Below are 56,044 nucleotides of genomic sequence, written 5' to 3' on the forward strand. Positions count from 1 at the left end.
TACTGTTTTTTGCAACTCTAGTATATCAGATGAACATGTCTTTTGTGTTGCACTTCATTTTACAACAGGGCAATAAATTTCACTTATTTTTTACTAGGAAAATTTAAAAAAAATTAAGAAAAAACTTGACAACTCTAATATATGTGATATAATTTGAGGTAGTAAGGATTATCCTTATAATTAAATTTTAAAATTAAAGAGGAGATAAAACATGAAGAAAGTTTTATTATCATCAGTAGCAGCTCTTGCAGTATTCTCAGCAGCAGCTCCAGTTTTTGCACAAGGAGAAAACCCAGCTTCTTCTAACCAATTGATCCAAAAGAAATATGTTTCTGAACGTGATATTGCAGATCAAGCTTATGCATACGTAGAAGCTCACCCAGAAGATATCGCAGCAGCTGTTGAAAAAGAACCTTCAGTGATTGCAGCTCGTGCAGAACTTGCTAAAGCTGAAGCAATCGTTGGTCACACTCATGAAAAAGCTGTAGCAGCTGCTAAAGCTAACCTTGATGAAGTTTTGGCTGATGCAACAAATTCACAACGTAACCGTGCAATCCAATACTTGCAAGAAACATACCGTAACGCAGCTAAAGCTCAAGGTAACTACTGGAACGACCCAACTGGTGTTGAAGACAACAAACCTAACCCAACTCGTATTGCTGAAGACCAAGCTAACCAAACTGGTCGTCCTGCAGTAACAGAAGAACAAGCAGCAGCTGACCAAGCAGCAGCTCAACCAGAACCTGGTAAACCAGGTGCTACAGACCAAGCTAAAAAAGCAGACGCTGCAGCTAAAAAAGCTGGAGCAAATGCTAAAGCAGGTCAAAAAGCTCTTCCAAAAACACACGCTGCTAAATAATTTTATTTAAAAAGTAGCCAATCACTGAAACTTGGTTTCAGTGATTTTTTTGGTAAAAAATGAGGAGGAAAAGATGAGTAGACGTTCTACGACAAAGAAATCACCAATTACTAAAATAATTGCTTCAATCGTTGCAGTAGCTATCGTTGCTTTGGGAGGCTTCTTTATCTATAAAAGCTTCCTAGCTCCAAGTGGAGATAAGCAAAATGATGCAAAGGTTACTCAGGAAGCTCCAAAACAAGCCTATACTGCTAGCGCAGAAGAAAAGGAATACCTCGCAAATAAATTTAAAGGCTTGCTTGCAACAAACTCTGAGACGGTTGGTTACGTATATATTCCTGGTACCCAGTTAGATGAACCAGTTGTTCAAACAACGGATAATGCGACTTATTTAGATAAGCGTTTTGATGGCGTTAATGAGCCTTTAATGGGTGCAGTCTTTATGGACGCCGATAACAAGAAGGACTTTAGTGATCGATTGACTTGGTTATTTGGTCACGCTCGTGGTAGTAAAGTGCCTGACCACCGCATGTTTAAAGATGTGAATTACTTCAGTCGCCAAGAATATTTTGATGAACATCCTTATGTAGTTATTGAAACTCCAGAAAGAAAGTATTATTATGAAGCTGTTGCTATGATTATTGTTCCAGAAGAAACAGCCTTTTACCGTACTTCTTTTGATGATGATGCGGATTTTGAGAAACAGCTAAATATTATTTATGATACTGCAGAGGTTAAGAAACCAAATGTTAAGGTATCAGCTAAGGATAAATATCTTGTTCTTTCTACTTGTCGTGAAGAAGATGATACGATTCGTGCCAATCTCTACCTTCGACAAATTCCTGACTCAGAGATGAGTGACTTTGTCAAACAACATGGAGAAAGCCTTCAGTATAAACCAACAAGAGAATAATCTTTAAATAAGATCTTTATGAATCCTCCTCAAATTAAATGAAATAGTTTAATTTTGGGAGGATTTTTTGATTTTATAGTAAATTTCTGCAAACCCTTTCAAAATATGCTATACTGATGAAAAAGGAGGATTTTTATGACTCAAGAATTTATCAATCCAAGTGATGGCGTGATCCGTCAGTATTTAGCAAACAGTAAGACTCTAGCAGTAGTAGGCTTGTCTGATCGTGAAGAAACAACGAGCAATCGAGTGACCAAGGAAATGCAGGCTCGTGGCTATAGAATCATACCAGTAAACCCTAAGGCTGCAGGTGGGGAAATCTTGGGAGAAAAGGCTTATGCCAGTCTAGCTGAGATTCCTTTCCCTGTAGATATCGTCAATGTCTATCGTCGTAGTGAATTTCTGCCTGATGTAGCACGAGATTTTCTCAAGGCTAATGCTAAGATTTTCTGGGCGCAACTAGGACTTGAAAGTCTGGAAGCGGAAGAAATCTTGCGTGCTGGAGGTTGCGATGATATCGTGATGAACCGTTGTATTAAGAGAGAACATACACGTTTAATTCTTGAACAATAAAAAGGTAGCTTGCGGGCTACCTTTTGTGTTATACTCAATGAAAATCAAAGAGCAAACTAGCCGCAGGTTGCTCAAAACACTGTTTTGAGGTTGCAGATAGAACTGACGAAGTCAGTAACCATACCTACGGCAAGGCGACGTTGACGTGGTTTGAATTTGATTTTCGAAGAGTATTAGAAAATACCGATAAGGGTCTGCATCCCGAGACTAGTGAGGATGATGGCAATCCAGCAGAGGGCACCAAGAAGAATGGATTTACCGCTGGACTTAATCATAGCAATGAGGTTGGTTTTGAGACCAATAGCACTCATAGCCATGATGATGAGGAATTTGGAGAGTTGTTTGAGAGGTGCAAAGAAGCTATTGCTGACACCGAAAGAAGTAAGGACGGTGGTTAGCAGAGAAGCTAGGATGAAGTAGAGAATGAAAACAGGGAAGATTTTTTTAAGTTTTACCCCTTGGTTGTTCCCTTGTTGACGACTTTGCCAGTAAGAGAGGAAGAGAGTGATAGGGATAATAGCTAGGGTACGGGTCAATTTGACAATGGTGGCAGCTTCAAGAGTGTTTGTATTGTATAGACTATCCCAGGCACTAGCAGTGGCTGTTACAGAGGAAGTATCGTTGACCGCAGTTCCTGCAAAGAGAGCAAAGCCTTCGTTGGAAAGATGGAGCCAAGAACCTAGGGTTGGGAAAATAAGCGCTGCTAAGACATTGAAGAAAAAGATAACAGATATGGCTTGTGCGACTTCTTTTTCCTTGGCATGGATGACAGGAGCAGTCGCTGCAATGGCAGAACCGCCACAGATAGAAGAGCCTACACCAACCAAGGTAGCTAGCTTAGTATCCAGATTAAAAAAGCGTTGGAAAAAGAAAGCTATAATCAAAGCAATTGAAATAGTTGAGAGGATGACAGGAAGGGAAGATTTTCCTACTGCGAAGACTTGTGAGATATTGAGCCCAAACCCAAGCAAGATAACAGCATACTGAAGCAATTTCTTGGAGCTGTAAGTCAAACCAGCATCTAGTTGTTTATAGGAAGTGAGAAATGGGTGGAGAATCATGCCAATAAAGATGGCAAAAACAGGTGCTCCCACAACAGGCAAGAAGCTCCCTAAGGTCCAAGAGATGATGGAAATGATAAGACAGGCTAAAAGTCCTGCTCCATTTTTTGATAGAAATGACATAAAAACCTCCGAAATAAGCACTTCTTATTATAGTCTTGTCTAGAAAAAAAGTAAATAGAAAGTAGAGCTTAATAATTATTTGATAAGTTTCTCTAATTTATATGATAATAGCTGTACAAGAACTGTAACGAAGTCTCGGCAAAAACAGAAATACCAGAGCTCCACCTCTGGTATTTCTTTTTGTCTAGTTTTATTAAAACTAGACTCAGGTTATATTTTTTTGTCGCGCTTGTCTAGCCACTTTCTGACTATCCACTCAGAAATGACATTACCGATCTAGTAATCAATAATGGTGTTAGAATAGTTGTAACGAAGATTAGCAAAAACCATATATTACAAAAGTATACTCTATAATATTTAAACCCTTATTAAATCAACGTTTCTAAAGGAAAAGTAGTTGTAAAATATTATATACAGCGTATTGTTAAACTAAGACGGTACCAAAAATTAAGGTTTTGGAGCTTATAAAATAAAGAAAGATGTCTCAATCAGTTGAGCTTTTTTTAGTACCATTCTGTAGCAAAGTGACATAGTCGCTTTTTGTGTGGAATAGGTGAGATAAAAAAACAGTGTTTCGTTTTTGGTCGATGAAGTAGAGTAATACATACTGACCGATAATTTTTCCTCGTGTAGGGTACTTACTGTTAATCTTTACACCAATTTTTTCATCGGCGTCAAAACCAGCCTCAGGAAAGACTTCTAAACTTTTTAAGCCATCTAAAATTTTACTCACAGTATTTTTAGCAGACTGAGGTGATAAAAGAACAGTAGTGATGTAATCATGAATACTGTCAATAGCTTGGGTCACTTCATCAGAAATAATTACTTTATAAGCCATAGCGTGCCCTCATACTGTCTAGGGAAGTCCCTTTTCCTGCTTCATATTCTCTTAAGGCTCGTTCGGATTGAGCTTGTAATTCCTCAATCAACTGTTCACGGTGTAAATCTTCTGCAGTCTTGATTGGCAAGTCCTGTTCGAGGACAATCTGCTCTATAAAAAGAGTGATAGCATCCGTCATGGTCATTCCTTTTTCCTTGATAATGGCTCTAGCTTGTTCCATTGCTAACTCATTGATTTTAAAATTATATTGCTTAACAAGTGATCTAGTCATGGTATATCTCCGTTCTATATCGTGTATAGTCAGTATATATTTTTTGAGCTTTTTTTGCAAGAAAAAAACTCTTGAATATACTCCAAGAGTGAAACGAATAGAACCAGTGGTGGAGCGGGTTCTTTACAGCCTAAAGCTGAAGGTATTGCCAAATCTGAAGCTGAATCATCAGCAACCTTTGAGAAAACTGTTACCAGTCATCCGACATCATCCTATCATTAGTTATCGTTTAGGACAAATAAGAGAGAATGTCAACAATAATTCTTATTACAACCATCTGTCCTGTACCTTTGTTTGATTTTCTTGTTTTTGAATAAATTGTCTGACTGTATCTTTCAAATGTTTCTGAAATTCAAGAATCTGACTAAATTCATTTAGGTTAGCCTGATTATCTTCGTTTACTTTTTTTGTGACCTGATTTATATTGACTCCTATCCGATTTATTTCCTTATGCAACTCCTCAATACTCGTCGAAAATCTCCTAATACGTTGTCATCTTCGGCTTACCTAACCTTAGTTATGCTTTCACCTCGATTCCTAGTTTCATGAGATTTTCATTGAGTATTATAAAAACATAGTGTTGTAATGAATTTAAATGAACATACATCAGTTGCTTATGCTAGTGTGATTTTGCGGTCAGAGAGCTTTTGTAGTATAATAGACATATGTTCTTTAAGCAAGGAGGGTATCTATGGACTTAACCAAGCGCTTTAATAAACAATTAGATAAGATTCAAGTTTCCTTGATTCGTCAGTTTGACCAGGCTATTTCTGAGATTCCTGGGGTCTTGCGTTTGACCTTGGGAGAGCCTGACTTTACAACTCCAGACCATGTTAAGGAGGCGGCTAAGCGCGCCATTGACCAAAACCAATCCTACTATACAGGGATGAGTGGTTTGTTGACATTGCGCCAGGCAGCTAGTGATTTTGTAAGAGAAAAATACCAGCTGGACTATAATCCAGAGAATGAAATCTTGGTCACAATTGGTGCGACAGAGGCCCTATCAGCTACTTTGACAGCTATTTTAGAAGAGGGTGACAAGGTTCTCTTGCCAGCTCCTGCCTATCCAGGTTATGAACCAATTGTTAATCTAGTTGGCGCAGAGATTGTCGAGATTGATACGACTGAGAACGGTTTTGTCTTGACTCCTGAAATGCTGGAGAAGGCAATTCTGGAGCAGGGTGACAAGCTCAAGGCTGTTATTCTTAACTATCCAGCCAACCCTACAGGAATTACTTATAGTCGCGAACAGTTGGAAGCCTTGGCAGACGTTTTACGTAAGTATGAGGTTTTCGTTGTCTGTGATGAGGTCTACTCAGAATTAACTTATACAGGGGAAAATCATGTCTCTTTGGGAACAATGCTGAGAGATCAGGCCATTATCATTAACGGTCTATCCAAATCACATGCTATGACAGGTTGGCGTTTAGGCTTTATCTTCGCACCAGCAAACTTCACAGCCCAACTCATCAAGAGTCACCAGTATTTGGTAACTGCTGCAAATACTATGGCTCAACATGCTGCAGTAGAAGCCTTAACAGCTGGTAAAGATGATGCAGAACCTATGAAGAAAGAGTATATCCAACGTCGGGACTACATTATCGAGAAAATGACTAATCTTGGTTTTGAGATTATCAAACCTGACGGTGCCTTTTATATCTTTGCTAAGATTCCAGCAGGCTACAATCAAGATTCTTTTGCTTTTCTGAAGGATTTTGCTCACAAGAAGGCTGTTGCCTTTATCCCTGGTGCAGCTTTTGGTCAATATGGAGAAGGTTATGTGCGCTTGTCTTATGCAGCTAGCATGGAAACCATCAGAGAAGCTATGAAACGTCTTGAGGAGTACATGAGAGAAGCATGATTCAGTCTATTACGAGTCAGGGGTTGGTGCTCTACAATCGTAATTTTCGTGAGGATGATAAGCTAGTCAAGATTTTTACAGAGCAGGTCGGCAAGCGGATGTTTTTTGTCAAACATGCCGGTCAGTCCAAACTGGCTCCAGTTATTCAACCTTTGGTGCTGGCTCGTTTTCTTTTGCGAATCAATGATGATGGGCTTAGTTATATTGAAGACTATCATGAGGTGATGACCTTTCCAAAAATCAATAGTGATCTCTTTGTCATGGCCTATGCGACCTATGTGGCAGCTTTGGCAGATGCTAGTTTGCAGGACAATCACCAGGATGCTCCCTTGTTTGCTTTTTTACAAAAGACTTTAGAGTTGATGGAAGAGGGTTTAGATTATCAGGTCTTGACCAATATTTTTGAAATTCAGATCTTGACCCGTTTTGGGATTAGTCTTAATTTTAATGAGTGTGTTTTTTGCCATCGGGTGGGTCAGGCCTTTGATTTTTCTTTCAAATATGGTGCTTGCTTATGTCCTGAGCATTATCATGAGGATGAGAAACGTTGTCATCTGAATCCAAACATTCCCTATCTGCTCAATCAATTTCAAGCTATTAACTTTGAGACTTTAGAGACTATTTCTCTCAAGTCTGAAATCAAGCAAGAATTACGCAAGTTTATGGATCAGATTTACGAAGAGTATGTTGGAATTCACCTAAAATCAAAGAAATTTATTGATTCCCTATCCGATTGGGGACAATTACTAAAAGAGGAAGACAAATGAAAAAAATCGCAGTAGATGCAATGGGTGGCGATTACGCACCACAAGCCATCGTTGAGGGTGTCAATCAAGCCCTTGCTGACTTTTCAGATATTGAGGTTCAACTTTACGGAGATGAAAGTAAAATCAAGCAATATCTAACAGCTCAAGAACGTGTGAGTATTATTCATACCGATGAAAAAATAAATTCGGATGACGAGCCTACAAAAGCTATCCGTAAGAAGAAAAATGCTAGCATGATCTTGGCGGCTAAGGCTGTCAAAGATGGAGAGGCAGACGCTGTTCTTTCTGCAGGTAATACGGGTGCCTTGTTGGCAGCAGGATTTTTCATTGTTGGTCGTATCAAAAATATTGACCGCCCTGGACTTATGACAACATTGCCAACTATAGATGGAAAAGGATTTGACATGCTTGACCTTGGTGCCAATGCAGAAAATACAGCCCAGCACCTCCATCAATACGCAGTTCTAGGCTCCTTCTATGCAAAAAATGTCCGTGGCATTGCGCAACCACGAGTTGGTTTGCTCAACAACGGAACAGAGAGTAGTAAGGGAGATCCACTCCGCAAGGAAACTTATGACTTGCTAGCAGCTGATGAGAGTTTGAACTTTATCGGTAATGTGGAAGCGCGTGACTTGATGGATGGTGTTGCTGATGTTGTCGTGGCAGACGGTTTCACGGGAAACGCTGTGCTAAAATCCATCGAAGGAACAGCCATGGGCATCATGGGCTTGCTAAAAAATGCTATCACAGGTGGCGGTTTGCGAGCTAAATTAGGTGCTCTTCTTCTTAAGGATAGTCTTAGAGGTTTGAAAAAGCAACTCAACTATTCTGACGTTGGAGGTGCAGTCTTGTTTGGTGTCAAGGCGCCGGTTGTCAAGACTCATGGTTCAAGTGATGCCAAGGCTGTGTACAGTACGATTCGTCAGATTCGTACTATGCTAGAAACAGACGTAGTTGCTCAAACTGCGCATGAATTTTCAGGAGAATAATATATATGACAGAAAAAGAAATTTTTGACCGTGTCGTGACCATTATCCAAGAACGCCAAGGGGAAGACTTTGTAGTCACAGAGGCTTTGAGCTTGAAGGATGATTTGGATGCTGATTCGGTAGATTTGATGGAATTCGTACTAACCATTGAGGATGAATTCGGAATCGAAATCAGTGATGAAGAAATCGATCACCTCCAAAGTGTGGCAGATGTATTAAAAGTCATTAAAGATAAAATCTAACATAAAGCAACATGCAAGGTCATGTTGTTTTTTTATTTCTCGAAAAAAGATAAGATGTTGAAGTTTTATAGTTGGGTTTACGAATAAAGAGATGAGAACAAAAAAGGAGGATTACTGATGTATGTGACCGGTCTTTATCCGTGGTTGATCAAATGGTTTTTAAAATAAATTTGACTTAGTTGTTTATTTTAAACTTATTTTATCGAATAGATAAGTAAGAAGAAAAGGAAAGGAGTTTGATTAATGTATTTACCAATTTTACTTCCATGGTTTATCAAATTGTATTTTAAATAAATTAAATTTATTCATTCATTTTAAAATGATTTTTCGAATAGATAAGTGAGAAGAAGAGGAAGGAGATTAGAAATGATTATTTCAGTTATTTATCCAATTTGGCTTTTAAAATGGTTTAAAGGTTAAAAATCACAAATATAAAAATAAAGGAGAAAACAAATGACAAACTTTGATAAAATGGAACAGAACTTTGCAGCTCTTACGGAAGAAGAGCTGATGGAAGTGGATGGGGGAGCACTGCCTTTAGTACTCGCTGGAGTATCTATTTGGAAGGTAGGTGCGGCAGTAGCAGGTGGAGCAACAGCGCTTTTTGCTGGAGGAGCAGCTTTGGGGTATTATGCAAATAGACCATAATCTGATTGTAGTCAGAGAGGCATTTCTATGTTTTTAAAAAAAGAAGTGATATTATTAGGGGTATTGTTATCGCTACGTATTATTTTTACTATTGTTCAAATTTTAATTGACTATAAAATATTACCTGGACAGTATAGTGTAAATTTTATGGATATTTCAGAAGTATTTACCTATCCAATACTCATTTTAATCATTTATATAGCAATAAAATATAATACAAAGGAGTAATGATGAACATGAACTTAGAACAATTTTATCAATTATCTGACGATGAATTGGTGGGAACAAAAGGTGGTTTTGGTCTTGCGGAAGCAGTTGGGATTGCAGGAGTACTGAATGCTGCTGTACAAATTTTTAATGCTGGTTACAAATTTGGTTCAGATTTAGCTCGTCGTGGGCGTTAGATAATGAGTAATCACAACCTTAATCTCAATACATTGTTACCATAGTTCCTTTAGTAGCAATAGGTTTCAATCTCGTGCTTCATGTAATTCGTACAGGTTCTTTGTTATCCTTTGATTGGCAATGGTATTTAGTAGGATTGATTGCCTCAGGCTATTTTGGGATTTTTTGCAAGGATTTGTCAAAACATAATCCAAACTATAAATGATGAATCTGAATGAAAAGGATTTTGTCCGTGTGAATGGCGGAAAAACTCTGTCATTTTTGTCAGATAAATAGGAGTCTGCTATGAAAAAATTTTTATTGGGATTTGCTGGGGGATATTTTATCGTGTCAGTCATTATCTACATCGTAACGTATTTGATTTTGAAAAAACCGATCAATACCTTGTTTTATCTAGAAACCTATCCAATTCTGCTTTGGTTATTTTATGTAGGATATAAGTGTAGTTCAGAAAATAAAAAATGATCTATTAGAAACTAATCATTAAGTTGGATTAAAAAGGAATAAAAGTGAACTTGTATGAAAAATCTAAAAAATGTAATGGGAGCCTTTTTAATTATTTTTGGAGTGCTTTGCATATTAGGAGATTTAAATATAATTACCTTTAATGTTGAAAAATACTTCCAAACAGAGTTATTTGTTCCGATGCTTATTTTGATGATGAGTTATTTAGATTCAGGTAAAGACAAGGTTTAAATAGAACTATTATTAGTATGTGGCAAATGCTATTGAATAATCATCATTTAGTTACTATCAATGAAATAAGAACTAAAAAAGAATGGAGAAATAAATGAATATCTCAGAAGAATTTGTGGCTATAATTATATCAGCCTCAGGAATAGTAGGACTTTTGGTTGGAGTAGCTATTGGATTAGCTAGTATTATTTAAAAAGGAGTAGATGAAAGATGAAAAAACTGAATAAAAAATTTGCTATTATGACAGAGGAAGACTTGGCTGTAACTAAGGGAGGTTTCATTGCTAGTGCTTCCACGGCGATTGCTTGGGGAGTTTTAGGAGGAACTTCTTATATGTTTGGGCGTTATTTAGGAAGTAGACGTTAATTTAAAAATTTGTGGCAAATCGTAAAAGGGAATCAATTATGAATTGCAACACTGATCTAAATACATTGTTACCTAAACTAGCCACTATAATTCCTTTGTTGGCTATAGCTCTTAATCTTGCGCTTCATGTAATTCGTACAGGTTCTTTATTATACTTTGATTGGAAATGGTATTTAGTTGGATTGATTGCTTCAGGCTATTTTGGGATTTTTTGCAAGGATTTGTCAAAAAATAATCAAAACTATAAATGATGAATCTGAATGAAAAGGATTTTGTGTATGTAAATGGCGGAATTTTTCCGCCTTTCTTATTAGGTAAACAGGAGTCTGCTATGAAAAAATTTTTATTGGGATTTGCTGAAGGTTATTTTATCGTGTCAGTCATTATCTATATCGCAACGTATTTGATTTTGAAAAAACCGATCAATACCTTGTTTTATCCAGAAACCTATCCAATTCTGCTTGGGTTGGTTTATGTAGGATATAAGTACAAAACAAAAGAAAGTAAGATTGGAAATTGATGGAACATCAGGTTGGGGTTTGAGATGAAAGTCGTTCAAGTGTTACAAAAAGCTTGGCTAGAGTTTACTGTATGCTGCAGTTCGATGGTTTATATCATTGTTAGAATAGTCGCTGATGTAAACAAAATAAATCTACCTGCATGGTTTGAAAATTTTGACATACCTACAATTTCACTATTCTTGATGGCATTTATTTTACTTTATAGAAGTGAAGAAAAATATGATAAAGGATGATAAAATGAATCTGAACTTTGTGGCTCCAGTGTTAGGGCAATCTTGGGGAATGTTGGGGTGTTAAGCTGATAAACGATAGTTTGATTTTAGTTAGAAAGATATTCGTATGTTTAAAAAAGAAGTGATATTATTAGGGCTGCTTCTGCTAGTACGTATTGTACTTTCTATCATGCAAGTTTTAATGGACTATAAACTATTGCTAGGAAAGTATAGTGTAAATTTCATGGAACTTTCAGATTTATTCTCTTACCCCCTACTTTTTTTAATCATTTACATAGCAGTAACATATCATGCTATCCAGAAAATAAGAGGTAAAGAAGATAATCAGGATGGAAATGAATAAGACTTTAACATTTTTTCTAACATTCCTTTTCTTATTTCTGATGAATATGTTTATTGTCAAGATACTAGCAACTCTGGGATTTCAGCTAACAATGAGTGAAAAGAGTTATATTGTACCACCGCTGTTTTCGATTATCGTTTTGTATATGATTGACAAAGGAATTAGGAAGAAAAAGAAATCTTTATAAATATATATTTTAGGTAGAATGTTTGTTCTGCCTATTTTCTTTGTCCCAAAAGTGCTGTTCAGGTGCAGTTATTGTTTTTTTAGAAATAATTTTCTTTTTGCTTCTTTGTTTGGATAAAATAATCTTACAAAGTTTTCTTTGGAGATTGTTAGGAAAAGGAGTGGGATATGAAATTTAGTAAACGGCATTATCGTCCTCAGGTAGACCAGATGGACTGCGGTGTGGCTTCATTAGCCATGGTCTTTGGTTATTATGGTAGTTATTATTCTCTGGCTCACTTGCGAGAGTTGGCCAAGACGACCATGGATGGGACTACGGCTTTAGGCCTAGTCAAGGTTGCTGAGGAGATAGGTTTTGAGACGCGAGCAATCAAGGCGGACATGACCTTGTTTGATTTGCCGGATGTAACTTTTCCTTTTGTGGCTCATGTGCTTAAGGAAGGGAAATTGCTCCATTATTATGTGGTGACTGGCCAGGACAAGAACAACATTCATATTGCTGATCCAGATCCTAGTGTTAAGCTGACCAAGATTTCTCGTGAGCGCTTTGCCAAGGAGTGGACAGGAATCACTATATTTATGGCACCATCTCCGAGTTATCAGCCTCATAAGGAACAAAAAAATGGTCTGCTTTCCTTTATCCCTATATTAGTGAAACAGCGAGGTTTGATTGTTAATATCGTTTTGGCGACACTCTTGGTAACCTTGATTAACATTGTGGGTTCTTATTATCTGCAGTCTATCATTGACATTTATGTGCCAGATCAGATGCGCTCGACACTGGGAATTATTTCGATAGGGCTAGTCATCGTTTATGTCCTTCAGCAAATCTTATCTTATGCCCAGGAGTATCTTTTACTTGTTTTGGGGCAACGCTTGTCGATTGACGTGATTTTATCCTACATCAAGCACGTTTTTCATTTGCCCATGTCCTTTTTTGCAACACGCAGGACAGGTGAAATCGTGTCTCGTTTCACGGATGCAAATAGTATCATCGATGCACTGGCTTCGACTATTCTGTCGATCTTTTTGGATGTATCTACTGTCTTGATTATTTCAGTAGTTCTATTTTCGCAGAATAGCAATCTCTTTTTCATGAGTTTACTAGCCCTTCCTATCTACACAGTGATTATCTTTGCTTTTATGAAGCCTTTTGAAAAGATGAATCGAGATACCATGGAAGCCAATTCTGTTCTGTCTTCTTCTATCATTGAGGACATCAATGGCATTGAGACTATTAAATCTTTGACCAGTGAAAGCTCCCGTTACCAAAAGATTGACAAGGAATTTGTGGATTATCTGAAAAAATCTTTTACCTACAGTCGGGCAGAAAGCCAGCAAAAGGCTCTGAAAAAAGTTGCCCAACTCTTACTCAATGTTGGTATTCTCTGGATGGGGGCTCTGCTAGTCATGGACAATAAGATGAGTCTGGGTCAGTTGATTACCTATAATACATTGCTTGTTTATTTCACAAATCCTTTGGAGAATATCATCAATCTGCAAACCAAGCTTCAGACAGCGCAGGTCGCTAATAACCGTCTGAATGAAGTTTATCTGGTTGCGTCTGAGTTTGAGGAAAAGAAAACAGTCTCAAATTTGAACTTGTTAGAAGGGAATATAGCTTTCAAGCAGGTTCACTACAAGTATGGCTATGGTCGAGATGTCTTGTCGGACATCAATCTAACCATTTCGCACGGTTCTAAGGTGGCTTTTGTGGGGATTTCAGGGTCCGGTAAGACGACGTTGGCTAAGATGATGGTTAATTTTTACGATCCTAGTCAGGGAGAGATTAGTCTGGGTGGTGTCAATCTCAATCAGATTGATAAAAAGGCTCTGCGCCAGTACATCAACTATCTGCCTCAACAACCCTATGTCTTTAACGGAACGATTTTGGAGAATCTTCTCCTTGGGGCTAAGGAGGGGACAACCCAAGAGGATATCTTACGGGCGGTCGAGTTAGCAGAGATTCGGGAAGATATTGAGCGCATGCCACTGAATTACCAGACAGAATTGACTTCGGATGGGGCAGGAATTTCAGGTGGGCAACGTCAGAGAATCGCTCTGGCGCGTGCTCTCTTGACAGATGCTCCTGTTCTGATATTGGACGAGGCGACCAGCAGTCTGGATATCTTGACAGAGAAGCGAATTGTCGATAATCTGATGGCTTTAGATAAGACCTTGATTTTCATTGCTCACCGCTTGACCATTGCTGAGCGGACAGAGAAGGTTGTCGTTTTGGATCAGGGCAAGATTGTCGAAGAGGGTACACATATGGATTTACTGGCTCAGGGTGGATTTTACACCCATCTAGTGAATAGTTAGAGAGGAAAAAAGATGCAATCAGAATTTTTAGAGAGTGCAGAGTTTTACAATCGTCGTTACCATAATTTTTCTAGTTATGTGATTTTTCCAAGTTTTATCTTGTTTTTGTTCCTGCTAGTCTTTTCAATCTTTGCACAAAAGGAGATAAGCTTGACAACTGGTGCTACTGTCGAACCTAGTCGTATCCTTGCAAATATCCAGTCAATTAGCAACAATCGTATTATTTCCAATCATTTGGAAGAAAATAAGTTGGTCAAGAAGGGAGAACTTTTGGTTCAATACCAAGAAGGGGCAGAAGCGATTCAGGCTGAGAGTTATGCTAGTCAGTTGGAAATGCTCAAGGATCAGAAGGTTCAACTGGAGTATTTAAAAGCAAGCCTTCAATCAGGAAGTGATCAATTTCCTGAAGCAGATAAATTTGGCTATCAGCACAGTTTTTTAGATTATTTGAATCAAGGTGCTAGTCTGCGGAGTCAGGTTGAGCAACAAAATGCTAGTATATCATCTCAAAATGCAGCAGCAAGCGGTAGTCAGGCAGAATTAGGCAATCTCATCGGTGAAACGCAGTCCAAAATTAAAGAATATCAGCAGGCCAAGACTGCTATTCAAACTGATGGAGTCTTAGAGAGTGATCATCCAGCTTATGCAATTTATCAATCTTATCAGTCAACAAAAGAGCAGGGATCGGAAGCCAAACAGCAGGCCTTGTCTCAGCTAGATGCTCACATCACTCAGTTGGAGTCAACTCTTGCAGGTTATCGAGTACAGTATGCAGGTTCAGGAGCCCAGCAAGCCTATGCCTCTGGTTTAGGAAGTCAGTTGGATTCATTAAAATCTCAGCAATTAGCTAAGGTGGGCCAGGAATTAACGCTTTTGGAACAAAAAATTCTTGAAGCGGAGTCAGGTAAAAAAATTCAAGGAAACCTTTTAGAGAAGGGAAAAATCACAGCAACAGAAGATGGTGTTCTACATCTGAATCCTGAGCATAGTCGATCTACTATCATACCAGAAGGAACTATCCTTGCTTACCTTTTTCCGCAGTTGGCAAGAGAGAGGAAGGCAAAACTGACAGCTTATATTAGTTCTAAGGAAGTGGCTGGTCTCAAGCATGGAAATGAGGTACGATTTACAACGGTAACGGATGCTAATAAGCAACTAGTCTTGACATCCAAGATTACCAATATCGATACCAGTGCGACTCAGACAGAAAAGGGCAATTTCTTTAAATTGGAGGCAGAGACCGACTTGAGTGCTGAACAAGCAGAAAAACTTCGTTATGGACTTGAAGGTCGTTTAACCATGATTAGAGGTAAGAAGAGTTTCTTACGCTACTATCTTGACCGCTTTTTGAAACAAGAATAAAGTTTTCATTTTAACTCAAATCAATCTTGGAAAATCGCAAATGAAAAATTGTTTGCGATTTTTCTGTACTTTTTCAGATATAATATCAAATATAGTTCGTGGAATATTTGATTTTTAGTGTCTGTTGTGTTAGAATGATGTAAAGTAATACGAAAGGCGAACAAGAAAATGTCCAGTAAACTTATTTATACGGGAAAAGCTAAAGATATCTATACTACAGAAGACGAAAATGTGATTAAGTCGGTCTACAAGGACCAGGCCACTATGCTGAATGGAGCTCGCAAAGAGACCATAGAGGGGAAAGGTGTGCTGAATAATCAGATTTCGTCTCTTATTTTCGAAAAATTGAATGCGGCTGGTGTGGCGACACACTTTATCGAACGTATTTCTGACACAGAACAACTCAATAAGAAGGTGACCATCATTCCTTTGGAGGTTGTGCTTCGTAACGTGACTGCTGGTTCTTTCTCAAAACGTTTCGGTGTTGAAGAAGGTTTGGACTTGAAAACTCCAATCGTTGAATTTTACTACAAAAACGATGATTTGGATGATCCCTTTATCAATGATGAGCATGTGAAATTTTTGGATATTGCCAACGATGAGCAAATCGCTTATATCAAGGAAGAAACACGCCGTATCAATGAATTGCTGAAAGATTGGTTTGCACAAATTGGTCTTCGTTTGATTGACTTCAAATTGGAATTTGGTTTTGATAAGGATGGTAAGATTATCTTGGCAGACGAATTTTCACCGGATAACTGTCGCCTTTGGGATGCTGAAGGTCATCATATGGACAAGGATGTTTTCCGTAGGGATTTGGGCAGTCTGATAGATGTTTATAAGGTTGTATTGGAAAAATTGCAGGACTTGAAGTAGTCTCTTTGAAACGGGAAACCTCCGTCTTCAAGAGCGTGTTTGAATAGAAAAAGGAAATAAAATGGATAAACGTATTTTCGTTGAGAAAAAAGCTGATTTTCGTGTCAAATCGGACTCTTTAGTAAAAGAATTACAGCATAATCTTCAGTTGAAAACCTTGAAGGATCTTCGGATTATGCAGGTTTACGATGTCTTTAATTTGGCAGAGGATTTGTTTGCGCGTGCGGAAAAACATATCTTTTCTGAGCAAGTGACTGATACTGTTTTGGATGAAGCTGCAATCAAGGCAGATCTTGAGAAGGTTGCTTTCTTTGCGATCGAAAGTTTGCCTGGTCAATTTGACCAACGTGCAGCATCTTCACAAGAAGCTTTACTTTTGCTTGGTAGTTCAAATGATGTAACAGTGAACACAGCACAACTTTACTTGGTCAATAAGGATATTGATGCGAATGAGTTGGAAGCTGTCAAAAACTACCTTTTGAACCCAGTGGACTCTCGTTTCAAAGACATCACTGTTGGCATTGCTAAACAGGATTTCTCTGAGTCTGACAAGACCATTCCAAGTTTGGATTTCTTTGAAACTTATACGGCAGAAGATTTTGCTAAGTATAAGGCAGAGCAAGGATTGGCAATGGAAGTGGATGACCTTCTATTCATTCAAGATTACTTCAAGTCTATTGGTCGTGTGCCAACTGAGACTGAGCTTAAGGTTTTGGATACTTATTGGTCTGACCACTGCCGTCACACCACTTTCGAGACGGAGTTGAAAAACATCGACTTCTCAGCTTCTAAATTCCAAAAACAATTGCAAGCGACTTATGACAAGTATATTGCCATGCGTGATGAGTTGGGACGTACCGAAAAACCTCAGACTTTGATGGATATGGCGACTATTTTTGGCCGTTATGAGCGTGCTAATGGTCGTTTGGATGATATGGAAGTATCTGATGAAATTAATGCCTGCTCAGTTGAAATTGAAGTGGATGTCAATGGTGTCAAAGAACCATGGCTTCTCATGTTCAAAAATGAAACTCACAACCACCCAACGGAGATCGAACCATTTGGTGGAGCTGCTACTTGTATCGGTGGTGCCATTCGTGACCCATTGTCAGGTCGTTCCTACGTTTACCAAGCCATGCGTATCTCAGGTGCTGGTGATATTACAGCTCCAATTTCAGCGACTCGCGCTGGGAAATTGCCACAACAAGTGATTTCTAAAACAGCGGCTCACGGTTATTCTTCATATGGTAACCAAATTGGTCTTGCAACAACTTATGTTCGTGAATACTTCCACCCAGGTTTCGTTGCTAAGCGTATGGAGCTAGGTGCTGTTGTCGGTGCGGCTCCTAAGGGAAATGTGGTTCGTGAAAAACCTGAAGCTGGTGATGTGATTATCTTGCTCGGTGGTAAGACTGGACGTGACGGTGTCGGTGGTGCGACCGGTTCTTCTAAAGTTCAAACGGTTGAGTCTGTTGAAACAGCTGGTGCTGAAGTTCAAAAAGGGAATGCCATCGAAGAACGTAAGATTCAACGTCTTTTCCGTAATGGGGATGTGACCCGTCTGATTAAGAAATCAAATGACTTTGGTGCTGGTGGTGTCTGTGTGGCTATCGGTGAATTGGCTGATGGTCTTGAAATTGATCTAGACAAAGTGCCATTGAAATACCAAGGTTTGAACGGTACAGAAATTGCTATCTCTGAATCTCAAGAGCGTATGGCTGTGGTAGTTCGTCCAGAAGATGTAGATGCCTTCATTGCAGAATGTAACAAAGAAAATATTGACGCGGTTGTCGTTGCGACAGTGACTGAAAAACCAAATCTTGTTATGCACTGGAATGGCGAAACCATCGTTGATTTGGAACGTCGTTTCCTTGATACAAACGGTGTACGTGTAGTTGTGGATGCTAAGGTAGTTGACAAGGATGTCAAGTTTCCAGAAGAACGCCAAACATCTGCCGAAACCCTTGAAGCTGATACTCTTGAAGTCTTGGCTGACCTTAACCATGCCAGTCAAAAAGGTTTACAAACAATCTTCGATAGCTCAGTTGGTCGTTCAACAGTCAATCACCCACTTGGTGGTCGCTACCAAATCACACCAACTGAAGCTTCTGTACAGAAATTGCCAGTCCAACATGGTGTGACAACAACTGCTTCTGTCATGGCGCAAGGGTTCAACCCTTATGTAGCAGAATGGTCTCCATATCATGGTGCTGCTTATGCGGTCATCGAAGCAACCGCTCGCTTGGTTGCTGCTGGTGCAAACTGGTCTAAGGCTCGTTTCTCTTATCAAGAATACTTCGAGCGTATGGATAAACAAGCAGAGCGTTTTGGTCAACCAGTATCAGCTCTTCTTGGATCAATTGAAGCTCAGATTCAACTTGGTTTGCCATCTATCGGTGGGAAGGACTCTATGTCTGGTACCTTTGAAGAATTGACAGTACCACCAACCTTGGTTGCTTTTGGTGTCACAACTGCAGATAGCCGTAAGGTCCTTTCTCCAGAATTTAAAGCTGCTGGTGAAAATATCTATTACATCCCAGGTCAAGCTTTGGTCCAAGAAATTGACTTTGATCTGATCAAGTCTAACTTTGCTAAATTTGAAGCCATCCAAGCTGACCACAAAGTGACGGCAGCATCAGCGGTCAAATATGGTGGTATCCTTGAAGCTCTTGCCCTTGCAACATTTGGTAACCATATTGGTGCCACTGTAACCCTTGAAAATCTTGAGACTGCCCTAACAGCTCAATTGGGTGGATTCGTCTTCACATCTCCTGAAGAGATTTCAGGTGTTGCCAAGATTGGACAAACAGCAGCTGACTTTACACTTACTGTCAATGGTGTAACGCTTGATGGAAACAAGCTTGACAATGCCTTCCAAGGTAAATTGGAAGAGGTTTACCCAACGGAATTTGCACAAGCAACTGAGTTGGAAGAAATACCTGCTGTGGCATCAGATGCTGTGATCAAAGCTAAAGAAACAGTTGAAAAACCAGTAGTTTACATCCCAGTATTCCCAGGTACTAACTCTGAATATGACTCCGCCAAGGCCTTTGAAAAAGAAGGTGCAAAAGTCAACCTGGTACCATTTGTCACACTGAATGAAGAAGCGATTGTCAAGTCTGTTGACACCATGGTTGCCAACATCGAAAAAGCGAATATTATCTTCTTTGCAGGTGGTTTCTCAGCAGCCGATGAACCAGACGGATCTGCTAAATTTATCGTTAACATCTTGCTCAATGAAAAAGTACGTGCAGCCATTGATAGCTTCATCGAAGGTGGTGGTTTGATTATCGGTATCTGTAACGGATTCCAAGCTCTTGTCAAATCAGGTCTTCTTCCATATGGAAACTTTGAAGATGCAAGCAGCACGAGTCCAACCCTCTTCTACAATGATGCTAACCAACACGTTGCTAAGATGGTGGAAACACGTATTTCCAACACTAATTCACCATGGCTTGCCGGAGTTGAGGTTGGTGATATCCATGCCATCCCAGTATCACACGGTGAAGGTAAATTTGTCGTGACAGCTGAGGAATTTGCAGAGCTTCGTGACAATGGTCAAATCTTTACCCAATATGTTGACTTCGAAGGTAAACCAAGCATGGATTCAAAATACAATCCTAACGGATCTGTGAATGCGATTGAAGGTATCACCAGCAAGAACGGTCAAATCATTGGTAAGATGGGTCACTCAGAACGTTTCGAAGACGGTCTCTTCCAAAATATTCCAGGAAATAAAGACCAGCACCTCTTTGCATCAGCGGTTAAATACTTTACTGGAAAATAAGATTTGCAGATTTTCTAATAGATAAGCATCAGTAAATGTAAAAACAAGTAGATGTAACTTGCGATAATTGAAAATGATTTGTTGTTGCGAGTGAAACGAGCTTCTACCGTATCATTCCGCTGTAGTATCGCTAAGGAATGATACAGAAATAAAAATTAGGTATATAAAATGACATACGAAGTAAAATCTCTTAATGAAGAATGTGGTGTTTTTGGTATCTGGGGTCACCCAGACGCTGCCAAATTGACCTATTTTGGACTCCATAGTCTTCAGCACCGTGGTCAGGAGGGGGCGGGGATCCTCTCCAATGACCATGGACAATTGAAGCGTCATCGTGATATGGGGCTTTTATCAGAAGTCTTCAAAAATCCTGCTAATTTGGATAAATTGACAGGAAGTGGAGCGATTGGACACGTGCGTTATGCGACTGCGGGAGAAGCCTCTGTAGACAATATCCAACCTTTCCTATTCCGCTTTCACGATATGCAGTTTGGTTTGGCTCATAATGGGAATCTGACCAATGCAGAATCTCTCAAGAAAGAATTGGAACAAAGAGGAGCAATCTTTAGCTCGACTTCAGATTCGGAAATCTTGGCTCATCTCATTCGCCGTAGCCACAATCCAAATCTGATGGGTAAAATTAAGGAAGCGCTCAGTCTTGTCAAAGGTGGTTTTGCTTATCTCTTGATGTTTGAAGATCAGTTAATTGCAGCGCTTGATCCAAACGGCTTCCGTCCTCTGTCAATCGGGAAAATGACGAATGGAGCAGTAGTGGTTTCATCTGAGACCTGTGCCTTTGAAGTAATCGGTGCTGAGTGGATTAGCGATGTGAAACCAGGCGAGATTGTCATCATTGATGACAATGGCATCCAGTATGACAGCTATACAAACGATACTCAACTGGCTATCTGTTCCATGGAGTATATTTACTTTGCTCGTCCTGATTCCAACATCCACGGTGTCAATGTTCATACGGCACGTAAGCGAATGGGAGCTCAATTGGCACGTGAGTTCAAGCATGAAGCTGATATCGTAGTTGGGGTACCAAACTCCTCACTCAGTGCCGCTATGGGCTTTGCGGAAGAATCAGGTTTGCCAAATGAAATGGGTCTTATCAAGAATCAATATACACAACGGACCTTCATCCAACCAACTCAAGAATTGCGCGAGCAAGGAGTTCGTATGAAACTCTCTGCAGTATCTGGTGTTGTTAAAGGAAAACGTGTGGTCATGATTGATGACTCTATTGTGCGAGGAACAACATCTCGTCGTATTGTCCAACTTTTGAAAGAAGCGGGGGCATCAGAAGTACACGTTGCCATTGGTAGTCCTGCTCTTGCCTATCCATGTTTCTACGGAATTGATATCCAGACACGTCAGGAGCTGATTGCGGCCAATCATACGGTCGAAGAGACTCGCCAAATCATAGGTGCGGATAGTCTGACTTATCTTTCTATTGATGGATTGATTGACTCTATTGGGATTGAAACAGATGCGCCAAATGGCGGTCTCTGTGTGGCTTACTTTGATGGGAACTATCCAACTCCTCTCTATGATTATGAAGAAGAATATCGTAGAAGTTTGGAAGAAAAAACGAGTTTTTACAAATAAAATTCCTCATTGAAGGAAAGGAAAAGGAATAAACAAATGACAAATAAAAATGCTTATGCCCAATCAGGTGTGGACGTTGAAGCGGGTTATGAAGTTGTTGAACGGATTAAAAAACACGTTGCACGTACGGAACGTGCGGGTGTTATGGGAGCTCTTGGTGGTTTCGGTGGTATGTTCGACCTTTCAAAAACAGGTGTCAAAGAACCTGTTTTGATCTCAGGTACAGATGGTGTTGGAACAAAACTCATGCTGGCTATCAAGTACGACAAACACGATACCATCGGACAAGACTGTGTGGCCATGTGTGTCAACGATATCATTGCTGCAGGTGCAGAGCCTCTCTACTTCTTGGACTATATCGCAACTGGTAAAAATGAACCAGCTAAACTAGAACAAGTCGTTGCTGGTGTGGCTGAAGGTTGTGTGCAAGCTGGTGCAGCCCTTATCGGTGGTGAAACGGCTGAAATGCCTGGTATGTACGGTGAAGATGACTATGACTTGGCTGGGTTTGCTGTAGGTGTTGCAGAAAAATCTCAAATCATCGACGGTTCAAAAGTAGCTGAAGGGGATGTGATTCTTGGGCTTGCTTCAAGTGGTATCCACTCAAATGGTTACTCACTTGTTCGTCGTGTCTTTGCTGATTACACAGGTGAAGAAGTTCTCCCAGAATTGGAAGGGAAGAAACTTAAAGACGTTCTTTTGGAACCAACTCGTATCTACGTCAAAGCAGCATTGCCACTCATCAAAGAAGAACTGGTCAACGGAATCGCCCACATCACAGGTGGTGGTTTCATCGAAAATGTACCACGTATGTTCTCAGATGACTTGGCTGCTGAAATTGATGAAAGCAAAGTCCCAGTTCTTCCAATTTTCAAAGCTCTTGAAAAATATGGCCAAATCAAACACGAAGAAATGTTTGAAATCTTCAACATGGGTATCGGTCTCATGCTTGCAGTAAAACCAGAGAATGTGGAACGTGTCAAAGAACTTCTTGACGAACCAGTTTATGAAATCGGTCGTATTGTGAAGAAGATAGATGCAAGTGTGGTGATTAAATAATGGCTAAAAGGATTGCTGTTTTTGCCTCTGGTAACGGCTCAAACTTTCAGGTGATTGCGGAACAATTTCCAGTAGAATTTGTTTTCTCAGATCACCGAGATGCCTATGTCTTAGAGCGTGCCGAAAAGCTAGGGGTTTTATCTTATGCCTTCGAACTCAAAGAGTTTGAGAACAAGGCAGACTATGAAGGAGCCATTGTCGAACTCTTGGATGAACACCAAATTGACTTGGTTTGTCTTGCAGGCTACATGAAAATCGTCGGTCCAACCTTGCTAGCAGCTTATGAAGGCCGTATCATCAATATTCACCCAGCTTATCTCCCTGAATTCCCAGGTGCTCATGGCATTGAGGATGCTTGGAATGCAGGCGTAGACCAGTCTGGCGTGACTATTCACTGGGTGGATTCTGGTGTTGATACCGGTAAGGTCATCAAACAAGTCCGTGTGCCACGCCTTGAAGGGGATACCCTTGATACTTTCGAGACTCGCATCCACGAAACAGAGTACAAACTTTATCCAGAAGTATTGGAACATTTGGGAGTGGAGAGGAAGTAAGAAGGAAATCAGAGATGATTTTGTAGCAGGGATAAAAGCCATCAGCTAAGGAGAAGTTTATGGGGTTGTTTGATTTTTTTAAGAAAAAATCTTCTGGCGAAGAAAAGCCGATTGAGGATGAAGATAAGATTGTTGTTGAATCTGAAAATACAGATGATAGTGCACCAGGGTGGGAAGCCATTGATGCAGAGTTTAATCGTATATACCCTGATCAGCCAAATCCTCTTCATTATGGAACGGTTATTAAGTATATGTTAGGTGGGCCAGATCCGCTTGATGGTATTAGTGTTTATGATGCAGGAGAGTTTTGGCATTTTGTTAGCTACGGTTTGTCAGAATTATATACAAAAGAAAGCGAAGACCCTGAATACAGTGGTTATGGGATTGAATTGACTTTTAAGTTAAAGAAATCAAATAATGACGAAGAAGAAATTAAAAATGGTTGTGGATTGTTGCAGTATATGGCAAGATATATTTTTCAAACAGGTAAAGTGGTTTTGCCCGAAGAATACATTTATACCAAGCAGACAGTAGGGATTGATGCCCAGCAGAAGTCTAATCTGACAGGATTTTTGACTGCTGCTGATGATTTAACTGATACCATTGATACTCCGCATGGAAAAGTGGAATTTGTGACCTTGATTGGTGTGACAGATGCCGAACTGCGAAGTGTTTACGAAAGTGAGAAAAGTAAGTTTGAAGTTAGGAACTTGCTACAAGAACTGGGGAATCAGCTTACAGACTATAATCGTCAGTCTCTAGTTTAACTGATGTGAAAGAGCCTCTTGATTCAAGGAAAGGAAGAAAAATGACTAAACGTGCACTAATTAGTGTCTCAGATAAAGCGGGCATTGTAGAATTTGCCCAAGAACTTAAAAAACTTGGTTGGGATATCATCTCTACAGGTGGGACCAAGATTGCCCTTGACAATGCTGGGGTGGACACCATTGCCATCGACGATGTGACTGGCTTCCCAGAAATGATGGACGGTCGTGTGAAGACTCTCCACCCAAATATCCACGGAGGACTTCTTGCTCGTCGTGACTTGGATAGCCACCTAGAGGCTGCTAAGGACAATAAGATTGAGTTGATCGACCTTGTTGTGGTCAACCTTTATCCATTTAAGGAAACGATTCTTAAACCAGACGTGACTTACGCTGACGCAGTTGAAAACATCGATATCGGTGGTCCATCCATGCTTCGTTCTGCAGCAAAGAACCACGCTAGCGTAACGGTTGTGGTAGATCCTGCTGACTATGCGGTTGTTTTGGACGAATTGGCAGCAAACGGTGAAACCTCTTACGAAACTCGTCAACGTTTGGCAGCTAAGGTTTTCCGTCACACTGCGGCTTATGATGCCTTAATCGCAGAATACTTCACAGCTCAAGTAGGGGAAAGCAAACCTGAAAAACTCACTTTGACCTATGACCTTAAGCAACCAATGCGTTACGGTGAAAACCCGCAACAAGACGCTGACTTCTACCAAAAAGGTTTGCCAACGGCTTACTCGATTGCATCAGCTAAACAGCTTAACGGTAAAGAATTGTCCTTCAACAATATCCGTGACGCTGATGCCGCTATCCGTATTATCCGTGATTTCAAAGACCGTCCAACAGTTGTGGCTTTGAAACACATGAACCCATGTGGTATCGGTCAAGCTGACGATATCGAAACTGCTTGGGATTACGCTTATGAGTCTGACCCAGTATCCATCTTTGGTGGTATTGTCGTTCTCAACCGTGAGGTGGATGCTGCGACAGCACAAAAAATGCACGGTGTTTTCCTTGAAATCATCATTGCACCAAGCTACACGGACGAAGCGCTTGAAATCTTGACAACTAAGAAGAAAAACTTGCGTATCCTTGCCTTGCCATTTGATGCTCAAGACGCTAGCGAAGAAGAAGCAGAATACACAGGTGTTGTTGGTGGACTCCTTGTTCAAAACCAAGACGTGGTCAAAGAAAGCCCGGCAGACTGGCAAGTGGTGACTAAACGCCAACCAACTGATACAGAAGCGACAGCCCTTGAGTTTGCTTGGAAGGCTATCAAGTATGTCAAATCAAATGGTATCATCGTGACCAATGACCACATGACACTTGGTGTTGGCCCTGGTCAAACCAACCGTGTGGCTTCTGTTCGTATCGCCATTGACCAAGCTAAAGACCGTCTTGACGGTGCTGTTCTTGCTTCTGATGCCTTCTTCCCATTTGCAGATAATGTGGAAGAAATTGCTAAGGCAGGTATCAAGGCTATCATCCAACCGGGTGGATCAGTCCGTGACCAAGAGTCAATCGAAGCGGCTGATAAATACGGCTTGACAATGATCTTCACAGGAGTAAGACATTTTAGACATTAAGAAAATGAAAGGGAAGAAAACAGTTTCTTTCCTTTTTTTGATTAAAAAGCTGAACGAAACAAGATTAAAGCGAACGTTTATGGTATAATGTTATTAAATAATTCGCAAAAGAGGTTGAGAGATGAAACTGTTAGTTGTTGGCTCAGGTGGTCGTGAGCATGCGATTGCCAAAAAGTTGTTGGAGTCTAAAGACGTTGAGCAAGTTTTCGTGGCTCCTGGGAATGACGGGATGACCTTAGATGGACTTGATTTGGTAAATATCTCTATTTCCGAACATTCTGCATTGATTGAATTTGCAAAGTCTAACGATATTGCTTGGACCTTCATTGGGCCAGATGATGCCCTTGCAGCTGGGATTGTGGATGATTTTAATGCGGCAGGTCTCAAGGCATTTGGTCCGACCAAGGCTGCAGCTGAACTGGAGTGGTCCAAGGATTTTGCTAAGGAAATCATGGTCAAATACAACGTTCCGACAGCAGCCTATGGGACATTTTCAGATTTTGAGGAAGCCAAGGCTTATATCGAGGATAAAGGCGCTCCAATCGTCGTCAAGGCAGACGGCTTGGCTCTTGGTAAAGGTGTCGTCGTTGCGGAGACAGTTGAGCAAGCAGTCGAAGCTGCTCACGAGATGCTTTTGGACAATAAATTTGGTGATTCAGGTGCGCGTGTAGTTATCGAAGAATTCCTTGACGGGGAAGAGTTCTCTCTCTTTGCCTTTGTCAATGGTGACAAGTTCTACATTATGCCAACGGCTCAGGACCACAAACGTGCTTATGATGGTGATAAAGGTCCTAACACTGGTGGGATGGGTGCCTATGCGCCAGTTCCTCACTTGCCACAGAGCGTGGTTGACACAGCGGTTGACACTATTGTCAAGCCAGTTCTTGAAGGTATGATTAAAGAAGGACGTCCTTACCTTGGTGTCCTTTATGCGGGGCTAATCTTGACAGCTGATGGACCGAAAGTCATCGAGTTCAACTCTCGTTTTGGCGATCCTGAAACGCAAATAATCTTACCTCGTTTGACATCTGACTTTGCAGAAAACATCACTGACATTTTGGATGGCAAAAAGCCAGCCATCACTTGGACGGACAAGGGGGTGACACTAGGCGTGGTTGTAGCTTCAAATGGCTATCCACTTGCTTATGAGAAGGGTGTCAAACTTCCAGCCAAGACAGAGGGCGACATCATCACTTACTATGCTGGTGCTAAATTCGCTGAAAATGGTCAAGACCTCCTCTCAAACGGCGGACGCGTCTATATGCTCGTCACAACAGCAGACACCGTCAAAGACGGCCAAAATATCATCTACCAAGACCTCTCCCAACAAAAAACAGAAGGCCTCTTCTATCGAAATGACATTGGAAGCAAAGCGTTAAAAGATTAACAGATACTATATTTGACAATGGCGAGCGAAAGCGAGCCAAACACGATATTGGTCGCCGTGGTGAAAAGACCAGAACAGCATCTGTTCTGGTCGGGGGAAACTTTGAGACTTGGGCTCAAAGTTTAGGAATGAAACCGAAGGTTTGCTTCCGTCCCCACCACCTAAGACCATTATCAAAAAAGAAAAGGATATTATTAACTATGAAACCAGTAATTTCCATCATCATGGGCTCAAAGTCCGACTGGACAACCATGCAAAAAACAGCAGAAGTCCTAGACCGCTTCGGTGTAGCCTACGAAAAGAAAGTTGTTTCCGCACACCGTACACCAGACCTCATGTTCAAACATGCGGAAGAAGCACGTAGTCGTGGCATTAAAGTCATCATCGCTGGTGCGGGTGGCGCTGCCCACTTGCCAGGGATGGTTGCTGCAAAAACAACCCTTCCAGTCATCGGGGTGCCTGTCAAATCACGTGCCCTTAGTGGCGTGGACTCGCTCTATTCTATCGTACAGATGCCAGGTGGTGTGCCTGTCGCAACTATGGCTATTGGTGAAGCGGGTGCTACTAATGCTGCCCTTTTTGCCCTCCGTCTCCTGTCAGTAGAGGACCAGGCCATTGCGACAGCTTTGGCAGATTTCGCAGAAGAGCAAGGAAAAATCGCAGAGGAGTCTACAAATGAGCTCAACTAAAACCATTGGAATTATCGGTGGTGGCCAGCTCGGTCAGATGATGGCCATTTCTGCTATCTACATGGGTCACAAGGTTATCGCGCTGGATCCTGCAGTGGATTGTCCGGCCTCTCGCGTGGCGGAGATTATCGTGGCTCCTTATAATGATGTGGACGCTCTTCGCCAGTTGGCGGAGCGTTGCGATGTCCTCACTTATGAGTTTGAAAATGTGGATGCCGACGGTTTGGATGCTGTTATCAAGGATGGGCAACTCCCTCAAGGAACGGACTTGCTCCGCATTTCTCAAAATCGCATTTTTGAAAAGGACTTTCTCGCAAACAAGGCTCAAGTCACCGTTGCACCTTACAAGGTTGTGACCTCAAGTCAAGACTTGGCAGATATTGACCTATCGAAAAACTATGTCCTCAAGACGGCGACCGGTGGCTATGATGGGCATGGACAAAAGGTTATTCGTTCAGAAGCAGACTTGGAAGAAGCTTATTCACTAGCAGATTCAGCAGGCTGCGTCTTGGAAGAATTCGTCAATTTTGACCTTGAAATTTCTGTCATTGTATCAGGAAATGGCAAGGACGTGACGGTTTTCCCAGTTCAGGAAAATATCCACCGCAACAACATCCTCTCAAAAACCATTGTACCTGCTCGCATTTCTGAAAGTCTAGCTGAAAAAGCCAAAGCTATGGCTGTGCGAATTGCTGAACAACTAAACCTTTCTGGAACCCTTTGCGTGGAAATGTTTGCGACAGCTGATGACATCATTGTCAACGAAATCGCGCCACGTCCACACAATTCAGGCCATTACTCGATTGAAGCTTGTGACTTCTCCCAGTTTGATACCCATATCTTGGGCGTTCTCGGAGCACCACTCCCAGCAATTCACCTTCATGCTCCTGCTGTTATGCTCAATGTTCTCGGCCAACACGTCGAGGCTGCTGAAAAATATGTGACAGAAAATCCAAGCGCCCACCTCCATTTATATGGTAAAATAGAAGCGAAGCACAACCGCAAGATGGGACATGTAACTTTGTTTAGTGATGAACCGAATAAGGTTGAGGAGTTTGGGAAAGGGATTGATTTTTAATTTATGAATCTCACCCACTCTGTGTAGGAAGTCATACATTTTTCAGTTTGTGTCGAAAAGTAGAATTTTTAGGAGTATTAATGAATTGAGGTATAGTACTATGAAATGTGCAAACTGTGGTAATACTGATAGTAATCGATTGTGGGATGAAGGTGATACATTCTACTGCTCAAAGTGTGCGCACCGAACACTTTATGCAACAGGTGAGGATGACTTAGTGGAATGTCCATGTTGTCATAAAATGAGGGATAGAAAGGCCTTTTATTGTAGAAATTGTAATGATACTTGGTAGGGAGATTTTTTCAGGAATTTCAAATGACTATTTGCATATGTATTATTAACGAGAAAAAGCACAATCGCAAAATGGGACATGTGATTTTGTTTAGTGATGAACCGTATAAGGTTGAGGAGTTTGGGAAAGGGATTGATTGAAGAGGTTAGAGGAGGAAATGAGTAAAAAAGATACTTGGTTTAATAGATTAATCGTACTTTTTATATTGTATCGCTTGTTTTGTATCGATATCAAAATTTATAGTTTAAAAACATATATATTAAATGGTGAAATTTTGTCGAATCTGATAAGTGTATTAAATAGTGAGTTCTGGTCAAATCTTATAAGTGCATTAATTGGTGCAGTTGTGACTATTTTAGGTATCTATTGGACATTAGCTGTTCAGAAAAAACAGTCAAAAGTTGATTTACTAAATAGTCATAGACCTTACTTAAGGTATCGTATTTCGCTAGGTGTTTACCCATATCGAATTATTGATCAGAGGCAAAGGACGGCAGTTTTGGACTATGAAATCTGTAACTTTGATAGTTCTGATAAGCATTGTGTGATTTTTCCTCTAGATGTAGAGAATGTAGGTTTGGGACTTGCTTTCATTACGGATGTAAAAGCAGAAATTGATGGAAAAATACTAGACAAGGACAAAATATTTAGAGAAAAGATCATCAATAAAGGTGAAAATAGTGTGTTTTATATTAAAGTTCAAGGGGTGAGTCATGGAGAACTAAAAAATTTGAAACTCAAAATTACATATAAATCATTCTTTGGAGAATTTGAAACGGAGACAATCTCAATTGCGAAAAGGGAAGATGGTGAGCCTCAATGCTTTAATAGTGAATTTAAAGAAGGAACAGATTCCTATAAAGAATTGGAAAAATATTTTGAAAAAAAGAATATAAATAAAGATAATGATATAGAAAAATATAGGACTGCTACAGAAAAAGCTTTAGAAGAAGGATATATTGTAAAAGAATTAATTAAGGAGAACTAACTAACAATGATCGAACGTTACTCTCGCCCTGAGATGGCGAACATTTGGACTGAAGAAAATAAATACCGTGCTTGGCTTGAGGTGGAAATCTTGGCTGACGAGGCATGGGCTGAGTTAGGGGAAATCCCTAAGGAAGATGTGGCCTTGATTCGTGAAAAAGCGGACTTTGACATCGACCGTATCTTGGAAATCGAGCAAGAGACTCGCCACGATGTGGTGGCTTTCACGCGTGCGGTTTCTGAGACTCTTGGTGAAGAGCGCAAGTGGGTTCACTATGGGTTGACTTCTACCGACGTGGTGGATACTGCCTACGGTTACCTCTACAAACAAGCCAACGACATCATCCGCAAGGACCTTGAAAACTTCCTCAACATCATCGCTGACAAAGCGAAAGAGCACAAGTTCACCATCATGATGGGGCGTACCCACGGTGTTCACGCTGAGCCTACAACTTTTGGTCTTAAATTGGCAACATGGTACAGCGAAATGAAGCGCAATATCGAGCGTTTCGAGCATGCGGCTGTTGGTGTGGAAGCTGGTAAGATTTCTGGTGCGGTTGGTAACTTTGCCAACATCCCGCCATTCGTAGAGCAATATGTCTGCGACAAGCTTGGTATCCGTGCTCAAGAAATCTCCACACAGGTCCTTCCTCGTGACCTTCACGCTGAGTACTTTGCGGTTCTTGCCAGCATTGCAACTTCTATCGAGCGTATGGCAACGGAGATCCGTGGTCTGCAAAAATCTGAGCAACGCGAAGTGGAAGAGTTCTTTGCCAAAGGTCAAAAAGGGTCTTCAGCAATGCCTCACAAACGTAACCCTATCGGTTCTGAAAACATGACTGGTCTTGCGCGTGTTATCCGTGGTCACATGGTAACAGCTTATGAAAATGTAGCCCTTTGGCACGAACGTGATATCTCTCACTCATCAGCTGAGCGTATCATCGCACCAGACACAACCATCTTGATTGACTACATGCTCAACCGTTTTGGAAACATCGTTAAGAACTTGACAGTTTTCCCAGAAAACATGATTCGCAACATGAACTCTACATTTGGTTTGATTTTCAGTCAACGTGCTATGTTGACTTTGATTGAAAAAGGGATGACCCGTGAGCAAGCTTACGACTTGGTACAACCTAAGACAGCTCAATCATGGGATAACCAAGTAGACTTTAAGCCACTTCTTGAAGCAGATCCAGAAGTGACTTCACGCCTCACTCAAGAAGAAATCGATGAAATCTTCAACCCAACTTACTATACCAAACGTGTGGATGAGATCTTCGAACGTATCGGTTTGGGTGATTAATGATCACAATAAAAAGCGAGATTGAATCTCGCTTTTTATTTGTGCTTATACTCAATGAAAATCAAAGAGTATTAATCTTTTTTCTTGCTAAGTCCATAAGCTGTGAGTGCAGTCATAAGACCAGTAGCAATCAACCATTCTGAACCTTGGCTTCCTGTCTCAGGAAGTTTATTTTCTTTTGCTACAGGAGCTGGACCTTGAGGAAGAGCTTTGTTTTCCTCAGCAGGAACAGTTGCTAGAGCTGGTTCATTTGGAATCTCTAGTTTTGGTTTTTCTTCTGTAACAGGAGCTGTCGCATTTGGAATCTCTAGTTTTGGTTTTTCTTCAGCGATAGCAGTTTGACCATGTTCATCGCCAAGGTGAGTGACAGGGTTGCCAACTTCAATCACTTGAGCGACTGGTTCTTGAGCTACAACGCTAGTAACCAATGTTTTAACTTCAGATCCATCAGCAGCAGTAGTTACAGAGTAGAAATGGCTACGACGACCGTTGACACCTGCAGTTACTAGACGAGTTTGTCCCTTAGGTAGCGAAGGAGTCTCGCGAGTGATGGTTGTAAATGGAATTTCTTCGTCCTCGATCACAACACGTGGTTTTGCATCTGCAACAGGAGCTTGACCTTTTTCGTCTCCTACATGTGTTGCTAATGTTCCAACTTCGACAACTTGATTGACAGCTTCTTTCGTTACTTGATTTTCAAGAACTGTTTCTGTCTGCTTGCCATTTTCAGTCACAACTGAAAGATACTTAGTACGTTCTCCTTTGACACCAACAGTGATGACTTTCTCTTGTCCTGCTGGAAGGTTAGGATTTTCTTTCTTAACAATCTCAAACGGAATTTCTTCTGTCTTAACAAGAAGCTCTGGTCGGTTTTCAACTGTAGCAGCAGTTTCATTCTCATCGAGGCTTCCTGAGTGAGTGGCAGCTGGTTTAAGACCAAGTCTAGCAGCTTTGAGATTAGCTACAAGTGTGTCCAACTCAGCTTGTTTATTACGGTTGAGGTTGTAATTAAGAGCGTCTTTAGCAGTCTTGAGAGCATCGAGACTTTCTGTGCTATATCCTTCTAAGTTTTCAGGGATTTGAGCAAGTTCCTCGCGTAGCGCTTTGTAGTCAGCACGGAAGTAGTCCTTGTTGTGGTCTGCAAAAGCAGTCATCAGTTCAAAGATTTCTTCTTCCTTGTACTCAGCTTGAGGTTTGTCCGCCCAGATAGCTAACATACTACCAATAGTAGGTAGGTCAACTTCAGGATATTTAGTTGAAGCTAGTTGCTTGAATGGTACTTTTTCAGTATTTTCAATTGCTTTTGATAGAGGATAGGCTTCGTCATTTTTATGATTGCCTAGAACATAGTACCAATCTCCGTTGGTATTAAGGATTTTGTAACCCTTGCTTGCTAGATATTGAGGAGATGCAAGGTTGTAACCCCACCATCCTTTAGACCAGTAAGAGATGATAACATCTTTATCAAACTCAACATCATCCTTGTCTTCGTAGTAGAAGCCATCGTTAAAGGCCATTGGTTGTAAGCCTTTTTCTTTAGCCATGGCAGCTAGGCTATTAGCGTACTCAGCAAATTTGCCATAAAGACCATACCACTTGAGGTAATACCAGCCTTGAGCATTGGTAGCATCGTTGGCATACTCATCTGTACCATAGTTAAAGATCTTAGTCTTACCTGCAAAGAAGTCCATGTACTTGCCGATGAGGGCTTTTGTAAAGTTCATTGCTTCTTCGTTTTCAAGGTCCATAGTAGTTTTTGAAACCTTGTCAAAGTTGGCTTGAGGGTTTGCGATGCCTAGTTTTTCCATAGCGACAAGCATAGCATCCATGTGACCTGGACTATTGATAGCTGGGATTAGTCCAATACCTTTATCCTTAGCATACTGGATAAGCTCAGTAATTTCAGCTTGGTTCAAAGTAGTTCCATTAGGATCATCGTAGTAAGATTTTGTTCCTTCGATGATGGCATTTTTCACATCGTCGCTTGCATAAGTCTTGCCGTTTGCTGAGATACTCATATCATCCAAGAGGAAGCGAAGTCCATCATTTCCAAGGAGTAGATGAAGGTCAGAGTAACCAAGTTCGCTGGCTTTGTCAACGATTCGTTTAAGTTGGTCTAGCGTGAAGTATTTACGACCAGCATCGATAGAGATTACCTTATTTTTAGCTAGTTTTTCAACTTCGCGTTTAGCATCTTCTTCTTTTTGAGCTTCTGGAGTGAAGGTCAAGTTGCTAACAGCTTCTTGGAGTTTTGCGATGGCTTGGTCAATGGTATCTTGTTGAGCACGGCTGAGGTTACTATCGAGAGCACGAATGGCTTTTTCAGCTTCTTTAACGGCTGCAACACTTTCTTCTGTGTAGCGCTTGAGGTCTGTTGGAACTTCTTTCAGAGCTTGCTCAGCAGACTCGTAGTCAGCGGCGAAATATTCAGCATTTGAATTTGCGAATTGACGCATGAGTTTGAATAGACGAGATGGAGAGTAGCGAGCAGATGGAGTATCAGCCCAAGCGGCTACCATCCCACCGATAATAGGAACGTCAGCTCCTTCTGTTTTTGGAACTGAAGTAATCGGTGTACTCTTGATACCATTCAATCCTTGATCGAGGTTGTACCAGCCTTGACCGTCAGCATTACGGCCGAGAACGTAGTACCAAGCATCGTTAGTGTTGAGGATTTCGTGTCCTTTTTCAGCTAGTAACTTAGAAGAAGCGACATCGTAACCACCCCAGCCACCAGTCCACATAGAGACGATGATATCTTTATCAAAGGTACCAAAACTTGTATCACTATTATAGTAGATACCGTCGTTGAAGGCCATTGGTTTAAGACCGTGAGATTTAACGATACGAGCTAGGTCATTTGCATAGGCGATGAATTTGTCATAGCCTTTGTCTGGGAATCCATCTTCTGGATACCATTTATAGGCTTGAAGCACGCTCCATCCCTTAGCATCTGTAGCGTCATTAGCGTACTCATCCAAACCGATGTTGAAGATTTCAGACTTACCAGCAAAGTAGCTTGCATACTTATCAATCAAAGCTTTTGTGAAGGCAACAGCTTTTTCGTTGTCAAGGTCAACAGTACGTGCTGATTCTTTACCAAAATAGTTAAAGTTAGGCTTTTCAATACCCAGTTCTTTCATGGCATTGAGGATGGCATCCATGTGACCAGGACTGTTAACAGATGGGATAAGGCCGATACCCTTGCCCTTAGCATAGTCGATCAAGTCAGTCATTTGGCTTTCAGTTAGATGGTTGCCATTTGGATCGTTGTAATAAGCATTGGTTCCATTTTCGACAGCGCGTTTGACATCGTCGCTTGCATAAGTCTTGTCACCAACAGTTAGAGACATGTCATCAAGCATAAAGCGCAAGCCGTCATTTCCGACTAAAAGATGAAGATCAGTGTAGCCATAATGTTTGGCTTTGTCGATGATTTCTTTTAGTTGGTCAGGAGAGAAGTATTTACGTCCAGCATCAATTGACACAATTTTCTTTTTAGCCAGTTTTTCATTGACTTGAGCTGCTTTTTCTGTAGCGACTGCAGGTGCTTCAACTTTAGCAACTTCTTTATTTTCTTCCTTTTCTGGCTGCGTATTTTCTTCAGTTACTTCTGGTTTAGCTGTAGTTTCTTCGGTTGCAACAGGTTTTTCTACGGCAGGTGCAGGAGCAACTTCAACTTTTGGAGCTTCAGTGTTTGTTACAGGTGTCGCTGGAGCTGCAGGAGCTACGGCTTCTGGTGTAGGACTAGTTTCAAGTTTTTCTTCGCTGGCCTGTGGAGACGATTCACCTGTAGCTTGGATAGTAGGTTGATTCTCTGTTGTAGTAGGTACGACTCCATCAGCGGCAACAGCTTGCGCATGAAAGGCAAAGCCGATCAAGACAGAAGCTGCTCCGATTGCGTATTTACGAATAGAGAAACGCTGTTTATTTTCTGGTTTCATTAAATAACCTCCTAATTTATTATTTTGGTAGCGTTTTCACAAACTGATTCCATTGTATTATCTGAAACTAGTAAAGTCAAGTATTTTAATAAAATACCTATAAAAAATATAAGAAGTTATTTAATTTGAACTAATTTTCAATTTTTACTCTGTTTTTAGTAAAATTTCTCCAAATTATAGTTTAAAGTCATTTGATATTTCCTACTAAAAGCTAGCGTGCTATAATGAAAAACAGAAAAGCCTGAAACGATTGTCTCAGACTTTTTAATGTTTAGTGATCGCGATCACATGAGATAAATTTAATTTTATAGAAATCAGAACGTTTATAAGTTTCAATGTATTCCAACACTTGACCAGTTGATTCAAGCTTAGTTGTCTTGGTTTGGAGAACAGTTGGGAACTGGGAGTCGATTCCTAGGATAGAAGCAGCATGTTCTGGAGTCGGAAATACAATTTCATTGATTTCTTCAAAATGCTCGTCATTCATGTGAATGTGGTAGTCTAATTTGAAACGATTATAGATAGAACTATAATATTCTAGATTTGGATAGTTTGCATTGATGTATTGTTCAGGGATATAAGATGTGTGGTAGATATAAGTAACACCGTTAGATTCACGGATACGTTCGATTTTGTAATAAAATTGATCGCCACGTAAGCCTAATTTTTCTAAGTAGTTAAGATTGTTCCCACGCTCAATAGAAAGAACAGTGACTTTATCGTCCTTGGTTTCAAAAATTTCTACATCAGAAAATTCTACAAGTTTGTGCTTGCGAGCGCGAGCCACAAAGGTTCCCTTTCCTTGTTGGCGGACAATATAGCCGTCTTTAGCAAGGTCGTTTAAGGCGCGAACAACAGTGATTGAACTTACATCATACATCGCAATCAATTCTGCTTCCGTGTAGAACTTATCTCCACTAGCGAATTGACCTGAAATGATTTTGTTTTTCAATTCATCTTTGATATATTGATACTTTGGAATTGCCATATTTTCACCTCATTTTTTCCTTCTCTATCTTCGATTCTACCATAAATAGTTTGAAAATGATAGTTGATAGTATTATAGTATAAAAATATAAAATAATAGACTAAGTGATTGACTTATATATGTTTTACTAGTAAAAATTCATGAAATCAAGTAATTTAGGCCAGAAAAATTTAATATAAATAATGTTTTACAAGAATTTTAGAAAACAATTCAGTAAAAAAAAGAAAAATTTTAAATAATTTTTAAAAAATCTATTGACAAGATGGCTTCATTAGTTTATCATTTAATATAACAACAAATGAAAGCGCAAACGGAAAAAGTATGGGGTGGTAAAATGACGAGATTTAAAATTGAGGATGATTTTTACCTAGATGGGAAACCATTCAAAATTTTATCTGGTGCCATTCATTATTTTAGAATTCCTGAAGATGATTGGTATCATTCATTGTATAATCTCAAGGCTTTAGGTTTCAACACTGTTGAAACATACGTCGCTTGGAATTTGCATGAGCCAACTGAAGGAAACTTCAATTTTGAAGGCAATCTTAATATTGAAAAATTTCTTCAGACAGCTCAGGACTTAGGTTTGTATGCTATTGTACGACCATCTCCCTTTATCTGTGCAGAGTGGGAGTTTGGTGGTTTACCAGCATGGCTTTTAACTAAAGACATGCGAATCCGTTCTTCTGATCCAGCCTTTGTAGAAATGGTAGGACGCTACTACGATCATTTACTTCCACGTCTTGTTTCGAGATTGTTGGAAAATGGTGGTAACATCCTCATGATGCAGGTTGAAAATGAGTACGGTTCATACGGTGAGGATAAGACCTACTTGCGTGAGATTCGCCGATTGATGGAAGAACGTTCAGTGACTTGTCCGCTCTTTACATCTGATGGTCCATGGCGAGCAACTCTGAAAGCTGGTACCTTGATTGAAGATGATCTCTTTGTGACAGGGAACTTTGGCTCGAAAGCTAACTTCAACTTCTCGCAAATGCAAGAGTTCTTTGATGAGTATGGTAAGAAATGGCCACTCATGTGTATGGAATTCTGGGATGGATGGTTTAATCGTTGGAAAGAGCCAGTCATCACGCGTGAGCCAGAAGAGTTGGCAGAAGCTGTTCACGAGGTTCTAGAGCAAGGTTCTATCAACCTTTACATGTTCCACGGTGGAACCAACTTTGGTTTTATGAATGGTTGTTCAGCTCGAGGAACTATTGACTTACCACAAGTAACATCTTATGATTACGACGCTCTCCTTAATGAAGCTGGGAATCCAACTGCTAAATACATGGCAGTTAAGGAAATGATGGCGACTTACTATCCTGAGTATCCACAATTAGAGCCACTTTACAAAGAGAGTATGGAAGTCGAAAACATTCCACTGGTTGAGAAAGTTTCTCTATTTGAAACCTTGGATAGTTTAGCAAGTCCAACTAAAAGCCTCTATCCTAAGAAAATGGAAGAGTTGGGACAAAGCTATGGCTACCTTCTCTATCGTACAGAAGCTAGTTGGGATGCAGAAGAAGAACGCATCCGCATCATTGATGGTCGAGACAGAGCTCAGCTATTCGTAGATGGTAAATGGGTTGTAACTCAGTACCAGACTGAAATTGGTGAAGATATCTTCTATCAAGGAAAAAAGAAAGCGCTCTCTCGTTTTGATATCCTGGTAGAAAATATGGGGCGTGTCAATTACGGGCATAAGTTCCTAGCAGATACACAACGGAAAGGGATTCGTACAGGTGTCTGCAAAGACCTACACTTCATGCTGAACTGGGAACACTATCCACTTCCACTTGATAATCCTGAAAAGATTGATTTTTCAAAAGGATGGACAGAAGGACAGCCTGCCTTTTACGCCTATGATTTTGAAGTTGAGGCACCGAAGGACACCTACTTAGAACTATCTGAGTTTGGTAAAGGTATTGCCTATGTCAATGGCCATCATCTCGGACGTTTCTGGAATGTTGGTCCAACCTTATCGCTCTATATTCCGCACAGCTATCTCAAGGAAGGTGCTAACCGCATCATTATCTTTGAAACTGAAGGGGAGTATAAAGATCACATACACTTAACTCGTAAACCTACACTAAAACATATAAAGGGGGAAAATTTATGACAATTGTAGGATGCCGTATCGATGGACGTTTGATCCACGGACAAGTAGCAAACCTTTGGTCTGCTAAACTTAATGTTTCACGTATCATGGTCGTTGACAATGAAGTTGTTAACAACGATGTTGAAAAGAGCGGATTGAAACTTGCAACACCACCAGGTGTAAAACTTAGCATTTTGCCAGTTGAAAAAGCTGCAGCCAATATCCTTGCTGGAAAATATGACAGCCAACGTCTCTTGATTGTAGCACGCAAACCTGACCGTTTCCTTGGTTTGGTTGAAGCAGGCGTACCGCTTGAAACAGTCAATGTCGGCAACATGTCTCAAACACCAGAAACACGTGCGATCACACGTTCAATCAACGTTGTAGATAAAGACGTAGAAGATTTCCACAAATTGGCGGAAAAAGGTGTTAAACTTACTGCTCAAATGGTTCCAAATGATCCAGTTTCAGACTTTTTGAGCTTATTAAAATAGGAAAAAATTTTTAGGAGGTCATTGTTATGATACAATGGTGGCAAATTTTACTTCTCACTTTGTACTCAGCTTATCAAATCTGTGATGAGTTGACGATCGTTTCTTCTGCAGGTTCCCCTGTATTCGCTGGTTTCATTACTGGTTTAGTCATGGGAGATTTGACAACTGGTTTGTTTATCGGTGGTAGCTTGCAGTTGTTCGTACTTGGGGTAGGTACCTTTGGTGGTGCTTCTCGTATCGACGCAACTTCTGGTGCGGTTCTTGCGACTGCTTTCTCAGTTTCACAAGGTGTTGAAACTGACCTTGCGATCACTACAATCGCTGTACCAGTAGCGGCACTTTTGACTTACTTCGACGTACTTGGTCGTATGACTACTACATTCTTCGCACACCGTATTGATGCTGCGATCGAACGCTTTGACTATAAAGCAATCGAACGTAACTACCTTCTTGGTGCGCTTCCATGGGCTGCTTCTCGTGCCCTTCCAGTATTCTTCGCCCTTGCTTTTGGTGGAGAATTCGTACAAGGTGTTGTAAACCTTGTTAAAGAATACCAATGGGTTGCAGACGGTTTGACTCTTGCAGGTCGTATGCTTCCAGGTCTTGGATTCGCTATCTTGCTTCGTTACCTTCCAGTTAAACGTAACCTTCACTACCTTGCTATGGGATTCGGTTTGACAGCTATGTTGACTGTACTTTACTCATACGTAACAGGTCTTGGTGGAGCAGTTGCTGGTCTCATTGGCACTCTTCCTGCTGACGTTGCTGAAAAAATTGGCTTTGCTAACAACTTCAAAGGATTGTCTATGATCGGTATCTCTATCGTGGGTATCTTCCTTGCAGTTGTTCACTTCAAGAACAGCCAAAAAGTTGCTGTAGCAGCACCTTCTACACCATCAGAAAGTGGGGAAATTGAAGATGACGAATTCTAATTACAAATTAACAAAAGAAGATTTTAATCAAATTAACAAACGTAGCTTGTTCACTTTCCAATTGGGATGGAACTACGAACGTATGCAAGCATCAGGTTACCTTTACATGATCTTGCCACAATTGCGTAAAATGTATGGAGATGGAACTCCTGAGTTGAAAGAAATGATGAAAGTTCATACTCAATTCTTCAACACTTCACCATTCTTCCACACAATCATCGCTGGTTTTGACCTTGCCATGGAAGAAAAAGATGGCGTTGGTTCAAAAGATGCGGTTAACGGTATCAAGACTGGTTTGATGGGACCATTCGCTCCTCTTGGAGATACTATCTTTGGTTCACTTGTACCTGCTATCATGGGATCTATCGCTGCAACAATGGCTATCGCTGGTCAACCTTGGGGTATCTTCCTTTGGATCGCAGTTGCAGTAGCGTATGACATCTTCCGTTGGAAACAGTTGGAATTTGCATACAAAGAAGGGGTTAACCTTATCAACAACATGCAGAGCACTTTGACAGCTTTGATTGAAGCTGCATCTGTACTTGGTGTGTTCATGATGGGTGCTCTTGTAGCAACAATGATCAACTTTGAAATTTCATACAAATTGCCAATCGGTGAGAAAATGATTGACTTCCAAGACATCTTGAACTCAATCTTCCCACGCTTGCTTCCAGCAATCTTCACAGCATTCATCTTCTGGTTGCTTGGTAAGAAAGGTATGAACTCTACAAAAGCAATCGGTATTATTATTGCTCTTGCAGTTGGACTTTCATTCATCGGAAAATTCTTGCTTGGAATGGGCGCATAATTTATGACGAAATCATTGATTTTAGTGAGCCATGGACGTTTTTGTGAAGAACTTAAAGGTAGCACAGAAATGATTATGGGTCCACAAGACAACATTCATGCGGTAGCTCTTCTTCCAGAAGATGGACCAGAAGATTTCACTGCGAAATTTGAAGCAGCTGTCGAAGGTTTGGATGATTTCCTAGTCTTTGCTGACCTCCTTGGTGGAACACCATGTAACGTGGTGAGCCGTCTGATTATGGAAGGTCGTGATATCGAACTTTATGCAGGAATGAATCTTCCAATGGTGATTGAATTTATCAATGCAAGCCTAACTGGCGCTGATGCAGATTATAAGAGTCGTGCTTCAGAGAGCATTGTCAAAGTTAATGATCTATTGGCAAGCTTCGATGACGATGAAGATGAATAATACTCTTCAAAAATCAAATTCAAACCACGTCAGCTTCGCCTTGCTGTACTCGAGTACAGCCTTCGGCTAGCTTCCTAGTTTGCTCTTTGATTTTCATTGAGTATACGATGTGACAACGTGAAAATCGTTAGAGCATTTTATATAGAATATAAATGGGAATGGGACTTACTCCCATTCCCATATTTTAAATAAAAAACAATATAATAATAGATTAGAGGGACTCAATGCTAGATTATACAAAAGAAGAATTGCTTGAGTTGGGGGCAGAAATCACAACACGCGAAATCTACCAACAACCAGATGTTTGGAAAGAAGCTTTTGAAGCTTATCAAGAACGACGTGATGAAATTGCAGCCTTCTTGCAAGGCATTGCAGATAAACATGACTACATTAAAGTTATCTTGACTGGTGCTGGTACTTCAGCTTATGTAGGTGATACCTTGGTTCCTTACTTCAAGGAAGTCTATGACGAACGTAAATGGAATTTCAATGCTATTGCGACAACTGATATCGTAGCAAATCCACAAACTTATTTGAAAAAAGATGTGGCGACTGTTTTGGTGTCATTTGCACGAAGCGGGAACTCACCTGAGAGTGTAGCAACAGTTGATTTGGCTAAGGCCTTGGTTGATGAACTTTATCAAGTGACCATCACCTGTGCTGCTGAAGGAAAATTAGCTCTCCAAGCACATGGTGATGACCGCAACCTCTTGCTCTTGCAACCAGCTGCTTCTAACGATGCTGGCTTTGCCATGACTTCAAGCTTCACTTCAATGATGTTGACCGCACTTTTGGTATTTGATCCAACAGAATTTGCTGTTAAAGTTGAACGATTTGAAGTGCTTTCTAGTCTTGCTCGCAAAGTTCTTGACAATGTAGCAGATGTCAAAGAGTTGGTTGACCTAGACTTTAATCGTGTGATTTATCTAGGTGCAGGTCCATTCTTCGGACTTGCTCATGAAGCACAACTGAAAATTTTGGAATTGACTGCTGGTCAAGTTGCGACTATGTATGAAAGTCCAGTCGGCTTCCGTCACGGTCCAAAATCTCTTATCAATGAAGATACTGTAGTTTTGGTCTTCGGTACTACAACAGATTATACTCGTAAGTATGACTTGGACTTGGTTCGTGAAGTTGCTGGGGATCAAATTGCCCGTCGCGTTGTGCTTTTAAGCGATCAAGCCTTTGGACTTGAGAATGTGAAGGAAGTAGCGCTTGGCTGCGGTGGCGTTTTGAATGATGTTTACCGTGTTTTCCCTTACATCGTTTACGGTCAATTATTTGCACTTTTGACTTCGCTTAAGGTTGGAAACAGACCTGATACACCATCACCAACAGGTACAGTGAACCGTGTTGTTCAAGGTGTCATTATTCACGAGTTTGAAAAATAAGGAAGAATCTATGAGTAAATTAACATTAAGCCCCAATAAACTTGCTTGCATGCAAAAACTCTCTGATGAGAATGGTATCATCTCAGCTCTTGCCTTTGACCAACGTGGTGCTTTGAAACGCCTTATGGCTCAATACCAAACAGAAGAGCCAACAGTAGCTCAAATGGAAGAATTAAAAGTCTTGGTAGCAGATGAATTGACGAAATACGCTTCATCTATGCTTCTTGACCCTGAGTATGGACTTCCTGCTACTAAAGCTCTTGATCCAAATGCTGGTCTTCTCCTTGCTTATGAGAAAACTGGATACGATACAACAAGTACAAAACGCTTGCCAGACTGCTTGAATGTTTGGTCTGCAAAACGTATCAAAGAACAAGGTGCAGATGCTGTTAAGTTCTTGCTTTACTATGATGTAGACAGCGCTGACGAACTTAACCAACAAAAACAAGCCTACATCGAACGTATTGGTTCTGAGTGTGTGGCAGAGGATATTCCATTCTTCCTTGAAATCCTTGCTTACGATGAAAAGATTGCGGATGCAGGTTCTGCTGAATACGCTAAAGTGAAACCTCACAAGGTTATCGGTGCTATGAAGGTCTTCTCAGACTCACGTTTTAACATCGATGTCTTGAAAGTAGAAGTTCCAGTTAACGTGAAATACGTTGAAGGATTTGGCGATGGCGAAATCGTTCATACACGCGAAGAAGCAGCTGCTTTCTTCAAAGCTCAAGACGAAGCAACTAACCTTCCATACATCTACTTGAGTGCAGGTGTATCAGCTAAACTTTTCCAAGAGACACTTGTCTTTGCCCACGAATCAGGCGCAAACTTCAACGGAGTTCTTTGTGGACGTGCTACATGGGCTGGATCAGTTGAAGCTTACATCAAAGATGGTGAAGCGGCAGCTCGCGAATGGCTTCGTACAACAGGATTTGAAAACATTGATGAACTCAATAAAGTACTTCAAACAACAGCTACTTCATGGACTGAACGTGTAGAAGCATAGAACAGAAATAGAAGGAACTACTTTTGTTAAGAAAATATTTATGGTTTCTTGACAAAGGTGTCTGTAAATCATACAATAAAACCATAGAACGTGAATGCGCTTTCTATGGTTTGTTTACTTAATTGAAATAGAAAAAGGAGAGAAGGATGAAAGCATACACAGAACGTGTATTTGGGAAAGTTGATGGCAAGGATGTCCTCGCTTACCGTTTTGAAACGGAGGCAGGTTATCAACTGGAAATCATGACTTATGGAGCCACAATTCTACGCTATGTAACTCCAGATAAGGCTGGCAATTTTGCCAATGTTATTCTTGGTTTTGATGATTTTGAAAGCTATGTGGGCAATAGCCCTAAACATGGAGCAAGTGTAGGTCCAGTTGCAGGTCGTATCGCAGGTGCAACATTTGAACTCAATGGGAAGACCTATGAACTCGAAGTTAACAATGCTAGCAACTGTAACCACAGTGGCTCAACTGGTTGGGATTCTAGCTTGTTTGAGCTAGTCGAAGTGAATGATCATGGTTTGACTCTTTACACAGAAAGAGCAGACGGGACTGGAGGTTTCCCTGGAAATCTTAAGATCTGGATTAGCTACAACTTGGAAGAAAGTGGTGCCTACGAAGTTAGCTATAAGGTGACGACGGACCAGGATACCTTGGTTAATCCAACCAATCATAGCTACTTTAACTTGTCAGGTGATTTCACTCAGACAGTTGACCGCCATGTTTTCCAACTGAATACAGAGGGTATCTATCCAATCGCTCCTGACGGTGTCCCAGCTAAAACCCCAGATGCTAACCGTGATGTGGTCAAACATATCTACAATGGTGCCTTGTTGAAAGATATCTTTGCAGACGAAGATGAACAGATTCAACTCGTATCTGGATTGGACCATCCATTTGCTCTTCCTGCAGGACATGATAATGCTGGTTTCCTCTATGACCAAGGATCAGGTCGCTTCCTGCTCTTCAAGACAGAAGCACCTTGCTTTGTAGTCTACACCGCTAACTTTGTGGATGAGAGTGTCATTATCGCTGGTCAACCAATGATTCAACATAATGGGATTGCTCTTGAGGCGCAAGCTTTACCAGATGCTATTCATAGTGACCTGAAAGATCAAGTTATCCTCAAAGCAGGTGAAACTTTCACAAGCAAAACACGTTACGAAATCGTTGTTAAATAATAAAAATTCTCTGAAGTCATAGGATTTCAGAGAATTTTTTATTATTCTTCATCTGGTGTGAGAATCATCGGAATGATGATTGGTTCACGTTCCGTATTTTCATAAAGGAATGGTCGAATGGCATTTACGATAGCGCCATTGACAGACTGGACGCTGGCATCTTTGTTTTTCAAAGCGATACGAATAGCATTGAAAAGGATACGTTGGCTTTGGCGAATCAAGTCACCAGACTCTCTCATGTAGACAAATCCACGGCTGAGAATATCTGGTCCAGATAGGATCATCTGAGACTTGAAGTCAACGGTTGCGACAGCCAGTACAACACCATCTTCAGATAGATCGCGACGATCTTTAAGCACAGCTGCACCGATTTCGCCGATACGATTGCCATCGACGTAGATATCCTGAGCATTGAAATGGCCTGCGATACGGGCAGAGTTTGCAGTGAGGGCAAGCACATCACCATTACTCATGATAAAGATATTGTCCTTCTCTACGCCAGTATCTACGGCAAGTCCAGCGTGGACTTTCTGCATGCGATATTCACCGTGAACAGGCATGAAGTATTTTGGCTTGATGAGGCGGAGCATGAGTTTTTGCTCTTGCTGGCCACCGTGTCCAGATGTATGGATGTTGTTAATCTTACCATGGATAACTTCAACACCAGCTTCAGAAATGATGTTAATCAGCTTGTTAACGCTGGTGGTATTTCCTGGAATTGGGCTAGATGAGAAGATAACGGTATCGCCAGGTTGGAGTTGCACTTGACGGTGGGTTCCGTTAGCGATACGTGAGAGAGCGGCCATAGGTTCACCCTGACTTCCCGTACAAAGGATAAGAATCTCACCCGCAGGGTAATCTTTAATTTCATTTGGCTCGATAAAGGTTCCCTTAGGTGCCTTGATGTAGCCAAGTTCAATCCCGTTGACAATGGCCTTTTCCATAGAGCGCCCAAAGACAGCGATTTTACGACCAGTCTTAACAGCAGCTTCCGTTGCTTGTTGGAGACGGAAGATATTTGAGGCAAAGGATGCAAAGATGATACGTCCTTCGATACCTTGGATAATCTTCATGATCGACTGGCCGACAACCTTTTCAGAGTTTGTAAAGGTTGGCACTTCAGCATTGGTCGAGTCAGAGAGTAAGCAAAGCACTCCGTCTTCACCTAGCGCTGCCATGCGGTGCAAGTCTGCAGGTTCCCCAACTGGTGTAAAGTCAAACTTGAAATCTCCCGTACAGACGATTTTCCCTTGAGGGGTATGGATGACGATTCCCAATGGCTCTGGAATCGAGTGGGTTGTTCTAAAGAAAGTTGCTTTAAGGTTTTTAAAGGTCAACTCCGTGTTGTGGTTGATTTCGTGAAGTGTAGCATTACGCAAAAGTCCATGCTCTTCGAGTTTTCCACGGATTAATGCAAGGGCCAGTGGACCAGCATAGATAGGGATGTTTGCTTGCTTGAGCAAGAAAGGAATCCCTCCGATATGGTCCTCGTGTCCGTGTGTAATCAAGAGAGCCTTGACGCGGTCGATATTTTCTACAATATAAGAGTAATCAGGGATAACGTAGTCGATACCAAGCAGGTCATCCTCAGGGAATTTAATCCCTGCATCAACGATGATAATTTCGTCTTGATATTCGATTCCGTATGTATTTTTACCGATTTCTCCTAGACCACCAATGGCAAAAACGCCGACTTCTTCTGGTTTAAGAGTGTAGGCCATATTAGAACTCCGTAATTTCGAATGCGCCAGTTTCTTTTTCGTAGTCTAGCAATTTGTCAGACAAGAGTTCGATATACTCGATATTATATTCTGGACGATTTTCTTCGACAAGTTGGCGAGCAGCAATACGTCCTTCAAGTTCTGAACTAGCATCGATGTCTAAGTATAGTGAGCGTGTTGTTTCACGACGTGGGCTGCGTTCTTTTGTTTCTTGATAAAAAACTTTGTAAATCATATGTTTCCTTTCTGCTTTCAGGTCAGCTATATTCAAAAATGCTCAGTTTGAAGCTGGTTTGATTCCAGTTCATTTTTTGTCTTTATTGACCTTGATTCGTTACAATTATCTCAATTATAACATAAAAAGGGGAATTAGTAAAAGCAGGAAACATGAAAGTAAGGAGCTTGAAATGGGTTTCATTATACCTTGTAAAAGTATTTGAAGCCATCAGATGCAAGTGCTATAATAAAGTTAGAAAAGAGGTTTTTCTTGATTAAGGAGGACTAGCTATGCTTGATTTTGTGTTTCACCTATTTGGATGGAAATTCTACATACTGCTACAACTGCTTGGGCTCCTTTTCGTTAGATGATGATTTTGAAATATTTGCCTTTAGAATTGGAGAAAGGAGGCTCTCTATGTTTCAACTAGCTATCGCGATTCGTCTCTTGATATTTGCTGTTTTTGTTGCTTGTGTTTACGGTGGCAATCTACTATTTGTTCGGCTAGAACATAGGAAAACAGCTTTACACTGGAAAATTCTCTTTGTAACACTGTATTCCATTTTCCTCCTTCTTGTAACCTATATGGTCTGGCTTGTATTTTACTTTGGTTTGAATGCTTAGCTTCAGTTGTTTATTTATATCTGCTGATTGAACGAATGCCTATCTTTAAAATAGGTTATAAAAAATAGCGAACTCAGCTACACAAAAAATCCACCCCAACTATTAAGATAGGGTGGATTTTTCAAATTCGGTGTCCATTTTTCCCTCAAACAAAGGTTATATTTTCAGGCCCTATCCTTATTTTTACAGTACTGATTGTTCTGTTCAAAAATAGAGTTGAAGCATAAAAATAAAACAATACAAACAGATAAATCAATTGGCAATGGTATAGTCGTAATGTTTAAATCGTTGAGAATACTGATCAAACTGTAAGAGATGAAGAAAATAAAATTCATCCTTCTAAAAATGTGTCTTTTATCTAGCATGACTTATCCAAACTTTTTACGGAGATCTTTTCCAATGGTGTAAGCTGCCATAAATAAAGCTATACCAACACCTACACCAAAACCACCCTTGATTTCTTGCAATTCTTTATTAGAAATTTCACGATATTTGTCTAAATCTTTAATCATACTAACCTCCTAAAAAATAACCAGCTGCTAATCCAGAGCCTACAAGTGCTGTGCCGCCAGCAATGGCTTTCCAAGATACTGCTACTCCAAATACAACCAAGGGAGCGAGACCACCATCAATATCTGATAATTCATTTTCAGATAGCGATACAAATTGATTGTCAATATTTTCGAAATTTGTCATTGAACTTTCCTCCTTTTTTCTTGTTCACTTTTATATTCGGAAATGAAGGTAAAAAGTTGCGATCTATTTGAAGATTTCTTTTCACCATGATTTTTGTTTCAAAACAAAGAAAATTCCCATGTGCCTTCTTTTGTAGTATAATAGTAAACAGACAAAAAGATAGGAATGTGTTATGAAAGTATTAGCATTTGATACGTCTAGCAAGGCTCTTTCTCTCGCTATTTTAGAGGACAAACAGCTTCTTGCCGAGACCACGATCAATATCAAGAAAAACCACAGTATTACCCTTATGCCTGCCATCGATTTTTTGATGGCTAGTCTAGATTTGACGCCTAAAGATTTGGATCGAATCGTTGTAGCAGAGGGGCCAGGTAGCTACACAGGTTTGCGAATCGCGGTAGCAACTGCCAAGACCTTGGCTCATACCCTGAACATTGAGTTAGTGGGGATGTCTAGCCTTTTGGCTCTGGTACCAAGCCAGCAAGTAGGTCTTGTAGTACCTTTGATGGATGCGCGTCGCAACAATGTTTACGCAGGGTTTTATGAAAATGCCCAGCCTGTCTTTCCAGAGGCGCATCTGTCCTTTGCAGAAGTCTTGGAGCAAGTCAAGGATGCTGAACAAGTCACTTTTGTCGGTGAAGTGGGAGCCTTTGTGGAGCAGATTCAAGAACAACTGCCACAAGCCAACTACCAAGAAACCTTGCCAAATGCAGCTAACCTAGCCCTCTGGGCTTGGGACAAGGAAGCAGACTCCTTGCACGACTTTGTGCCAAACTATCTCAAGCGTGTCGAAGCTGAGGAAAACTGGCTCAAGAATCACACTGAGTCTGGAGAATCCTACATTAAGCGCCTATGATTGAAATCAAACGAATTCAGCAACAACCTGACCTGGCTCAAGTCATCTATGCTGTTATGGCAGATGTATACCCAGTCAGTCCTTGGACTTTGGAACAAATCCAAGCAGACCTGTCCCAAGACCAGACCTGGTATGCTTTAGCCTACGATGGGATAGAAGTGATTGGTTTTTTAGCCGTTCAGGAAAATTTATTTGAAGCAGAAGTCCTGCAAATCGCTGTCAAAGGAACCTATCAGGGTCAGGGAATTGCGTCAGCCTTATTTGCTCAATTACCGACAGATAAGGAAGTTTTCCTCGAAGTCAGGAAGTCAAATCAACGAGCGCAAGCATTTTACAAGAAAGAAAAAATGGCGGTCATCGCTGAGCGCAAGGCCTACTACCATGACCCAGTCGAGGACGCCATCATCATGAAGAGAGAAATAGATGAAGGATAGATATATTTTAGCATTTGAGACATCCTGTGATGAGACTAGTGTTGCCGTCTTGAAAAACGATGACGAGCTCTTATCCAATGTCATTGCGAGTCAAATTGAGAGTCACAAACGCTTTGGAGGCGTAGTGCCAGAAGTAGCTAGTCGCCACCATGTCGAGGTTATCACCGCCTGTACCGAGGAGGCGCTAGCAGAAGCAGGAATTACAGAAGAGGACGTGACAGCCGTGGCCGTTACTTATGGACCTGGTTTAGTTGGAGCCCTCTTGGTTGGCTTGGCCGCAGCCAAGGCCTTTGCCTGGGCTCATGGTTTGCCCCTGATCCCTGTCAACCACATGGCGGGGCACCTCATGGCAGCTCAGAGCGTGGAAAACTTAGAGTTTCCTCTTTTAGCCTTACTTGTCAGTGGTGGACATACAGAGTTGGTTTACGTTAGTGAAGCTGGAGATTACAAGATTGTCGGGGAGACACGAGATGATGCAGTTGGTGAGGCCTATGACAAGGTCGGTCGCGTCATGGGCTTGACCTATCCAGCAGGACGTGAGATTGACGAGTTGGCCCATCAGGGGCGGGATATTTATGACTTCCCACGTGCCATGATCAAGGAAGACAATCTGGAGTTTTCCTTCTCAGGGTTGAAGTCTGCTTTTATCAATCTTCACCACAATGCCGAGCAAAAGGGAGAAAGCTTGTCCAAGGAAGATTTATCAGCCTCCTTCCAAGCAGCGGTCATGGATATTCTCATGGCAAAAACCAAGAAAGCCTTGGAAAAATATCCTGTCAAAACACTAGTCGTAGCAGGTGGCGTGGCTGCTAATAAAGGCCTCAGAGAACGCCTGGCAGCTGAAATCACAGATGTCAAGGTTATCATTCCGCCCTTGCGCCTCTGCGGAGACAATGCAGGCATGATCGCCTATGCCAGTGTCAGCGAGTGGAACAAAGAAAACTTCGCAGGTTTGGATCTCAATGCCAAACCAAGCCTCGCCTTTGATACTCTAGAATAAGGAGTCAGCTTGAAGCTGGCTTTTTTGGTTAAATAGATAAATACAAAAGTAAAAATCAAGTTGTTAAAAATAAAACTATTATGTAAAAATATGATATAATATATTTTGAAAGGGGCACATCATGAAAAAAATATTTATCCATGTTTTAGATTTAGTTAATTTTATTATTTCATTTTTAGTATGCAGATGGTTTTTTATGGAGTATTTATATTTTTATTTTACTTCAATTTTTGGATTTCCTGAAAGTGGTGTTGATTTTTGGAGACCATTGTTTGCTATTTTAATTATATCATTTATTTTATTTACAATAGTTCGCTCTCTATATACACATAAATTAGATATCCGTCTTGTAAAAATAATATATTTGCTTTATTTTTTTGTATTGCTCTATTCATTACTTTTTAAAAATCTTGGTATACAGGGGATTAATCTTAATTTAATATCGTTTATAAAAGATTCTATTTTTATAGATTCTAAAGTACCTTTGCTAAATATCCTGATTTTTATTCCTCTTGGAGCGTTGTTTGGATTCAAATACAAAAATATAAGTATTTTCTTCTTTGGAGTCGTTAGTTTAGAAGTTATACAATATATATTCCATCTTGGTTTTTTTGATGTTGGAGATATATTTACAAATACCATTGGTTTTATTATTGGGAATATGATTTATGACAGCAAAATTGGGAAAAAAATTATTCAGACAATAAAAAGATAACTAAAAATACTTAGTTATCTTTTCATATGTTATGGAGTTGTAACACTTCCCCAAATATCATAAGAACCTCGAGAAGTTGTATTGAAATAAAGACCATATGTTCCAGGATTTAAATCAACGGAAAAAGAACCGTACGTACGTCCATAAAAGACTGAAGATGCATGAGTGGAACCACCAATCCAAGACCTAGTCATAACAGATACTTTAAAACCTACTCCACTACTTCCTGGATTTGGTCTTTGATTATGATGTATTGTATATCTACGTTTAGAATTGGTTGACCAAGATTGTACAGACCGAATCCCCCGGATTCCTTCACCATCATAGGTTATAACTGTTGCGGCATGTACAATGCTTGTCATAAACAATGCACCGAAAGACAGAACGGCAATAGATTTAATGAGTTTTTTCATGGATTCCCCCCACGTTCTAGTTAAATGTATATGTTTACGCTTTCATTGTATCATGTAATAAATTATTTGTCAAATTTATCTAAAGTTAGGTTTATTAGAAAATAATTCAAATTGAACATTTTTATAATAAACTTTATACGAAACTAGAACTTGATTTATTGACTTTATCAGAAAAATAATCAAATCTGTGAAAATCTCAAATGTGAAATTTCTGAGAGAAAAAATGTCAAATATGCGATTTTTTAAAATAGACTGATCTCCGTGTTATACTGTCCTTGTAAAGCACTTGAAGCAAATCCTAGGTCGCAGAAGTGGTTTACAAATAAAATAATGAAGGAGTGTAAATGTGTTGAATTTACAAGTTGCAGAAACAATGGAATTGACAGAAGCAGAGTTGGAAACAGTTCGTGGAGGAGAGCTTATCAATACTGCCATTATCCCAGGCGGAGGAAATTGGGGAGGTTTCGGGACACCTTGGTCAATCACTAATTTCTGGAAGAAAAATTTTAACGATAAACCTGACTCTGATTCTGACCGCCGACGTTATTAATATACAAAGCCCTTGCCTTTTCTTGGGTAGGGGCTGTCTTTATTTCATAGTATAGGAGAAAATAGAATGAAAAAGATAATCTCACGCCACTACTTTATTATAGCTTTTCTACTAGTTATTGCTGACCAGAAGTTCAGTGGTCTAGTTTTACGCAGCGACCTTGTTACTGGTCTATCTGACTTTACCTATTATTTGTCGGATATGATATTGAATTTTTTTGTGGTTCTGCTTGCTTTGCTTGTGATGGTTTGGTCAGGGAAATGGCAGAAAATCAACAGTAGAAAGTTTAAAGGGTCCTATCTTTTTTATTCCTTCCTAGCTCTTCTTGCTTTTGTTATTTGGAATTTCGTCACCTTTTTTCTTTTCCCACCTACCAAAAATGAAATTTCTTATCAACTCGCTGTTCCTACTTTTACAGGAGCTACGGCATTTTTGATGTATTTTTTCTATCCTGTGATTGCGGGACCCATTTTTGAAGAGATGATTTATCGTGGGTTGGTGATGACCGCTCTGGAAAAAGGAAAGAAATGGGGGCTGGATGTACTCGGATCAGCTATATTATTTGGAATCTTGCACATTAGTAGTCATGGCTGGATCTTGACAGACTTTGTCTTCTATATGGGTGGCGGTCTCATATTTGCAGTCTTATTTAGAGTGACAAAGTCGATTTATTGGCCTATTGGACTGCATATAGTCTATAACGGTATCGGGCATATACTTCCTTTGCTGTTTTAGAGGATTTTGAGAATCATAAATCAAGGGATGAGTCCTCATCGTGGTGCTTTTGCTTGGGCTGTAGATCCATCAGTTGAGTTGTTTAAGCGTAGTAGAAGATAGAATACTATAGGAGTTGATTAAATGAAGAAAATGAAAGAAATGAAATTTCACCTAGCAACTGGCTTGTTGCTTTTGATCTATTACCTCATTTTTAATGTCATACCAGACTTAGATTTTACTGTAGCTTTGTCTGATGAGATCTACTATGTGTTTCAGGTTTTATTAGTACTTATCCTGGGAACTGTATCTACAATTATTTTTGTCAAAAGTGAACATTGGAAAGAGTATGGTCGTTTCCAGTTTCGTTGGTCTTACCTAGGTGTTTTCTTTCTTTCTTTTTTCTTATTATTTGTGTGGGCAAATCTAGCAACTCGTATCTTTCCTCGTACGCAAAATGGAAGTACAGTAGTGGAAGTAGCCACCAGTTTGACAGGAATTAGCTATTTTATTACGCGGATAGTTTATACTTGCATTATCGCACCTGTAGCAGAAGAAATCGTGTGTCGTGGTTTTTTGATGACAAGCTTGTCTAAATTTAAAAACTACTATATTGATGTTCTTGTTTCTGCTGCCATATTTGGCGCTATGCATGTTTTACAGCATGGTTGGATAACGACAGATTTCATACTCTACTTTGTAATGGGCTTGATATTTTGCATGATGTTTCGCTATACACGCTCTATTTATTGGGCCATAGCTTTACATGCTTCATGGAATACCTTCTTATTCATTGTTAGTTTATTGGTGTTTGGATTTTAGAAGGGTGATATATGAAAAAGATAATCTCACACTACTACTTTTTTGTAGCCATTTTACTTGTCATTGTTTACCAGTACTTCAGTGGTCTGGTTTTAAACAATGATTTTACTGCTGGTCTATCTAAATTTGGCTATTATTTTTCGGATATGATGTTGAACTTCCTTGTGGTTCTGTTTGCGTTTATTGCAATGGTTCAGGCAGGAAAATGGCAACAAATCAACAGTAGAAAATTTAAAGGGTCCTATCTTTTCTATTCTTTTTTAGCTTTTCTTGCTTTATTTATTTGGAATTTCATTAAATTTTTCCTATTCCCACCTACCCAAAATGGACTTGCTTACCAACTCGCTGCTCCGACTTTTACAGGCGCTACGGCATTTTTGATGTATTTTTTCTATCCAGTGATTGCAGGTCCCATTTTTGAAGAGATGATCTATCGTGGATTGGTGATGACAGCTCTGGAAAAAGGGAAGAAGTGGGGACTGGATGTGCTTGGTTCGGCTGCTTTATTTGGAATCTTGCATATCAGTAGTCATGGTTGGGTCTTGACAGACTTTTTCGTATATATGGGTGGTGGTCTAATAATGGCAGTCTTTTTTAGAGTGACAAAGTCTATTTATTGGCCTATTGGACTTCATATAGTTAATAATGCCATTGGTCAAATTCTGCCTTTGTTATTTTAGTGGATTTTAAGAATCATAAATAAAGGGATAAGTCCCCATCGTGGTGCGAAGGAACTTCAGGGATCTTACTTTATTTTGAATTATTATATGACAAAAGGTATTCAAAAATAATTTCAAGGTTTCAATAACTTGCTTTCAAATTCAATCTTATTCAGTCAAGTTGTTATTGTCATGGTTTATCCAGTTTGTTGCAAACTCTAAACTATCAGGATAATTTAAATGTGAGTGAGAATGTGATTGAGTTTTTATTAAGTAGATCCAAAAGAGATAAAAATGGTATTTTGGTATTTGAATGTGAAGAAAGTTCAGATACATTATTTGATTTTGGTATCGGAAATCTAGGGATTTATTGGTCTATCCTTGGGAAAAGATTCCCATTTGAATTTAAAAAGGAGTTGTGATGAAAGTATTTCTTCAAAATAGAGATTTTAGACAATTAACCATCAACCAGTGGATTTCAACGGTTGGGGATACGATTTTTTATCTGGCCTTTTTGAATTATGTGGCAGATGCCTCTTTTGCACCTTTGGCGATTTTACTCATCACGATTTCAGAAACCCTTCCTCAAGTTCTACAAATCTTTCTGGGAGTTTTGGCTGATTTTCAACATCATCGTGTTTGGAAATATACAGTTATTAGTTTTGCAAAATTTTTGCTTTACTCTATAGTGTCCTTGTCGCTTTCAGGGCAGTCCTTTTCCTTGCTATTAGTAGCATTTATTTGTCTGATTAACCTCTTGTCTGATACATTGAGTTATTTTTCAGGTGCCATGCTCACTCCGATTTTCATTAGAATTATTGGGCAAGAATATCTGGCAGAAGCTATTGGATTTAAACAGTCAACTGTTAGTTTAGTGAAAACAATCAGTAATATTCTAGGAGGAGTCTTACTAGGTATTCTATCCATCCAGTTTATTTCCTTACTAAACGCTCTTACCTTTCTAATCGCATTTGTAGGTATCCTTTTCATAAAAAATGATCTCTTGAAAGTAGAAAAAACTATTAGCTATCAAGAAGGACTCTCTGTAAAATCCTTTTGCCAGCACTTATTCCAATCATCTAAATTGATATGGAATATGAATCAGGTGCTCTTAGTTTTGTTTATTATCTCTATTAGTCAAGCAGTGATAAATGTTACAGTTCCTGTTTCTACTCTGTTTTTAAGGAATCAGCCCTTTTTGAATTTACAAACAGGTCAATCTCTTGCCTTGCTTTCCACTCTGGAATTAGCAGCCCTTATTGTCGGAAGTTTTGTGAGTGGCTATCTGAAAAATACAATTTCCATAAAACTAGCTCTATATGCCTCACTTGCCATCCAATTACTCCTTTTAGTTGGCTTTGCGATAGTTCGTTTTGACTGGATTCTCATCTTTAGTGCTTTGGATGCCTTCTTTGCAGGTGTTCTCTCTCCTCGACTACAGGAACTCGTTTTTAAACAAATACCTGAGGAGTCAATGGGAGCAGTTCAATCCTCTATTGGCGCCATTACGGTTGTTTTACCTAGCTTATTTACAATAGCTTTGGTAACCATTGCTACTAGCTTTGGAACTCTGGCAGTTAGCTCTGTTTTATCGCTATTCCTTCTAGTTGCCTTTGTCATGCTCTTGAATATTCGTGAAAGTATTTAACGGAGAATTTGTATAATATGTGTTTGAGACTGGCCTCCCAGTCTTTTTCTGTTCTGGTCAATCAGCAGACTTTTTTCTATTCCCCAATTGTCAAGTCAAGTGCAACAAAGTTGTTCCTCTGATTAAGCGAGTATCTTTCAAGCTGTTTGAGCTGA

The 56,044-nt window shown here is 40.2% G+C and carries 61 protein-coding genes and 1 pseudogene; 52 read left to right on the forward strand and 10 right to left on the reverse strand.

Going from position 1 to position 56,044, the window contains the following annotated elements; all coding sequences use genetic code 11:
* The first annotated feature begins 211 nt into the window (after positions 1-211).
* From abpA to K1I67_RS05085, 3 genes are all read left to right on the forward strand, one after another.
* The gene (gene abpA / locus K1I67_RS05075; RefSeq protein ID WP_075227956.1) at positions 212-859 is read left to right on the forward strand and encodes an amylase-binding adhesin AbpA; all 648 of its coding nucleotides are present in this window, start codon (positions 212-214) and stop codon (positions 857-859) included.
* 73 nt (positions 860-932) lie between these two features.
* On the forward strand, positions 933-1,772 hold the full coding sequence (srtB, locus tag K1I67_RS05080; protein WP_223339101.1) for a class B sortase, LPKTxAVK-specific: 840 nt from the start codon (positions 933-935) through the stop codon (positions 1,770-1,772).
* A gap of 135 nt (positions 1,773-1,907) precedes the next feature.
* On the forward strand, positions 1,908-2,345 hold the full coding sequence (locus tag K1I67_RS05085; protein WP_223339102.1) for a CoA-binding protein: 438 nt from the start codon (positions 1,908-1,910) through the stop codon (positions 2,343-2,345).
* A 173-nt stretch (positions 2,346-2,518) separates the two neighbouring features.
* Here the strand turns inward: K1I67_RS05085 and K1I67_RS05090 are convergent, their stop codons facing one another.
* The 3 genes from K1I67_RS05090 to relB form a co-directional block, all read right to left on the reverse strand.
* The gene (locus tag K1I67_RS05090; protein ID WP_223339103.1) at positions 2,519-3,529 is read right to left on the reverse strand and encodes a YeiH family protein; all 1,011 of its coding nucleotides are present in this window, start codon (positions 3,527-3,529) and stop codon (positions 2,519-2,521) included.
* Between the two features lie 484 nt (positions 3,530-4,013).
* On the reverse strand, positions 4,014-4,367 hold the full coding sequence (locus K1I67_RS05095) for a type II toxin-antitoxin system RelE/ParE family toxin (RefSeq protein WP_223339104.1): 354 nt from the start codon (positions 4,365-4,367) through the stop codon (positions 4,014-4,016).
* Entirely contained in the window at positions 4,357-4,641 is a 285-nt protein-coding gene (relB, locus tag K1I67_RS05100; protein WP_049504562.1) for a type II toxin-antitoxin system RelB/ParD family antitoxin, read from the reverse strand. The genes K1I67_RS05095 and relB overlap by 11 nt, the downstream gene beginning before the upstream one ends.
* 691 nt (positions 4,642-5,332) lie before the next feature.
* Between relB and K1I67_RS05105 the strand changes: the two genes are divergently transcribed.
* The 30 genes and pseudogenes from K1I67_RS05105 (at position 5,333) to purB (ending at position 31,564) form a co-directional block, all read left to right on the forward strand.
* Positions 5,333-6,502 carry a pyridoxal phosphate-dependent aminotransferase gene (locus K1I67_RS05105; RefSeq protein ID WP_223339105.1) on the forward strand — a complete coding sequence of 390 codons (1,170 nt, stop codon included), beginning with the start codon at positions 5,333-5,335 and terminating at the stop codon, positions 6,500-6,502.
* Complete coding sequence (recO, locus tag K1I67_RS05110) at positions 6,499-7,269, forward strand: DNA repair protein RecO (protein WP_223339106.1); 771 nt, start codon at positions 6,499-6,501, stop codon at positions 7,267-7,269. Before K1I67_RS05105 ends, recO begins: the two co-directional genes overlap by 4 nt.
* A complete protein-coding gene (gene plsX / locus K1I67_RS05115; protein WP_223339107.1) occupies positions 7,266-8,258 on the forward strand; it encodes a phosphate acyltransferase PlsX in 993 nt (330 codons plus the stop codon). Before recO ends, plsX begins: the two co-directional genes overlap by 4 nt.
* 5 nt (positions 8,259-8,263) lie before the next feature.
* Positions 8,264-8,500, forward strand: coding sequence for an acyl carrier protein (locus K1I67_RS05120; RefSeq protein ID WP_223339108.1), 237 nt, complete (start codon positions 8,264-8,266; stop codon positions 8,498-8,500).
* 453 nt (positions 8,501-8,953) lie between these two features.
* Positions 8,954-9,148: a class IIb bacteriocin, lactobin A/cerein 7B family gene (locus tag K1I67_RS05125; RefSeq protein WP_045762497.1), complete on the forward strand. Its 195-nt coding sequence runs from the start codon at positions 8,954-8,956 to the stop codon at positions 9,146-9,148.
* Positions 9,149-9,175: 27 nt separating this feature from the next.
* Positions 9,176-9,376 (forward strand): hypothetical protein, encoded by a 201-nt coding sequence (locus K1I67_RS05130; RefSeq protein WP_045762498.1) that lies wholly within the window; start codon positions 9,176-9,178, stop codon positions 9,374-9,376.
* An 8-nt stretch (positions 9,377-9,384) separates the two neighbouring features.
* Positions 9,385-9,552: a class IIb bacteriocin, lactobin A/cerein 7B family gene (locus K1I67_RS05135; RefSeq protein WP_001047583.1), complete on the forward strand. Its 168-nt coding sequence runs from the start codon at positions 9,385-9,387 to the stop codon at positions 9,550-9,552.
* A gap of 3 nt (positions 9,553-9,555) precedes the next feature.
* Positions 9,556-9,758, forward strand: a pseudogene (locus tag K1I67_RS05140) (bacteriocin immunity protein).
* An 80-nt stretch (positions 9,759-9,838) separates the two neighbouring features.
* Entirely contained in the window at positions 9,839-10,018 is a 180-nt protein-coding gene (locus K1I67_RS05145; RefSeq protein WP_223339109.1) for a hypothetical protein, read from the forward strand.
* Between the two features lie 54 nt (positions 10,019-10,072).
* Positions 10,073-10,249: a hypothetical protein gene (locus K1I67_RS05150; protein WP_223339110.1), complete on the forward strand. Its 177-nt coding sequence runs from the start codon at positions 10,073-10,075 to the stop codon at positions 10,247-10,249.
* A 210-nt stretch (positions 10,250-10,459) separates the two neighbouring features.
* The gene (locus K1I67_RS05155) at positions 10,460-10,615 is read left to right on the forward strand and encodes a hypothetical protein (protein ID WP_223339111.1); all 156 of its coding nucleotides are present in this window, start codon (positions 10,460-10,462) and stop codon (positions 10,613-10,615) included.
* 38 nt (positions 10,616-10,653) lie between these two features.
* A complete protein-coding gene (locus K1I67_RS05160) occupies positions 10,654-10,866 on the forward strand; it encodes a hypothetical protein (RefSeq protein WP_049526790.1) in 213 nt (70 codons plus the stop codon).
* 80 nt (positions 10,867-10,946) lie between these two features.
* On the forward strand, positions 10,947-11,135 hold the full coding sequence (locus tag K1I67_RS05165) for a hypothetical protein (protein WP_223339112.1): 189 nt from the start codon (positions 10,947-10,949) through the stop codon (positions 11,133-11,135).
* A 24-nt stretch (positions 11,136-11,159) separates the two neighbouring features.
* Positions 11,160-11,369 (forward strand): bacteriocin immunity protein, encoded by a 210-nt coding sequence (locus K1I67_RS05170; RefSeq protein WP_223339113.1) that lies wholly within the window; start codon positions 11,160-11,162, stop codon positions 11,367-11,369.
* A gap of 106 nt (positions 11,370-11,475) precedes the next feature.
* Positions 11,476-11,712 carry a hypothetical protein gene (locus K1I67_RS05175; protein WP_223339114.1) on the forward strand — a complete coding sequence of 79 codons (237 nt, stop codon included), beginning with the start codon at positions 11,476-11,478 and terminating at the stop codon, positions 11,710-11,712.
* Positions 11,705-11,899 (forward strand): hypothetical protein, encoded by a 195-nt coding sequence (locus K1I67_RS05180; RefSeq protein ID WP_223339115.1) that lies wholly within the window; start codon positions 11,705-11,707, stop codon positions 11,897-11,899. Before K1I67_RS05175 ends, K1I67_RS05180 begins: the two co-directional genes overlap by 8 nt.
* Before the next feature lie 167 nt (positions 11,900-12,066).
* Positions 12,067-14,220, forward strand: coding sequence for a peptide cleavage/export ABC transporter ComA (gene comA, locus K1I67_RS05185; RefSeq protein WP_223339116.1), 2,154 nt, complete (start codon positions 12,067-12,069; stop codon positions 14,218-14,220).
* 12 nt (positions 14,221-14,232) lie between these two features.
* The gene (locus K1I67_RS05190; RefSeq protein WP_223339117.1) at positions 14,233-15,582 is read left to right on the forward strand and encodes a bacteriocin secretion accessory protein; all 1,350 of its coding nucleotides are present in this window, start codon (positions 14,233-14,235) and stop codon (positions 15,580-15,582) included.
* A gap of 168 nt (positions 15,583-15,750) precedes the next feature.
* Positions 15,751-16,458, forward strand: coding sequence for a phosphoribosylaminoimidazolesuccinocarboxamide synthase (gene purC, locus K1I67_RS05195; RefSeq protein WP_223339118.1), 708 nt, complete (start codon positions 15,751-15,753; stop codon positions 16,456-16,458).
* 61 nt (positions 16,459-16,519) lie between these two features.
* On the forward strand, positions 16,520-20,245 hold the full coding sequence (locus tag K1I67_RS05200) for a phosphoribosylformylglycinamidine synthase (protein WP_223339119.1): 3,726 nt from the start codon (positions 16,520-16,522) through the stop codon (positions 20,243-20,245).
* Positions 20,246-20,413: 168 nt separating this feature from the next.
* Positions 20,414-21,856, forward strand: coding sequence for an amidophosphoribosyltransferase (gene purF, locus K1I67_RS05205; protein WP_223339120.1), 1,443 nt, complete (start codon positions 20,414-20,416; stop codon positions 21,854-21,856).
* A gap of 36 nt (positions 21,857-21,892) precedes the next feature.
* The gene (gene purM, locus K1I67_RS05210) at positions 21,893-22,915 is read left to right on the forward strand and encodes a phosphoribosylformylglycinamidine cyclo-ligase (RefSeq protein WP_223339121.1); all 1,023 of its coding nucleotides are present in this window, start codon (positions 21,893-21,895) and stop codon (positions 22,913-22,915) included.
* Complete coding sequence (purN, locus tag K1I67_RS05215) at positions 22,915-23,469, forward strand: phosphoribosylglycinamide formyltransferase (RefSeq protein ID WP_223339122.1); 555 nt, start codon at positions 22,915-22,917, stop codon at positions 23,467-23,469. Before purM ends, purN begins: the two co-directional genes overlap by 1 nt.
* Before the next feature lie 59 nt (positions 23,470-23,528).
* Positions 23,529-24,236 carry a suppressor of fused domain protein gene (locus tag K1I67_RS05220; protein WP_223339123.1) on the forward strand — a complete coding sequence of 236 codons (708 nt, stop codon included), beginning with the start codon at positions 23,529-23,531 and terminating at the stop codon, positions 24,234-24,236.
* A gap of 41 nt (positions 24,237-24,277) precedes the next feature.
* Positions 24,278-25,825 carry a bifunctional phosphoribosylaminoimidazolecarboxamide formyltransferase/IMP cyclohydrolase gene (gene purH, locus K1I67_RS05225; RefSeq protein WP_223339124.1) on the forward strand — a complete coding sequence of 516 codons (1,548 nt, stop codon included), beginning with the start codon at positions 24,278-24,280 and terminating at the stop codon, positions 25,823-25,825.
* A 121-nt stretch (positions 25,826-25,946) separates the two neighbouring features.
* Positions 25,947-27,212 carry a phosphoribosylamine--glycine ligase gene (gene purD / locus K1I67_RS05230; RefSeq protein ID WP_223339125.1) on the forward strand — a complete coding sequence of 422 codons (1,266 nt, stop codon included), beginning with the start codon at positions 25,947-25,949 and terminating at the stop codon, positions 27,210-27,212.
* Between the two features lie 200 nt (positions 27,213-27,412).
* A complete protein-coding gene (purE, locus tag K1I67_RS05235) occupies positions 27,413-27,901 on the forward strand; it encodes a 5-(carboxyamino)imidazole ribonucleotide mutase (protein ID WP_223339126.1) in 489 nt (162 codons plus the stop codon).
* The gene (purK, locus tag K1I67_RS05240) at positions 27,888-28,979 is read left to right on the forward strand and encodes a 5-(carboxyamino)imidazole ribonucleotide synthase (protein WP_263284469.1); all 1,092 of its coding nucleotides are present in this window, start codon (positions 27,888-27,890) and stop codon (positions 28,977-28,979) included. Before purE ends, purK begins: the two co-directional genes overlap by 14 nt.
* A 449-nt stretch (positions 28,980-29,428) precedes the next feature.
* Entirely contained in the window at positions 29,429-30,259 is an 831-nt protein-coding gene (locus tag K1I67_RS05250; protein WP_223339128.1) for a hypothetical protein, read from the forward strand.
* A gap of 6 nt (positions 30,260-30,265) precedes the next feature.
* Positions 30,266-31,564, forward strand: coding sequence for an adenylosuccinate lyase (gene purB / locus K1I67_RS05255; RefSeq protein WP_223339129.1), 1,299 nt, complete (start codon positions 30,266-30,268; stop codon positions 31,562-31,564).
* Positions 31,565-31,635: 71 nt separating this feature from the next.
* Here purB and strH read toward each other — a convergent pair whose 3' ends face one another.
* The gene (strH, locus tag K1I67_RS05260) at positions 31,636-35,508 is read right to left on the reverse strand and encodes an LPXTG-anchored beta-N-acetylhexosaminidase StrH (protein WP_223339130.1); all 3,873 of its coding nucleotides are present in this window, start codon (positions 35,506-35,508) and stop codon (positions 31,636-31,638) included.
* A 271-nt stretch (positions 35,509-35,779) separates the two neighbouring features.
* Entirely contained in the window at positions 35,780-36,496 is a 717-nt protein-coding gene (locus K1I67_RS05265; RefSeq protein ID WP_223339131.1) for a GntR family transcriptional regulator, read from the reverse strand.
* Between the two features lie 334 nt (positions 36,497-36,830).
* On the opposite strand from K1I67_RS05265, the gene K1I67_RS05270 reads away from it, so the two are divergent.
* The 8 genes from K1I67_RS05270 (at position 36,831) to K1I67_RS05305 (ending at position 44,820) form a co-directional block, all read left to right on the forward strand.
* The gene (locus tag K1I67_RS05270) at positions 36,831-38,618 is read left to right on the forward strand and encodes a glycoside hydrolase family 35 protein (RefSeq protein ID WP_223339132.1); all 1,788 of its coding nucleotides are present in this window, start codon (positions 36,831-36,833) and stop codon (positions 38,616-38,618) included.
* A complete protein-coding gene (locus K1I67_RS05275; protein WP_070458000.1) occupies positions 38,615-39,091 on the forward strand; it encodes a PTS system mannose/fructose/N-acetylgalactosamine-transporter subunit IIB in 477 nt (158 codons plus the stop codon). The genes K1I67_RS05270 and K1I67_RS05275 overlap by 4 nt, the downstream gene beginning before the upstream one ends.
* A gap of 26 nt (positions 39,092-39,117) precedes the next feature.
* On the forward strand, positions 39,118-40,023 hold the full coding sequence (locus K1I67_RS05280) for a PTS mannose/fructose/sorbose/N-acetylgalactosamine transporter subunit IIC (RefSeq protein WP_223339133.1): 906 nt from the start codon (positions 39,118-39,120) through the stop codon (positions 40,021-40,023).
* Positions 40,010-40,831, forward strand: a complete 822-nt coding sequence (locus K1I67_RS05285) for a PTS system mannose/fructose/sorbose family transporter subunit IID (protein ID WP_000185292.1) — start codon at positions 40,010-40,012, stop codon at positions 40,829-40,831. The genes K1I67_RS05280 and K1I67_RS05285 overlap by 14 nt, the downstream gene beginning before the upstream one ends.
* 3 nt (positions 40,832-40,834) lie before the next feature.
* Complete coding sequence (locus tag K1I67_RS05290; RefSeq protein ID WP_000167443.1) at positions 40,835-41,239, forward strand: PTS sugar transporter subunit IIA; 405 nt, start codon at positions 40,835-40,837, stop codon at positions 41,237-41,239.
* 224 nt (positions 41,240-41,463) lie between these two features.
* Positions 41,464-42,630 carry an SIS domain-containing protein gene (locus K1I67_RS05295; protein WP_223339134.1) on the forward strand — a complete coding sequence of 389 codons (1,167 nt, stop codon included), beginning with the start codon at positions 41,464-41,466 and terminating at the stop codon, positions 42,628-42,630.
* Between the two features lie 10 nt (positions 42,631-42,640).
* Complete coding sequence (lacD, locus tag K1I67_RS05300) at positions 42,641-43,636, forward strand: tagatose-bisphosphate aldolase (RefSeq protein WP_223339135.1); 996 nt, start codon at positions 42,641-42,643, stop codon at positions 43,634-43,636.
* 146 nt (positions 43,637-43,782) lie between these two features.
* Positions 43,783-44,820, forward strand: coding sequence for an aldose epimerase family protein (locus K1I67_RS05305; RefSeq protein WP_223339136.1), 1,038 nt, complete (start codon positions 43,783-43,785; stop codon positions 44,818-44,820).
* 41 nt (positions 44,821-44,861) lie between these two features.
* On the opposite strand, the gene rnjA is transcribed toward K1I67_RS05305, so the two are convergent.
* A complete protein-coding gene (gene rnjA / locus K1I67_RS05310) occupies positions 44,862-46,541 on the reverse strand; it encodes a ribonuclease J1 (RefSeq protein WP_045762525.1) in 1,680 nt (559 codons plus the stop codon).
* Position 46,542: 1 nt separating this feature from the next.
* Positions 46,543-46,776 (reverse strand): DNA-dependent RNA polymerase subunit epsilon, encoded by a 234-nt coding sequence (locus K1I67_RS05315; RefSeq protein WP_000639587.1) that lies wholly within the window; start codon positions 46,774-46,776, stop codon positions 46,543-46,545.
* Between the two features lie 399 nt (positions 46,777-47,175).
* On the opposite strand from K1I67_RS05315, the gene K1I67_RS05320 reads away from it, so the two are divergent.
* Positions 47,176-47,382 carry a hypothetical protein gene (locus K1I67_RS05320; protein ID WP_223339137.1) on the forward strand — a complete coding sequence of 69 codons (207 nt, stop codon included), beginning with the start codon at positions 47,176-47,178 and terminating at the stop codon, positions 47,380-47,382.
* A gap of 368 nt (positions 47,383-47,750) precedes the next feature.
* Here K1I67_RS05320 and cibB read toward each other — a convergent pair whose 3' ends face one another.
* Positions 47,751-47,894, reverse strand: a complete 144-nt coding sequence (gene cibB, locus K1I67_RS05325) for a fratricide two-peptide bacteriocin subunit CibB (protein WP_049531151.1) — start codon at positions 47,892-47,894, stop codon at positions 47,751-47,753.
* Position 47,895: 1 nt separating this feature from the next.
* On the reverse strand, positions 47,896-48,078 hold the full coding sequence (gene cibA, locus K1I67_RS05330; protein ID WP_045762528.1) for a fratricide two-peptide bacteriocin subunit CibA: 183 nt from the start codon (positions 48,076-48,078) through the stop codon (positions 47,896-47,898).
* Between the two features lie 172 nt (positions 48,079-48,250).
* On the opposite strand from cibA, the gene tsaB reads away from it, so the two are divergent.
* The 4 genes from tsaB to K1I67_RS05350 all read left to right on the forward strand — a co-directional run bounded on the left by tsaB (position 48,251) and on the right by K1I67_RS05350 (position 51,083).
* Complete coding sequence (gene tsaB, locus K1I67_RS05335; protein WP_223339138.1) at positions 48,251-48,934, forward strand: tRNA (adenosine(37)-N6)-threonylcarbamoyltransferase complex dimerization subunit type 1 TsaB; 684 nt, start codon at positions 48,251-48,253, stop codon at positions 48,932-48,934.
* Positions 48,931-49,368, forward strand: a complete 438-nt coding sequence (gene rimI / locus K1I67_RS05340; protein ID WP_223339139.1) for a ribosomal protein S18-alanine N-acetyltransferase — start codon at positions 48,931-48,933, stop codon at positions 49,366-49,368. The genes tsaB and rimI overlap by 4 nt, the downstream gene beginning before the upstream one ends.
* On the forward strand, positions 49,358-50,368 hold the full coding sequence (tsaD, locus tag K1I67_RS05345) for a tRNA (adenosine(37)-N6)-threonylcarbamoyltransferase complex transferase subunit TsaD (RefSeq protein WP_223339140.1): 1,011 nt from the start codon (positions 49,358-49,360) through the stop codon (positions 50,366-50,368). The genes rimI and tsaD overlap by 11 nt, the downstream gene beginning before the upstream one ends.
* Positions 50,369-50,489: 121 nt before the next feature.
* The gene (locus K1I67_RS05350; protein WP_223339141.1) at positions 50,490-51,083 is read left to right on the forward strand and encodes a VanZ family protein; all 594 of its coding nucleotides are present in this window, start codon (positions 50,490-50,492) and stop codon (positions 51,081-51,083) included.
* 29 nt (positions 51,084-51,112) lie between these two features.
* Here the strand turns inward: K1I67_RS05350 and K1I67_RS05355 are convergent, their stop codons facing one another.
* Positions 51,113-51,445, reverse strand: coding sequence for a hypothetical protein (locus tag K1I67_RS05355; RefSeq protein ID WP_223339142.1), 333 nt, complete (start codon positions 51,443-51,445; stop codon positions 51,113-51,115).
* 397 nt (positions 51,446-51,842) lie between these two features.
* Here K1I67_RS05355 and K1I67_RS05360 point away from each other — a divergent pair, with 397 nt between their 5' ends.
* From K1I67_RS05360 to K1I67_RS05385, 6 genes are all read left to right on the forward strand, one after another.
* Complete coding sequence (locus K1I67_RS05360; RefSeq protein ID WP_223336193.1) at positions 51,843-52,046, forward strand: peptide pheromone VP1; 204 nt, start codon at positions 51,843-51,845, stop codon at positions 52,044-52,046.
* A 66-nt stretch (positions 52,047-52,112) separates the two neighbouring features.
* On the forward strand, positions 52,113-52,781 hold the full coding sequence (locus K1I67_RS05365) for a CPBP family intramembrane glutamic endopeptidase (RefSeq protein WP_223339143.1): 669 nt from the start codon (positions 52,113-52,115) through the stop codon (positions 52,779-52,781).
* A 123-nt stretch (positions 52,782-52,904) separates the two neighbouring features.
* The gene (locus K1I67_RS05370; RefSeq protein WP_223339144.1) at positions 52,905-53,582 is read left to right on the forward strand and encodes a CPBP family intramembrane glutamic endopeptidase; all 678 of its coding nucleotides are present in this window, start codon (positions 52,905-52,907) and stop codon (positions 53,580-53,582) included.
* An 11-nt stretch (positions 53,583-53,593) separates the two neighbouring features.
* Positions 53,594-54,262 carry a CPBP family intramembrane glutamic endopeptidase gene (locus K1I67_RS05375; protein WP_223339145.1) on the forward strand — a complete coding sequence of 223 codons (669 nt, stop codon included), beginning with the start codon at positions 53,594-53,596 and terminating at the stop codon, positions 54,260-54,262.
* 221 nt (positions 54,263-54,483) lie between these two features.
* On the forward strand, positions 54,484-54,663 hold the full coding sequence (locus K1I67_RS05380) for a hypothetical protein (RefSeq protein WP_223339146.1): 180 nt from the start codon (positions 54,484-54,486) through the stop codon (positions 54,661-54,663).
* Positions 54,663-55,889, forward strand: a complete 1,227-nt coding sequence (locus K1I67_RS05385) for an MFS transporter (protein WP_223339147.1) — start codon at positions 54,663-54,665, stop codon at positions 55,887-55,889. The genes K1I67_RS05380 and K1I67_RS05385 overlap by 1 nt, the downstream gene beginning before the upstream one ends.
* Positions 55,890-56,044 lie beyond the last annotated feature (155 nt).

The organism is Streptococcus infantis, assembly GCF_019929575.1.
In the GTDB taxonomy this organism is placed as follows: Bacteria; Bacillota; Bacilli; order Lactobacillales; family Streptococcaceae; genus Streptococcus; species Streptococcus infantis_L.

Coding starts and splice junctions, on each gene's coding strand:
- abpA (WP_075227956.1), top strand. CDS start 212: ATGAAGAAAGTTTTATTATCATCAGTAGCAGCTCTTGCAGTATTCTCA.
- srtB (WP_223339101.1), top strand. CDS start 933: ATGAGTAGACGTTCTACGACAAAGAAATCACCAATTACTAAAATAATT.
- K1I67_RS05085 (WP_223339102.1), top strand. CDS start 1,908: ATGACTCAAGAATTTATCAATCCAAGTGATGGCGTGATCCGTCAGTAT.
- K1I67_RS05090 (WP_223339103.1), bottom strand. CDS start 3,529: ATGTCATTTCTATCAAAAAATGGAGCAGGACTTTTAGCCTGTCTTATC.
- K1I67_RS05095 (WP_223339104.1), bottom strand. CDS start 4,367: ATGGCTTATAAAGTAATTATTTCTGATGAAGTGACCCAAGCTATTGAC.
- relB (WP_049504562.1), bottom strand. CDS start 4,641: ATGACTAGATCACTTGTTAAGCAATATAATTTTAAAATCAATGAGTTA.
- K1I67_RS05105 (WP_223339105.1), top strand. CDS start 5,333: ATGGACTTAACCAAGCGCTTTAATAAACAATTAGATAAGATTCAAGTT.
- recO (WP_223339106.1), top strand. CDS start 6,499: ATGATTCAGTCTATTACGAGTCAGGGGTTGGTGCTCTACAATCGTAAT.
- plsX (WP_223339107.1), top strand. CDS start 7,266: ATGAAAAAAATCGCAGTAGATGCAATGGGTGGCGATTACGCACCACAA.
- K1I67_RS05120 (WP_223339108.1), top strand. CDS start 8,264: ATGACAGAAAAAGAAATTTTTGACCGTGTCGTGACCATTATCCAAGAA.
- K1I67_RS05125 (WP_045762497.1), top strand. CDS start 8,954: ATGACAAACTTTGATAAAATGGAACAGAACTTTGCAGCTCTTACGGAA.
- K1I67_RS05130 (WP_045762498.1), top strand. CDS start 9,176: ATGTTTTTAAAAAAAGAAGTGATATTATTAGGGGTATTGTTATCGCTA.
- K1I67_RS05135 (WP_001047583.1), top strand. CDS start 9,385: ATGAACTTAGAACAATTTTATCAATTATCTGACGATGAATTGGTGGGA.
- K1I67_RS05145 (WP_223339109.1), top strand. CDS start 9,839: ATGAAAAAATTTTTATTGGGATTTGCTGGGGGATATTTTATCGTGTCA.
- K1I67_RS05150 (WP_223339110.1), top strand. CDS start 10,073: ATGAAAAATCTAAAAAATGTAATGGGAGCCTTTTTAATTATTTTTGGA.
- K1I67_RS05155 (WP_223339111.1), top strand. CDS start 10,460: ATGAAAAAACTGAATAAAAAATTTGCTATTATGACAGAGGAAGACTTG.
- K1I67_RS05160 (WP_049526790.1), top strand. CDS start 10,654: ATGAATTGCAACACTGATCTAAATACATTGTTACCTAAACTAGCCACT.
- K1I67_RS05165 (WP_223339112.1), top strand. CDS start 10,947: ATGAAAAAATTTTTATTGGGATTTGCTGAAGGTTATTTTATCGTGTCA.
- K1I67_RS05170 (WP_223339113.1), top strand. CDS start 11,160: ATGAAAGTCGTTCAAGTGTTACAAAAAGCTTGGCTAGAGTTTACTGTA.
- K1I67_RS05175 (WP_223339114.1), top strand. CDS start 11,476: ATGTTTAAAAAAGAAGTGATATTATTAGGGCTGCTTCTGCTAGTACGT.
- K1I67_RS05180 (WP_223339115.1), top strand. CDS start 11,705: ATGAATAAGACTTTAACATTTTTTCTAACATTCCTTTTCTTATTTCTG.
- comA (WP_223339116.1), top strand. CDS start 12,067: ATGAAATTTAGTAAACGGCATTATCGTCCTCAGGTAGACCAGATGGAC.
- K1I67_RS05190 (WP_223339117.1), top strand. CDS start 14,233: ATGCAATCAGAATTTTTAGAGAGTGCAGAGTTTTACAATCGTCGTTAC.
- purC (WP_223339118.1), top strand. CDS start 15,751: ATGTCCAGTAAACTTATTTATACGGGAAAAGCTAAAGATATCTATACT.
- K1I67_RS05200 (WP_223339119.1), top strand. CDS start 16,520: ATGGATAAACGTATTTTCGTTGAGAAAAAAGCTGATTTTCGTGTCAAA.
- purF (WP_223339120.1), top strand. CDS start 20,414: ATGACATACGAAGTAAAATCTCTTAATGAAGAATGTGGTGTTTTTGGT.
- purM (WP_223339121.1), top strand. CDS start 21,893: ATGACAAATAAAAATGCTTATGCCCAATCAGGTGTGGACGTTGAAGCG.
- purN (WP_223339122.1), top strand. CDS start 22,915: ATGGCTAAAAGGATTGCTGTTTTTGCCTCTGGTAACGGCTCAAACTTT.
- K1I67_RS05220 (WP_223339123.1), top strand. CDS start 23,529: ATGGGGTTGTTTGATTTTTTTAAGAAAAAATCTTCTGGCGAAGAAAAG.
- purH (WP_223339124.1), top strand. CDS start 24,278: ATGACTAAACGTGCACTAATTAGTGTCTCAGATAAAGCGGGCATTGTA.
- purD (WP_223339125.1), top strand. CDS start 25,947: ATGAAACTGTTAGTTGTTGGCTCAGGTGGTCGTGAGCATGCGATTGCC.
- purE (WP_223339126.1), top strand. CDS start 27,413: ATGAAACCAGTAATTTCCATCATCATGGGCTCAAAGTCCGACTGGACA.
- purK (WP_263284469.1), top strand. CDS start 27,888: ATGAGCTCAACTAAAACCATTGGAATTATCGGTGGTGGCCAGCTCGGT.
- K1I67_RS05250 (WP_223339128.1), top strand. CDS start 29,429: ATGAGTAAAAAAGATACTTGGTTTAATAGATTAATCGTACTTTTTATA.
- purB (WP_223339129.1), top strand. CDS start 30,266: ATGATCGAACGTTACTCTCGCCCTGAGATGGCGAACATTTGGACTGAA.
- strH (WP_223339130.1), bottom strand. CDS start 35,508: ATGAAACCAGAAAATAAACAGCGTTTCTCTATTCGTAAATACGCAATC.
- K1I67_RS05265 (WP_223339131.1), bottom strand. CDS start 36,496: ATGGCAATTCCAAAGTATCAATATATCAAAGATGAATTGAAAAACAAA.
- K1I67_RS05270 (WP_223339132.1), top strand. CDS start 36,831: ATGACGAGATTTAAAATTGAGGATGATTTTTACCTAGATGGGAAACCA.
- K1I67_RS05275 (WP_070458000.1), top strand. CDS start 38,615: ATGACAATTGTAGGATGCCGTATCGATGGACGTTTGATCCACGGACAA.
- K1I67_RS05280 (WP_223339133.1), top strand. CDS start 39,118: ATGATACAATGGTGGCAAATTTTACTTCTCACTTTGTACTCAGCTTAT.
- K1I67_RS05285 (WP_000185292.1), top strand. CDS start 40,010: ATGACGAATTCTAATTACAAATTAACAAAAGAAGATTTTAATCAAATT.
- K1I67_RS05290 (WP_000167443.1), top strand. CDS start 40,835: ATGACGAAATCATTGATTTTAGTGAGCCATGGACGTTTTTGTGAAGAA.
- K1I67_RS05295 (WP_223339134.1), top strand. CDS start 41,464: ATGCTAGATTATACAAAAGAAGAATTGCTTGAGTTGGGGGCAGAAATC.
- lacD (WP_223339135.1), top strand. CDS start 42,641: ATGAGTAAATTAACATTAAGCCCCAATAAACTTGCTTGCATGCAAAAA.
- K1I67_RS05305 (WP_223339136.1), top strand. CDS start 43,783: ATGAAAGCATACACAGAACGTGTATTTGGGAAAGTTGATGGCAAGGAT.
- rnjA (WP_045762525.1), bottom strand. CDS start 46,541: ATGGCCTACACTCTTAAACCAGAAGAAGTCGGCGTTTTTGCCATTGGT.
- K1I67_RS05315 (WP_000639587.1), bottom strand. CDS start 46,776: ATGATTTACAAAGTTTTTTATCAAGAAACAAAAGAACGCAGCCCACGT.
- K1I67_RS05320 (WP_223339137.1), top strand. CDS start 47,176: ATGTTTCAACTAGCTATCGCGATTCGTCTCTTGATATTTGCTGTTTTT.
- cibB (WP_049531151.1), bottom strand. CDS start 47,894: ATGATTAAAGATTTAGACAAATATCGTGAAATTTCTAATAAAGAATTG.
- cibA (WP_045762528.1), bottom strand. CDS start 48,078: ATGACAAATTTCGAAAATATTGACAATCAATTTGTATCGCTATCTGAA.
- tsaB (WP_223339138.1), top strand. CDS start 48,251: ATGAAAGTATTAGCATTTGATACGTCTAGCAAGGCTCTTTCTCTCGCT.
- rimI (WP_223339139.1), top strand. CDS start 48,931: ATGATTGAAATCAAACGAATTCAGCAACAACCTGACCTGGCTCAAGTC.
- tsaD (WP_223339140.1), top strand. CDS start 49,358: ATGAAGGATAGATATATTTTAGCATTTGAGACATCCTGTGATGAGACT.
- K1I67_RS05350 (WP_223339141.1), top strand. CDS start 50,490: ATGAAAAAAATATTTATCCATGTTTTAGATTTAGTTAATTTTATTATT.
- K1I67_RS05355 (WP_223339142.1), bottom strand. CDS start 51,445: ATGACAAGCATTGTACATGCCGCAACAGTTATAACCTATGATGGTGAA.
- K1I67_RS05365 (WP_223339143.1), top strand. CDS start 52,113: ATGAAAAAGATAATCTCACGCCACTACTTTATTATAGCTTTTCTACTA.
- K1I67_RS05370 (WP_223339144.1), top strand. CDS start 52,905: ATGAAGAAAATGAAAGAAATGAAATTTCACCTAGCAACTGGCTTGTTG.
- K1I67_RS05375 (WP_223339145.1), top strand. CDS start 53,594: ATGAAAAAGATAATCTCACACTACTACTTTTTTGTAGCCATTTTACTT.
- K1I67_RS05385 (WP_223339147.1), top strand. CDS start 54,663: ATGAAAGTATTTCTTCAAAATAGAGATTTTAGACAATTAACCATCAAC.